Below are 57,671 nucleotides of genomic sequence, written 5' to 3'. Positions count from 1 at the left end.
CCGTCCCCGCCTCGGCCAGATCGAGATCGAGGTGGAGAGCCATCTCCGCCCCCGGGACATCCAGGCACGGATACGTGCCGGTGCGTCAGCGGAAGAGGTCGCCCAGCTCGCCGGCATCTCCGTCGATCGTGTACGCCGCTTCGAAGGCCCCGTACTGGCCGAGCGTGCCTTCATGGCTGAGCGTGCCCGCAAGACGCCGGTGCGTCGGCCCGGTGAGAACGCCGGCCCCCAGCTCGGCGAGGCCGTCCAGGAGCGCTTGCTGTTGCGCGGCGCCGAGAAGGACACCGTCCAGTGGGACTCCTGGCGCCGTGACGACGGCACCTGGGAGGTGCTGCTCGTCTACCGGGTGGCCGGTGAGCCGCACTCGGCGAGCTGGACGTACGACCCGCCTCGACGGCTCGTCCAGGCCGTCGACGACGAAGCGCGCTCACTGATCGGCGAGTCCGACGACCTCGCGGCGTCCGAGCCGAGCCACCCCTTCGTGCCGCGGATCGCGCGCCTGCCGCGCGAAGGCCGCATGGACCGCGCCCTGGAGCGCCAGATCGATCGGCCCGTCCTGCCATCGCAGTCGCCCGAGCCCGCGGAGGAGAGCACCGGCGAACGCGACTCGCTCACCAGCCTCCTGGAGGCGGTACCGAGCTTCCGCGGCGACATGGTGGTACCCGAGCGACCCGCGGAGCCGCAGGAGGAGCCCGCCCAGGAACCCGCGGCGGAGGAACCTCCCGCACCCGCGGCCTCGGCCGGTTCCGCGTACGCGGACATCCTCATGCCGCGCACGGTCGCCAGCCACCGGGACCGCCTGGTCGGCGCGACGGACCGCCAGGCCGAGGCGGACGGTGTCCGCCCGGGCCGCCGGGCTGCAGTCCCGAGCTGGGACGAGATCGTGTTCGGAACGCGCCGCAAGAAGCAGGAGTAGCGGGAGCGGCCGAGCGAGCAGCGGGAGCTGCCGCACTTACGAGGACGGGGTCCACGCCACTGTGGCGTGGACCCTGTCGCGTTCACTGGGGGTCGGGACCCACCGCGACCGGGCGGCGGGCATCCGCCGACCACTCCGACCACGACCCCACGTACAGCGCGGCCGGGATTCCCGCGATCGCGAGGGCCAGCACCTGCTGCGCGGCAGAGACACCCGACCCGCAGTACACGCCCACCTCGGTGCCCTCCGTCACGCCGAGCGCCTTGAAGCGTTCGGCGAGTTCGGTGGCGGGCAGGAAATGGCCGGATCGGGTCACGTTCTGCATCGTCGGCGCCGACACCGCCCCCGGGATGTGACCGGCCACGGGATCGATCGGCTCGACCTCGCCGCGGTAGCGCTCACCGGCCCGCGCGTCCAGGAGCAGCCCCGTGCGGGCGAGCGCCGCGGCTCCGTCGGCGTCCAGGAGCGGCAGTGCGCCCGGCATCGGCCGGAAGTCGCCGGGGGTGGGCTCCTCGATGCCGGTGGCCAGCGGCCCGTCCCAGACGGCCAAACCGCCGTCGAGCACCCTTACGTCCGGGTGACCGGTCCAGCGCAGCATCCACCACGCACGTGCCGCGGCCCAGCCCTGTCCCCCGTCGTACACGACGACCGGCCGGTCCGAGGAGACGCCCGCGGCCCGCATGGCCGCGCCGAAGCGCTCCGTGTCGGGCAGTGGATGCCGACCGGCGGAACCCGGCGGACCTGCGAGATCGCGGTCCAGGTCCACGTAAACGGCGCCCGGGATGTGCCCGTCGGCATAGACGGCCCGGCCGTCGAAGGGAGCCGCGCCGGCCGCCGTCGCGACGGTCATCTGAAAGCGGACGTCCAGGAGCGTGGGCGGCCGCGGTCCCGCCAAGTCGCTCGCGAGTTCGGATGCGGAGATGATGGCTTTCATGGCCCTCATCCTTGCGCATGGGGTGGCCGCGTAGCCCAAGTCCGGCTACTCTGCTCCGCCGGGCAGGCGGAGTCACCCGGTGTGCTGGATCGGGCACATGGTGTACAGCCGACGGGCACGACACGGCAATCGCACAGAAACGGGCAACAGCGCTTCCGGCATCTGCTGGTCGCCGCACGACGGCACAACCGGAGGTCGTGGTGCGACCTGAGTGGTGAACATCGGCGCGGAATGTGCACACGCGCGTGCGCGGCGCCCGCGCGCGCAGGCGGAGGCTGTACGGCCACCACGAGGGGCCGAGGAGAGAGTTACCAATGACCGAGGCACGGGAGCCGGCGGGCTTGAAGGGCACCAAGCACACTCGGCACGCGCCCGGCACGCCGTGCTGGGTGAGTCTGATGGTGCACGGGATGGAAGCGACCCAGGAGTTCTACGGGGCACTCTTCGGCTGGAGGTTCCGGCCGGGACCGCAACACTTCGGGCCGTATGTACGAGCCGTGTTGGACGACTACCACGTGGCGGGCATCGGGAAGCTGCCACCGGACCGCCATCTGCCGATCGCCTGGACGCCCTACATCGGCTCCGACGACGTGGACGTGACCGCCGAGGCGGTACGCAGCTGCGGCGGAACGGTGGGAGTCGGCCCGCTGGACGCGGACGACGCCGGGCGGCTGGCGATCGCCTGCGACCCGCTGGGCGCGGTGTTCGGCGTCTGGCAGGCGGCCGAACACCTCGGCACGGGTCTGACGGGCGTCCCCGGCACTCCGGCCTGGAACGAGCTCCTCACCTATGACACGGCGAGTGTCGCCAAGTTCTACCGGTCGGTCTTCGGCTATGTGGAGGAGCCGGTCGTCTCCGCGGACTTCGACTACATCACCCTGCACATCGAGGGACGCCCCGTCGCCGGCATCCATGGCGTCGGTGACCACCTGCCCCGTGACCAGGGCCCGCACTGGATGACGTACTTCCAGGTCGCGGACGTCGACGCGACGGCCGAGCGGGTCACCGAGCTGGGTGGACACGTCGTGCGTCCCGCGTGCAAAACGGCCCTGGGCCGCATGGTCACCGTGGCGGACCCGGAAAACGCGGTGTTCTCGGTGGTCAGCGGGCTCGACTGAACCCTCGCGGGGGAACCGGTGGTGCATCAGAGGGACGACACCGGCAGTACGTCCGGGGAGAGGGCCGCCACGCGCGCCGTGGCGGCCGTCATGCGACGCCGGTGGTGGCGGCGGCACAGGATGGTGCGGGCGTTGTGCGTGGCGCGGCGCCGCACCAGCACAAGGCCTCCACCTGGAGGACCTCGACCCGGTCAGTCGTGTCTGCCTGCGTCCCCAGGCTCATGCCCTTGCGGCGTCAGAGCCAGCCGCGCCGGGTCGCCTGGACGCCGAGCTGGAACCGGGTCTGGGCGCCGACGATCTCCTGGAGGCGTGCGATGCGGCGGGCCAAGGTACGTTCGCTGATGCCGAATTCACGCGCGATGGACTCGTCGGTGAGCCCCGAGCTGAGGTACATCAGCAGCCGGCGGGTCTCCTCGGGCGCGTTCGGTGACGGGGCCTCGTCCGCTCCGGCCGCGTCGTCGAGGGCGGGCAGCGGGACGGCCAGCCGCCAGTAGGACTCGAACACGCCGATGAGCGAGTCCAGCAGCCCCGAACGCCGCACGACCATCGCGTGCGCCTGGCCCGGCCGGGGCACGGGGATGTTGACGACGCAGAACTCCTCGTCGCAGATGGCCAGGCTGAGCGGCAGGTCGGGAAAGACGCGGGCCTGCTCCCCGGCCTCCGCGCAGGTCTGGACGACCTCCCGCACGTCCGGGTCGCTGAGGGCCTGCGCCCGGTACACCACCCGGTACTCGATGCCGTCGGCCATCGCCTCCAGGGCCCCGTCCAGGACCGTGACGCGTCCGGACCTGGCCACGGAGAAGCCGACGGAGAGGGCCCGGACGCTCCGCAAGGCCTCGTCGTGGACGCGGCGTCTGACCGCCTCGATCGCGGCCGCGGTGCGGACGACCTCGACGTACCCAGCACTGTCCGGATGGTGGTCGCGCCAGAAGCGGGACAGCGCCTCCGAGCTCTCCCGCAGGGCGGCAGCCTGCCGGGCGCGCTCGTCAGCGAGGTTCCCCAGCGGGTCCGCGGGCGGGCAGGCGCGCACCTTCGTCGGTGTGTCGCCGTCGCGCGGCACCGTCTCCACCAGGCCGAGGGCGCTCAGCCGCGCGACCACCTCGGTGGCCTCGCGCGACGTCGTCTCCAGGACCTCGGCGATCCCGGCGAGCGTCAGCGCGCCGCCTTCGACGAGTACGAGGTAGGCACGCTCGGCGGAGGCGGGCAGACCGATGGCTTGAAGTGGGTGCACGCCTCCTGGATAGCACGCGGTGACCTGCGGTTCCGCCCCGACCCGGCATGGAGGGAGGCGTCACGCGCGGGGGGCGCGTGGCAGCGGCCGCCCACCGTGTCAGGTTTCTGCCATGCCGAATAGCGACAGCCGAAGATCTTTCCGCTCACCGCGTCGGCCAGCACAGTGGTGCGCACACCGAACACCGGTTCTTTTCCAAGCCCCCACCCGGTGTTCACCCGCGCATCAAGGAGTTCCCATGAAGAAGCACGTCGCCTGGGCCGTCACCGTCGCGACCGTCGCCACCTGCGCGCTGGGCGCCGTCTCCCCCGCCATCGCCGCCGACGCCGACCCGGCCGCTTCCGCCGTCACGGCCACCGCCGCCGCCACGCCCGGGGGGATCGATACCTCCAAGCTCGACCCGAAGATCAAGGCCACCGTCGACGCCTTCATCGCCAAGCTGCCCGCCGGCTGGCAGGACCGCGTGCAGACCCTCTACGACAAGTCCGGCGCCGGCGACACCCTGTGGGCGGAGATCAGCCACGCCGGTATCGACCCGAACTCCTACCAGTGCCAGAGCACCCAGTTCCGGGCGGCGGTCCTCAAGCACTACGAGGGCATCAACAACGGGTTCGGCTTCGAGATCCTGCGGGCGCTCGGCCTCCTCGACCTGCCGGTCTACGAGGCCCTGCTCTTCGGCAAGGAGTCGAAGGCCAACACCTTCGGCCTGAACGGCGAGTACACCCAGAAGGTCACGTCCACGATGAAGGACCTCAAGTCCTTCTGGGACATCAACTCCGCCGACATCCAGCTCGTGCCCATGAAGAACGACATCTACCAGTCCCCCGAACGCGCGGGACGGGTGATCGCGGCGCTGTACGGCGTCTCCGAGGAAGTGGCGACCGAGTTCGCCAAGGAGCTCTACCCCGCATACTTCGAAATGGAGCCCTTCCTGAAGAACGGGATGAACCCGATCCTCACCCTCAACGCCTTCGCCTACAGCGAGGAGGGCGAGCCCAACCCGATGGGCATCTCCGACCGGATCGTCATGGGTGACGGCATCCTGGAGGTCATGAAGGAGATCGGTCTGGACGGCGTGGCCCCCAAGGCGATCATGGCCCACGAGTTCGGCCACCACGTGCAGTTCGAGGACCACCTGTTCTCCAACACCACGCTCACCGGCCCGGAGGCCACCCGCCGCACCGAGCTGATGGCCGACGCGTTCGGCACCTACTACCTCACCCACTCCCGTGGTGAGTCCCTCAACGCCAAGCGGCTGCTGGACAGCGAGAAGGGCTTCTACGAGATCGGGGACTGCTCCTTCCTCGACTCGGGTCACCACGGCACGCCGAACCAGCGCCTTGCGGCGTCCACCTGGGGTGCGAGCGTGGCCAACAACGCGGCGAACCAGGGTCACATCCTGCCGTCGCTGACGTTCGCCAACAAGTTCGACGTCAAGCTGCCGGAGCTGGTCAAGCCCGACGCCGTCTGACGGCCAGGGACCCGGGGGGCGGTGGTGCCGCAGTTGGTACCGCACCACCGCCCGGTGAACCGCCTCCCTTGGGGCAGGAGTTGGAGACGTCCCCCGGCCTTGTTCCCCGCCCGCGCGGCGCTGTGGCCTCCTACCCCGCCCCCTCAGGGCGCCGCCTCTTTTTCCGCCTCCTGCACGAGCCTGCCCGCGACGTTCCGGCGTGTGGTGCCGAGCTTGCGCAGCACATTGGCGACGTGCCGTTCGACGGTCCGCGGGGACAGGAACAGGGTGTCGGCGATCTCCTGGTTGGTAGCGGCCGTCGCCAGCAGTTCGGCGACCTGCCGCTCGCGCGGCGACAGCCGGTCACCGTAGCCGCGCCGTCCGACGGTCTTCGGGCGGGCGAGGCCGAGCCGCAGCGTCAGGTGCCGGACGCGGGCCAGGTCGGCGGTGGCGCCGAGCTCGGTGTACGTGGCGGCGGCCTGCTCCAGCGGCCCGGCGGCACCGGCCGGGTCCGTCTCGGCAAGGGCACGCGCGCGCTGCTCGGCGGCGCGGGCCGTCTCGTAGGGGCGGCCGATCTCCCGCCATGCGGCCTCGGCGCTCGCGAAGCACTCCGCCGCCCGGGCGGGCCCCGCGACCAGCAGCAACAGTCCGCGGGCCAGCGCCAGCTCGGCGACGGCAGCGGGCGCGTCCCGGCCCTCGATGCCGCGTCCGGCGTCCTCGACGATCCCCTCGGCGGCCTCGCGGTCGCCGCAGGCCAGCGCCGCCTCGACCGCGACCGGCACCAGACCGGTCGCCTTCGCCCAGACTCCGGAGCGGCGCAGCAGGGCCAGGGCCTCCCCCGCGATCGTCCAGGCCCGGCTCGCGGCGCTCTGGGAGAGGTGTATGGCGGCCAGTCCGGCCGCAGCCCGCAGGGAGATGGTAACGACATGGCGCTCCCCCTCCTCCGCCGCGGTGCCGAAGCACTCAAGAGCCCGGGCGCGCTGCCCCCGGGCGGAGAAGAGCTGTCCGAGGAAGAGCGCCTGCTCGATCCGGGGAGCGTTCATGGCAGGGTAGGCGGTCACGAGGTCCGCGAAACGCTCCTCAAGCCCGTCCCAGCGGCCCCCCAGCCCTTCCATGCGCAGGAGAGCCAGGTCGGCGTAGCACGCGGCGAGAGGGTAGTCCACCCGGCGGAGCAGGTTCCGGCCCTCCTCCAGGAGGGCGACGGCCCGCCGGTCATGTCCGGTCTCCGTGGCGCCGTCAGCGACGTTCAGCAGGGTCCGGGTGATCTGCAGCAGCACTTCGGGGTCGTCCGCGTTGCGCGGGAGCGTATCCAGCAGCGGCCAGACGGACGGGTCGCCCGAATACGCCAGCAGCGTGAGCCGGTTGGCGTAGATCATCGCTTTGACGGCTTCGTTCAGGCTGTCCTCGACCGTGAGTTCGGCCCGCTCCAGCCAGGCCCACGCCGCGTCGGGCGGCTGCCGTTCGTTGAGCGCGAGGACGGTCATCGCGCGGGCGGCCCGCTCCGGGTTCTCGCCCAGCTCCTCGACCGCCTTCTCGATCTCACCGGCCCCGGCGCCGTCGGCGAGCTCGTTGAACATGAGCAGGCCGAGCCCGAGTCGGATCTCGCCACGGACGGCCCTCGGCAGCTGCGGGTCGGCCAGGATGCGGCGCAGCTGCCTCGCGTGCGCGACGGGGTCCACGCCCCTGGCCGCGATCTGCGCCAGGGCGAGGGCCGCCCGCGAGCGCAGGGCGGCGTCCAGCTCGGGCTCGTCGAGGATCTGGTTGATGAGGGCCTCGGCGGTACCGGTGTCGCCGACCGCGACGGCCTGGTCCGCGGCCTCCTCCGCCCGGCGCAGCCACGCCCGGCGGTCGCCGAGGGCCAGCGTGTGGTGGGCGATCTGCACCAGCAGCGGCGGCGTCTGACGGGCCAGCTCCTCGATGGCGCGCTCGTGCAGCAGCGCCCGGCGGGGCCCGGGGACGTACCGGTAGGCGGCCTGCTGGGCCAGGGTGTGCCGGAAGACGTAGCGGCCGCTGTCGGCCTCGCGCAGCACCGAGGCGTCGATCGTCTCGACGAGCCCCTTCACGGCGCGCTCCCGGTCGAGCCCGGCGAGCCGCGCGAGCAACTGCTGCGGGGCCGGGACAGCCAGGACGGCCGCCGCCTCGGCGATGGCGGAACCGTCCGGCGAGAGGGCGGCCAGGCGTTCGGTCATCGCCTCGCGCAGCCCACGCGGCACGTCGGCGTCGCGCAGCGTGGCCGCGATGCCGTCGTAGCCATGCGTGCGGGAATGCTCGGCCAGCGTGAGCAGATCCTCCTCGGCCACCAGGGGCAGCCCTTCACTGCGCTCGTACAGGGCGGCGGCGAGCGCCGGGGTGGCGTGGGCGCCGAGCGAGTCGGCGGCCAGCTCCAGGACGTCGTCCTCGGTGAGCGGGGCCAGCGGGATCACCGCGCCGCCGGTGCCCGGCGGGTGGCGGTACGCGGAGCCCAGGACTGGAGTGTGGGCCGTGACCCCCTCGACCCGGTAGGTGAGGACGAGGCTCAGCCGGCCGGGCAGGTCGCGGGCGAGCAGCAACAGCAGTTCGCGGGTGGCCTCGTCGACCCAGTGCATGTCCTCGACGACCAGGACTGCCGGGCCGAGCACGCTCAGGAAGGAGCGCACGGCCTGGATCATCCGCAGACGGTCGCGCCGGGGGTCCTCGTCGGGCGGAGGCGGGGGCGGGAGCCGGTCGGCGAGATCGGGAAGGAGCGGGGCCAGGGCTCCGGCGGCGGGTGGGACACCGGTGGCGGGCAGCCACGGCCCGGCCTTGCTGAGTGCGTCCACGACCGGGCCGTACGGGTACGGTTCGCGCAGTGGGTGGCAGAAGCCGGTCAGCACCGGCCGCTTCTCCCGGCTCAGCACGGCGGTGGCCTCGGCGAGCAGCCTGGACTTGCCGATCCCGGCCTCGCCCTCGACCATCACCACGGCCGGCGGCCGCCGGACCGCGCTCAGCAGCAGGTCCAGTACACGCTCACGTCCGACGAACCGAAACGTACCCGCCGATGTCTCGGCATCACCGTCGGCCACACGCCCCACCTGATCACCTGCCTTGCCCGGACCACGCTAGTCCGGGACGGGATGCCGGGGCAAACGACGTCGGTCGGGCCGGCCGGGCAGGCGGCAGTGGGCCGGAGCTCAGGGGGACGGGGGTTCGAGCGGGGTTCGGAGGGGGGTTCGGGCGGCGTGCGGGCGGTTCCCGGTGCCTACATGTGCTCCGGCTCCGGCAGCAGGACCCGAGCCTCCCGACGCACCCCGCCGACCGGCCGGCGCGGGGCCGTCGGCGCCTCCTCGCGCCGCGCCCTGCGGACGCCGTGCGCGGAGGGGGCACGGAAGACAGGGCGAGGCCGGCCGGACTCCCTGACCTGCACGATCACGGCCGTCTCGTCGGCAGTGAGTATCAGGGACGTGTCCAGGCCGGCGCTGAACCGGGCCAGGTCGTGGACGAGTTCGGACGCCATGAGCGCCACGACGTCGCACACGGAGTCGGGCAGCCCCCACCGCCGCGCCGTGTCGTAGGCGAAGCTCCGGAAAGCGGGCGCGGCTCCGGTGACGGCGGGCATGATGAAGGCGGCCGTACGGCTCCGCCCGGGGGCGGCGTCGGCGGCGCGGTCGCCGGACGCGGAACGGTCGATGCGTTCGGCGACGATCATGGGAGGCTCCTGCGGGTGGTGCGCGGCGCCGTTGCGGCCTGATAGCACTCCACCCTCCGCGAGGGACACCCGCGGAAACCATCCGGAACGCGTATTGCGCGGGTACGCAGAAAACGACCGGGTGGATCGGCAATCGATACGTAGGGCAAGGAAACCCCTGCGCAGAGGTCGCTCTCTCCCGAAGTTTCATCCGGGAACCAGCATGTGATCCCATGAGGGACACTCGTGGAGGAGCCGGCGCCCCCCAGTTCCTCGGCGCCGGCGTAGCAGCACAAGTCAGCCGGACGTAACAGGCAGCACGTCAGGCGACAGCGCCGCCGCTCGCGCCGCCGCGCTGGTCACCCGCTTGCGATGATGGCGGCGGCACAGAACCTCGTACCCGACGATCTCCGCAGCCATGCCCACGTCCCCCACCACGACCTGCTCGCCCTCGACGACCATCTCGCCGCCCACTGTGCGCGCGTTGTGGGTGGCCCGCGCCCCGCACCAGCACATCGCCTCGACCTGGAGCGCCTCAACCCGGTCCGCCAGCTCGATGAGCCGCCGCGAGCCGGGGAACAACTTGGTCCGGAAGTCCGTGGTGATGCCGAACGCGAACACATCGAGGTTCAGATCGTCCACGATCCGGGCCAGCTGATCGATCTGCTCCGTCAGCAGGAACTGGGCTTCGTCCACGAGGACGTAGTCGACCTTGCCGCCCCGCGACATGCGCTCCACCACAAAGTGGTAGAGATCCAGCTCCGGCGCAGCCTCCACCGCCTCGGTCACCAACCCCAGGCGTGAGGACAGCTTGCCCTCCCCCGCGCGATCGTCCCGTGTGAAGATCACGCTCTGCAGACCACGAGCCGAGCGGTTGTGTGCAATTTGTAGCGCCAGAGTCGACTTCCCGCAGTCCATCGTTCCGGAGAAGAACACCAGCTCGGGCATGGGGAGTTGAGGACCTTTCGAGGGGATGGGGGAGGGCATGCGGGTCATCGGGAGCGTACCGGGCGTCGGGTGCGCCCCCGTGCTCAGGTGCGGACTTCCAGCAGGGGCACCAACTGTTCCACGGCCGTCATCGATCCGTGGTTCCCGACCATCGACGACTCCTTGGGCTCGCGCTCGGAGGCGATGATCAGCACGTCGTCGCGGGCCGCGGCGACCACATCACCGATGCGCGCGTACACCCGTTGGTCGATGTGCGGGCCGAACCAGCCCGCCGCGATCGCCTCGTCCCGGGAGGCCACCCAGAACTGCTCGCCGAGCACCTCGCGCCAGCAGGTCAGAACGTCGTTCTCGGCGCCCGGCACAGCGTAGACGTGCCGGGCACGCCCCTCGCCGCCCAGCAGGGCCACCCCGGCGCGCAGCTCCCAGTCCTCGTCGAAGTCGATGCGGTGCGCCTCGGTGAAGGGGATGTCGATCATGCCGTGGTCGGCGGTGACGTACAGGGCGGTGCGCGGCGGCAGCTGCTCCGCCAGGCGCTGGACCAGCCGGTCGACGTACATGAGCTGGCCGCGCCAGGTGTCCGAGTCGACGCCGAAGCGGTGACCGGCACCGTCGAGTTCGGCGTAGTACGTGTACACCAACGAGCGGTCACCCGCGGCCAGTTGCTCTGCCGCGAGGTCCATGCGGTCTTCGCCGGTCAGACGGCCGTGAAACGTCCCGCCGCTCAGTGCGACCTTGGTCAGCGGGGTGCTCTCGAAGGTCGGGGAGGACACCTGCGCCGTGTGGATTCCGGCCGCGTCCGCGAGCTGGAAGATCGTCGGGTACGGCTGCCAGGCGTGCGGCTCCGTCCAGGGATGCCAGCGGAGCTGGTTCATCAGCTCGCCGGTGGCGGGGTCACGCACCGTGTATCCCGGCAGGCCGTGCGCGCCGGGCGGCAGACCGGTGCCGACGGAGGCGAGCGAGGTGGCGGTGGTCGCCGGGTAGCCGGCGGTGATCGGGCGGCCCGTGCCCCCGCGGGAGGACGACAGGAGCGAGGCCAGGAAGGGCGCCTCGCCAGGGTGCGCCTTCAGCTGCTCCCAGCCGAGCCCGTCGACCAGGAAGACGCAGTTGCGGTCGGCGGCGGTCAGTTCCGGTATGGCGGCGGTCTGGCCCGGCACCTCCATGCCCGCGGCCAGCGTGGGCAGCAGATCGGCCAGCGAGCCGGTGCCGTACTCGGGAAGGGGCGCGGAGTCGACGGCGAGCGGCTCAGGGTGGTCGTCCCAGGTGGACAGCGCCATCAGCGGGTGAAGTCCGCGGTCGCCTCGGAGAGGGACTGCGCGAAGGCGAGTGCCTGGCGCACCGTCTCCGGCCCGTCCCCGGCCTCGCTGACGCGGAGGCTGAGGTCGTCCGCCGTCGCGTTGCCCGTGTAGCCGTGGTCCGCCTCACAGTTGGGGTCGCCGCAGGCGGCGGGCTCCAGGTCGATACGGGAGACGGCGCCCCAGCCGATGGTCAGGACGACCTCGCGGGGCAGCGTGCCCGGACTGTAGGACTCAGGGTTGGCGACGACGCGGCTCACGACGACCGACGAGATCCGGCCGAGCTTCACCGACTCTGTCGACGTCGTCGCGTAGGGCGTCGGGGAGGTGTCGTCCGCGGCCTGTTCGTCGGTGTGACTGACGATGAAGCGGTTGCCGGTCAGGACCAGCACGGTCACGTGTCGGCGCACCTCGTTCGCGTCGAAGGTGGTCTCCTGGTGGACCAGGTACGACCGGATGGGCTCGCCGCCCACGGCGGCTTCCACCGCCTCGGCCACGAGAGCCGGGTAGTAGCCGCTGCGCTCGATCGCCGCGCGCAGCCCCTGGGTCGTCGTACTGGTCTTGGCCATGACGTCCATCCTACGGGGACGCACTGACTGCAAGACACCGCTCATCGCCTCTCAGTACACCGGGAGCGTCCTCGGGCCGAGGTCGTCGCGGGCGGGCGGCGGCGCGAGCCGCACGGTGGCGCCGAGCACGCTCAGACCGCGCGGAGCGACGACGACGGGCTCCAGGGTGACCGCGACGACCTCCGGGTGATCGTCGACCAGCCGGGACACGCGCAGCATCAGCTCTTCCAGAGCGGCCGTGTCGACGGGGTCGGAGCCGCGCCAGCCGAACAGGAGCGGTGCCGTCCGGATCGACCGGATCAGGGAGGTGGCATCACGGTCGGTGACCGGGATCAGCCGGTGCGCCGTGTCACCGAGCAGTTGCGAGGCGGCCCCGGCGAGCCCGAACGACAGTACGGCCCCGGCCGCCGGGTCGATGACGGCGCGCACGATCGTGTCGACCCCGCGCGGTGCCATTCCCTGGACGACCGGCCGCAGCCCCTTCGGATCGCCGAACAGTTCCGTCAACTCGGTGTAGGCCCGACGCAGTTGCTCCTCGTCGGCCAGGTCCAGCCGTACGCCGCCCAGGTCGGCGCGGTGCCGCAGGTGCGGGGCGGTGGCTTTGAGGGCCACCGGGTAGCCGATCGCGCGGGCGGCCTCGACGGCGGCCTCCGGCGTGGGCGCGGGCAGCGCCCTGCGTACGCGGATGCCGTACCGCGCGAGCAGATCACAGGTCTCGTCCGTGCCGAGCGTCAGCCCCTGCCCCCGCGTGAGCAGCCCGTCGATCAGTTCGGCGGCGCCCTTTTCGTCGATGTCCTCGTACTCGGGGACCTTGCCCGGCTCGGCGGCCTCGCGCCGCCACTGCGCGTACCTGACGGCTTCGGCGAGCGCCCGGACGGCACGTTCGGCGGCGGGATAGGCGGGAATGGGACGGGCCTCGTGCGCCTGAGCGGGCTCTACCGCGGTGGCGGGTCGCTCCGCGGGGCGCTGGAGGTCGCTCCGCTGCGCCCGCGGGGACGTGCTGGCCGCCGCGGACAGCGCCTCCGCGAGCCCGCCCAGCTCCACGTGTACCACGAGCACCGGCTTGGCCGGAGCCGCAGCGGCGGCCGACCGGAGGGCCTCCGCCAGCGCCGCGTCCTGGGCCGAAGCCGCGCCGACCGCCGGTATCGCCGTCACCACGACGGCATCGCACGAGTCGTCGGCCAGCGCCGCGGACAGCGCCCGGTGGAAGTCCTCGGCCGTCGCCGCCGTCGTCAGGTCGAGCGGCGGCGACGGCCGCAGCCTCTCGGCCAGGCAGGCGTCGTAGGTCAACAGCCCCAGCGACTCGGAGTTCCCCAGGATCGCCACCCGCGGCCCGGCGGGCAGCGGCTGCCGGGCCAGCAGCAGCCCCGCGTCCACCAGTTCGGTGATGGTGTCCACGCGGAGTACTCCGGCCTGCCGCAGCAGCGCGGACACCGTGGCGTGCGGCAGCCGCGTGGCCCGTACGGCATGCCCCTGTGGAGCGCCTCCGTGCCGCGCGCCCTGAACCACGACCAGTGGCTTGGCCGCCGCCGTCCGCCGGGCGAGCCGGGTGAATTTGCGCGGGTTGCCTATGGTCTCCAGGTACATGAGGGCGACATCGGTGTCCGGGTCGTCGTACCAGTACTGCAGGACGTCGTTGCCCGACACGTCCGCCCGGTTCCCGGAGGAGACGAAGGTCGACACGCCCGTGACCCCGGTGACGCCTCCACCGCGCCGGTGCAGCCTCGACAGCAGCGCGATGCCGATGGCACCGGACTGGGCGAACAGCCCCATGCGCCCGGGGCGCGGCATCTCGGGTGCGAGGGACGCGTTGAGGCGGACCTCCGGAGAGGTGTTGATGACCCCGAAGGCGTTGGGCCCGATGAGCCGCATCCCGTACGACCGCACCTGCCGCACCAGTTCCCGCTGCCGCTCCCGGCCGTCGGGGCCACTCTCGGCGTATCCCGCGGAGACGACCACGAGCCCCTGCACGCCGTGCTCCCCGCACTCGGCGACGACCTCGGGGACGCGCTCCGCGGGGACCGCGACGACGGCGAGATCGACCGGGTCGGCGATGTCGCGGACGGAGCGGTGGGCGGGGACTCCGTCGAGTTCCTTCTGCCCCTCGGGGAACGCCCCGTTCACCGCGTACAGGCGGCCGGTGAACCCGCCCTCCCTGAGGTTGCCGAGCACACCGCGGCCCACCCCCCCGGGCGTGCGGCCCACGCCGATCACGGCAACCGAGCCGGGCGCGAGCAGCCGCTGCACGGACCGTGCCTCGGCCCGCTGCTCCCGTGCGCGCTGCACGGCCAGGGAGCGGTCGGTGGGCTCCAGGTCGAACTCCAGGTGGACGACACCGTCCTCGAAGCTGCGCTTCTGCTGGTATCCGGCGTCCGTGAACACCTTGATCATCTTGGTGTTGGCGGGCAGTACCTCGGCGGTGAACCGGCGGATGCCGCGTTCCCGGGCCACCGCGGCGATGTGTTCGAGGAGGGCGGAGGCGACGCCCCGCCCCTGGTGCGCGTCCTGCACCAGGAAGGCGACCTCAGCCGTTTCGACAGGGGCCGGCGCGGAGCGCTCTCCGGCGTGGGCGGTGCCGGGGGACGAGTGGGCTGACGCGGAGGCGGGCAGACCTTCGCCGCCGATTCGGTCATAGCGCACGGTCGCGATGAACTGGCCACCGATCGTGGCCGCGAGTCCCACCCTGTCCACGAAGTCGTGGTGGGTGAAGCGGTGGACGTCCTTGGCGGACAGCCGAGGGTACGGCGCGAAGAAGCGGTAGTACTTCGACTGGTCCGAGACCTGCTCGTAGAAGCTGACGAGCCGCTCGGCGTCGTCCACGGTGATGGGTCTGATGCGCGCGGTGCCGCCGTCACGGAGGACCACGTCGGCCTCCCAGTGGGCGGGGTACTCATGCCGGTCCGACGCGGTCTGCATGGGCCCCAGCGTAAGGCTCGCGTCCGACAGTGGCGCGAGGCAGGCTGAGGAGACCGAGCCGGGACCGTCCGGGGCCCGCCCGGATGTCCGCTCCGGGCACGCCGCACCGTATGGAAAACTGGTCTAGACAACCTTGTACATCCGAAGGGCAGCATCACATGGCTGAGCGCCGCGTCAACGTCGGCTGGGCCGAGGGCCTCCACGCCCGCCCCGCCTCCATCTTCGTCCGGGCCGCCACGGCCTCCGGCGTCCCCATGACGATCGCCAAGGCGGACGGCAACCCCGTCAACGCGGCGTCCATGCTGGCGGTTCTCGCTCTGGGCGCCCAGGGCGGCGAGGAGGTCGTCCTCGCCTCCGACGCGGAAGGCGCGGAGGCCGCGCTCGACCGTCTGGCCAAGCTGGTCGCCGAAGGTCTCGAGGAACTGCCCGAGACCGTCTGACCGCTCGGGCACAACCAGTACGCGGCCGCGTCGGCCGTTCGACGGCGGTCGCGGCCGCGACGTCTGCCGTCGTGCTCCCCGAGGGCGCCGGTCGGCGCCCCGACCGTACATCCGGGCGGTCTTGTGCGGCACGAGACAGCATGGCCCCGGCTCGGGAGCCGGGGCCATCGCGCACGTGCCTGGCGGAGGGACGGCGTCAGACGTTCACCCTGTGTGACCGGAGACAGGGGCCATCGCCCACACACACGCGCGGGGCGACGTGCTACTCGGCCGGTACGACGCTCACTTCACCGATACCGAGCGCCTTGACCGGTTCCTCGATCTGCGCGGCGTCGCCCACCAGGATGGTCACCAGACGGTCCACTGGGAAGGCGTTCACGACGGCAGCCGTGGCCTCCACCGTGCCCGTTCCCGCAAGCCGCTGATACAGCGTCGCCTGGTAGTCGTCCGGCAGGTGCTGCTCGACCTGGTCGGCGAGCGTGCTCGCGACGGCAGCCGCGGTCTCGAACTTCAGCGGCGCCACACCCACCAGGTTCTGCACGGCGACATCGCGTTCGGCGTCCGTCAGTCCCTCGGCGGCGAGGGTGCGCAGTACCTTCCACAGGTCGTCGAGCGCCGGGCCGGTGTTCGGTGTGTCGACGGAGCCGCTGATGGCGAGCATCGCGGCGCCCGATCCGTCGGGCGCGGAGCGCAGCACCTGGCCGAACGCCCGCACACCGTAGGTGTATCCCTTCTCCTCGCGCAGGACGCGGTCCAGGCGGGAGGTGAGGGTGCCGCCCAGGCAGTACGTGCCGAGCACCTGTGCGGGCCACACGCGGTCGTGACGGTCGGCGCCGACGCGGCCGATGAGCAACTGTGTCTGGACGGCGCCGGGGCGGTCCACGATGATCACGCGACCGGTGTCGTCGGCGGTCACCGCCGGCACGGGGCGCGGCTTGGCCGGCTCCCCCGACCAGGCGCCGAGCGTGTCGCCGAGGAGCGCGTCGAGGTCGGTCTTGGTGAGGTCGCCGACCACGACGACCGTGGCCGTCGCGGGGCGCACGTGCCGCTCGTAGAAGGAACGGACGGCCGCGGAGTCGATGGTCTCGACCGTCTCCTCGGTCCCCTGGCGGGGGCGCGACATGCGCGAGGACGTCGGGAACAGCTCCTTGGAGAGCTCCTTGGCGGCACGGCGGGCCGGGTTCGCGGTCTCGTGCGGGATCTCGTCGAGGCGGTTGCGCACCAGGCGCTCGACCTCGCTGTCCGCGAACGCCGGCGCCCTGAGGGCGTCGGCGAGCAGTCCGAGTGCCTTCGGCAGACGCGAGGCGGGGACCTCCAGGGAGAGGCGGACGCCGGGGTGGTCGGCGTGCGAGTCGAGGGTGGCGCCGCAGCGCTCCAGTTCGGCGGCGAACTCCTCGGCGGAGTGCCGGTCGGTGCCCTCGGAGAAGGCACGCGCCATGATGGTGGCGACGCCGTCGAGACCGGCCGGCTCGGCGTCCAGCGGCGCGTCGAGAAGCACTTCGACGGCCACGACCTGCTGTCCGGGGCGGTGGCAGCGCAGGACGGTCAGGCCGTTGTCGAGCGTGCCGCGCTCGGGGGCCGGGAAGGCCCAGGGCCTGGCCTCGCCAGGCTGGGGCTGCGGGTGGAAGTCCATGGTCGCGAGCTCGGTCACTTCGCCGACTCCTCGTCGTTGCTGGCGCCTTCGGCGGCGGTCGTTTCGGCGGCTTCCAGGGTCTCGGCCTCGGTCGGCTCGTACACGAGCACCGCGCGGTTGTCGGGGCGCAGGCGAGCCTTGGCGACCTCCTGCACCTCCTCGGCGGTGACGTCGAGTACGCGCTGCACGGCCGTCAGGGCGAGCTGCGGGTCGCCGAACAGCACGGCGTACCGGCACAGTTCGTCGGCGCGGCCCGCGACCGTGCCGAGCCGGTCCAGCCACTCGCGCTCCAACTGGGCCTGAGCACGCTCCATTTCCTCGGGCGTGGGGCCCTCTTCGGCGAACCGGGCGAGTTCCTCGTCGATGGCGGACTCGATGACGGGCACCTCGAAGTCGCCGGAGGTCTTCACGTCCAGCCAGCCCAGGGAGGGCGCTCCGGCGAGCCGCAGCAGGCCGAACCCGGCGGCGACGGCGGTGCGGTCCCGCCGTACGAGCCGGTTGTAGAAGCGGGAGGACTCGCCGCCGCCGAGGATGGTGAGCGCCAGGTCGGCCGCGTCGCACGCGCGCGTGCCGTCCTGCGGCAGCCGGTAGGCGGCCATCAGGGCACGCGCCGGCACCTCCTCCTCGACGACCTCGCGCAGCTGCTCGCCGATGACGTCGGGCAGCGAGCCGTCGCGGGGCTCGGGCTTGCCGTCGTGGGACGGGATGGACCCGAAGTACTTCTCGACCCAGGCGAGCGTCTGCTTGGGGTCGATGTCGCCCACGACGGAGAGGACCGCGTTGCCCGGCGCGTAGTACGTGCGGAAGAAGGCGCGCGCGTCCTCCAGCGTGGCGGCGTCCAGGTCCGCCATCGACCCGATCGGCGTGTGGTGGTAGGGGTGGCCCTGCGGGTAGGCGAGGGCGGTCAGCTTCTCGAAGGCGGTGCCGTACGGAACGTTGTCGTAGCGCTGGCGGCGCTCGTTCTTCACGACGTCCCGTTGGTTCTCCATGGACTCGTCGTCCAGCGCGGCGAGCAGGGAGCCCATGCGGTCGGCCTCCAGCCAGAGGGCGAGCTCAAGCTGGTGGGCGGGCATGGTCTCGAAGTAGTTCGTGCGCTCGAAGCTGGTCGTGCCGTTGAGCGAGCCGCCGGCGCCCTGCACCAGCTCGAAGTGGCCGTTTCCCTTGACCTGGGCCGAGCCCTGGAACATCAGGTGCTCGAAAAGGTGGGCGAGGCCTGTGCGCCCCTGGACCTCGTGACGCGAACCGACGTCGTACCAGAGGCACACCGCCGCGACCGGGGTCAGGTGGTCCTCGGAGAGCACCACGCGCAGGCCGTTGGCCAGGCGGTGCTCGGTCGCTGTCAGGCCGCCGGAGCCTGCCTCGGCTGTGGCCGTGTGACCCATGGGCATGTACGTCCCTTCGATCGCGGAAGCTTTCGCGGAAACCGCGGTTTCCTGCCGTTCCTGTCACTGTATGCAAGCGTGCGGACAGGTGGCGAAGTTCCCGGGCGCCGTACGCCCAGAGCGAGACCAGGATTACGGGGGGTGGGGGAAGGCAGACCGGTTGACGTGACGGTGGCGACCACGGCGTGCGGCGGTGCGCGTCCCCGGTCGGCGGGGGCCGACCTTCGTGATCGTCCCGCGGTCACGCCGGGGGCGAACGGGAGGAAGCGGGTCGTGGTCGGTGCCACCCGGCGCCCGTGACGCCTCAACCTCGGGCGCGAGTCCCCGTGCACGGACCGCGGAGGGAAGGGGCATGGTCCGCGTTGTCGGTGCGGCGGTCCACAATGGTCCGCGACAGACATCCGTTCATGCCCAGCACAGACTGTGAAGGAGCCGGCAGCGATGGCCCGCCGCAGCACGAAGACCCCGCCGCCCGACGACTCGTACGAGGAGAAGATCCTCGACATCGACGTCGTCGACGAGATGCAGGGCTCCTTCCTCGAATACGCGTACTCGGTCATCTACTCCAGAGCCCTGCCGGACGCCCGTGACGGCCTCAAGCCGGTGCACCGGCGAATCGTCTACCAGATGAACGAGATGGGCCTGAGCCCCGAGCGCGGCTACGTGAAGTGCGCCCGCGTCGTCGGCGAGGTCATGGGTAAGTTGCACCCGCATGGCGACGCGTCGATCTACGACGCCCTGGTGCGCCTGGCCCAGCCGTTCTCGATGCGTGTCCCCCTGGTCGACGGCCACGGCAACTTCGGCTCGCTGGGCAACGACGACCCGCCGGCCGCCATGCGTTACACCGAGTGCCGTATGGCCGAGGCGACGAGCCTGATGACCGAGTCGATCGACGAGGACACGGTCGACTTCGCACCCAACTACGACGGCCAGGAGCAGGAGCCCGTGGCTCTGCCCGCCGCCTTCCCGAACCTCCTGGTGAACGGCTCGTCGGGCATCGCGGTCGGCATGGCCACGAACATGCCGCCGCACAACCTGCGCGAGGTGATCGCGGCCGCGCGCCACCTGATCAGGCATCCGAACGCGGATCTGGAAGCCCTGATGAAGCACGTCCCGGGCCCCGACCTGCCCACCGGGGGCAGGATCGTCGGTCTCTCCGGGATCCGTGACGCCTATGAGAGCGGGCGCGGCACGTTCAAGATCCGGGCCACGGTGTCGGTGGAGAACGTGACAGCGCGCCGCAAGGGCATCGTCGTCACCGAGCTGCCCTTCGCGGTCGGCCCGGAGAAGGTGATCGCCAAGATCAAGGACCTGGTCGGTTCGAAGAAGCTCCAGGGCATCGCCGACGTCAAGGACCTCACCGACCGTGAGCACGGGCTGCGCCTGGTCATCGAGATCAAGAACGGCTTCGTGCCGGAGGCGGTCCTGGAACAGCTCTACAAACTGACGCCGATGGAGGAGTCCTTCGGCATCAACAACGTGGCGCTGGTCGACGGGCAGCCGCTCACGCTGGGGCTGAAGGAGCTGCTGGAGGTCTACCTCGACCACCGCTTCGACGTCGTCCGGCGGCGCTCGGAGTTCCGCCGCGGCAAGAGGCGCGACCGACTCCACCTGGTGGAGGGCCTGCTCACGGCGCTGGTGGACATCGACGAGGTCATCCGCCTGATCCGCTCCAGCGAGAACTCCGCCCAGGCGAAGCAGCGCCTGATGGAGCGCTTCTCGCTCAGCGAGATCCAGACGCAGTACATCCTCGACACCCCGCTGCGCCGCCTGACCAAGTACGACCGCATCGAGCTGGAGGCGGAGAAGGACAGGCTCAACGCGGAGATCGAGGAGCTGACCCGGATCCTGGAGTCGGACGCGGAGCTGCGCAAGCTGGTCTCGGCGGAACTGGCCACGGTGGCCAAGAAGTTCGGAACGGAGCGGCGCACGGTACTGCTGGAGTCCTCCGGCTCCCCTGCCGCGACGGTCCCGCTCCAGGTCGAGGACGCCCCGTGCCGGGTGCTGATGTCGTCGACGGGCCTGCTGGCCCGCACGGCGAACGGTGACCCGTTCGCGGAGGACACCGACGGCGGGCGCGCGAAGCACGACGTGATCGTCTCCGCCGTCCCGGCGACGGCACGCGGCGAGGTGGGAGTGGTGACGTCCGCGGGACGTCTGCTGCGGCTGAACGTGATCGACCTCCCGCAGCTACCGGAGACGGCGGCGCGACCGAACCTGTCCGGGGGCGCGCCGGTCTCGGAGTTCATCTCCCTGGAGGAGAGCGAGACGGTGGTCTGTCTGACGACGTTGGACGAGTCCTCCCCGGGCCTCGCGCTCGGTACGGAACAGGGTGTCGTCAAGCGCGTGGTGCCCGACTATCCCGCCAACAAGGAGGAGTTGGAGGTCATCACGCTGAAGGATGGTGACCGAATCGTCGGCGCGGTCGAACTGCGCACCGGCGAGGAGGACCTCGTCTTCATCACGGACGACGCGCAGCTGCTGCGCTACCAGGCGTCCCAGGTGCGTCCGCAGGGCCGCCCCGCGGGTGGCATGGCCGGTGTCAAGCTCTCGGGCGGCGCGAAGGTGATCTCCTTCACGGCGGTGGACCCGGCGGCGGACGCGGTGGTCTTCACGGTCGCCGGCTCGCGCGGCACGCTGGACGACTCGGTCCAGACGACGGCCAAGATGACGCCGTTCGACCAGTACCCGCGCAAGGGCCGCGCCACGGGTGGCGTGCGCTGCCAGCGGTTCCTGAAGGGTGAGGACTGCCTGTCGTTCGCCTGGGCGGGCGTGGCGCCGGCCAGGGCCGCACAGAAGAACGGCACACCCACCGACTTGCCGGAAATCGACCCGCGGCGCGACGGCTCGGGCCTGCCGCTGCCGAAGACGGTCGCGGCGGTGGCGGGACCGCTGTAGGTCAGCCCACGAGGCCGCCGGGGCTTCCAGGAGCCCCGGCCTCCTTGTCCTGTACATAGCGCAGGACGCCCCACATGCTGTGCTCGTCGGCATGCGGGGCGTCGTCCGGGCATGCCTCCAGCTCCATGAGCAGTGCGTCGGTGTCGACGCCGGACCCGATGAGAACGAGCTGGCTGAGCCGCTCGTCGTCGGCCTTCCACGGTTCCGGGTAGAACCGCAGGAACCGCCCCACGGCGTGCACGGCGTACCGGTTGCGCGGATCGGCCGCGCCGAAGTCGACGTAACCCTTGATCCGGTAGAGGCCTTCCGGTCTGCTGTCGAGGAAGTCCAGGAGCCGCCGGGGGTGCAGTGGCACGTCGGAACGGAAGGAGACGCTGTCGTATCCGGTGTGCAGATGGGTGTGAGCGGGGTCGTCGTGCCCCTGCTCGTGCCGGTGGAGGTCGTCGAAGGACAACTGGCCGATCCGCTCCTCGGCAGGCCGGCGGTCGAAGAGGAACTCGGGATCGATGCGCCCGTGGTCGGCCGGTACGACGGCGGCCCGGTCGGCGAGCGACTGGACGAGCCGGAGGACCCGCTCGCTGTCCTCGACCCGGTCGGTCTTGTTGACGACTACCAGGTCGGCGAGGGCGAGATGACGGTCGAGTTCGGGATGCTTGGCCCGGGTGGCGTCGAACTCGACCGCGTCGACAACCTCGACCAGTCCGCCGTAGACGACGCGTGGCTGCTCGCTGGCGAGCAGCATGCGCACGAGTTCCTGGGGTTCGGCGAGCCCACTTGCCTCGATGACGATGACATCGATGCCGGCCGCGGGCTGGGCGAGACGGTCGAGGTAGAGGTCGAGTTCACTGGCGTCGACCGCGCAGCACAGGCATCCGTTGCCGAGGGAGACCGTGGAGTCCCCGAGTGCCCCGGCGACAGCCATCGCGTCGATCTCGATGTCCCCGAAGTCATTGACGACGGCGCCGATGCGGCTGCCCCCGCTGTGGTGGAGAAGGTGGTTGAGCAGGGTGGTCTTGCCCGATCCCAGAAATCCGGCTAGTACGACGACCGGGATCTGCCGCAGTCCCGACGACTGGCTCACTGTGCGCCCCTTCTCGACTGGCACCTGCGCCGGACAGCGTACCGGCGGCGTACGAGGACGGCCGTTGGGCCGGCTCGTGCCGGGCCTGGACGGCAGCGTGCGAGGAGTGAACGATTGTCAGCGGCGCTCGCGGGGCACACGTAAGCATGGCGCCGGGGAACGCGACCCGCGCATCCCTCTGTGCGCCTCCTCTCCGCCTCCCCGCCGATCAGAGCCGCTCGGCACCCTGGGAGACGGCAAGCGCGCCGCCCATCGCTCGCCGGTGTCCACCAGTCGACCCGCATCCGACGACCGGCGGACGGTCGCCTGATTCGGGGGTTGACATGGTCACACGGAAATGTGAGGTACGGGGGTTGGGCGCCGCCACCGCGGCGGGGCTCGCGTTCGCAGCCGGAATTCTGGTTGCCGTGGCCGCCCAGCAGCGCCGGTACCGGGAACTACGTCTCCGGATCGAACATGCGGAGCGGAACGACCGCCAGGAGGCGCGGCTTGCCGAACAACAGCGCCTGCAGTCATACCTGTTGGACAAGGCACTGAGCGATCCCGACCTGGCCGCAGTCATGAGCACGATAGACGAAGTGAACCCCACGCGGCGCCGGCAGTACCTCTTCGCCAATGCGATGTACACCAACGCCCTCCTCGCCTACCGCGTCGGCGTGGTCAATCTGGAGGAACTCCACGGCCATCTTCGCGTGATCTGTCAGAACGCGGTCTTTCGCGAGTACTGGAATGCCACACGACACCACCGCGCCAGCCTCAAGGCGGAGTCGGCGGAGGCCCGGGTAGGCCAGATGGTGGACACACTCATCCGCGATCTGGAGGAGGCGGACACCGAGGAATGGTGGGTCGTGGGTGAACCTCCGGCCGAGGAAGACCGGAACTGACACCCCCAACGCGGCCCGTTGGGCGGCCAGTTGGCCTAAGGCAGAACAATTGTGCCACTTGACATTGGGCTAACCTGTCCCCGCCCTCAACACCTGACACTCACGAATCGGGGTTCCATTGAAAATCGTGCGCCGCATCGGTGCGTCCCCTCGCGAACGGGGCAGTTTGTCCGGAGAGACGTGCCCGGACATCTTCGAGCTCAGCGACGGCAACTTCGCCGTCATCGGGACCGAGGCCACGGCTTGCCTCGAGAGCAAACTTCCCGCCGACGCTGCACGCGCGGACTACGAGCGCATCGTCATCGTCAGCCGCGAGACTCTCGTCAGGGCAAAAGCAGACATTCCCGACCAGTAGCGACAGCGCGGCGTCGGCCGCCCCGCCACCTCCTCCGTCGAGGTCCGCCCTCTTGGTCACCCCTTTGAGGATCACCTCCGGACGGCGAGCCGAACCCCACCACCCCGGTCATCGCTCGCACTGTACCCACGAGGTCCGACACCAGATCGGTGCCGGGCCTCGACGCATGCCTCAGGCCACCGTCGGCACCGTCACCGGCGGCACCGGCCCCACATACCGGGCCGCCGGTCGGATGATCTTCGGGTCTTCCGCCTGCTCCAGGATGTTGGCGCTCCAGCCGACCACCCGGGCCGTCGCGAAGGTCGGGGTGAACATCTCGCGCGGCAGGCCGCAGAGTTCCATCACCACACCCGCGTAGAACTCCACGTTCGTGTGGAGTTCGCGGCCAGGCTTCAGTTCGGCCAGAATCGCCTCCACGCGATGCTCGACCTCGATCGCGAAGTCGACCAGCGGGCCGCCGAACCGCTTCGCGATACCGCGGAGCATGCGCGAACGGGGGTCCTCCGTACGGTAGACGGGGTGGCCGAAGCCCATGATGCGTTCGCCCGCCAGGACCCGCTCGCGGATCCAGGAGTCGATGCGGTCGGGCGTGCCGATCGCATCGAGGGTGTCCAGGGCACGGCTCGGCGCACCTCCGTGCAGCGGGCCGGACAGAGCGCCGACGGCACCGGCCAGAGCCGCCGCCACATCCGCCCCCGTCGACGCGATCACCCTCGCGGTGAACGTTGACGCATTGAATCCATGGTCAATGGTTGAGATCAAGTACTGCTCGACCGCCCGCGCACGCGCCGGGTCCGGTTCCGAACCCGTCAACATGTACAGGTAGTTCGCGGCGTGGGGCAGATCCTCCCGCGGCTCGACGGGATCAAGGCCTCGGCCCAGCCGGTACAGCGCGGTCAGCAAGGTGGGGACGGCCGCGGTCGCCACGACCGTGTCCGAACGGCGCCGGTCCGCGTCGATGTCGTACACCGGCCGGAATCCCTTGGCGGCACCGAGCAGGGAAAGCGTCGTACGAAGGCCCGACAGCGGGCCGGACCGGCCACTCGCAGCGGCTATCGCGGGAAGCGCGGCCCGTACGTCGTCGGGCAGGTGGCGCAGAGCCGCCGTGCGCGCGGCGAACGCGGAGCGCTGCGCCGCGTCCGGCAGTCCGCCGTGGACCATCAGATACCACACGTCCTCGAAGCCGCGAGTCTGCGCGAGTTCGACGGCCGAGTACTGACGGTAGTGGTAGAAGCCCTCCAGCCCCCTGACGTCACCCAGTGCGGTCTCGGTGACGACGACGCCCGCGAGTCCCCGCGGCACGTCGACAGAGGTGGACGCGACCCTGTTGATCTGCATGTTCCCTCCTCGAACTTGATCCGACTGTCCATGCTTGATGACTCCTCTGTCAATATTGATTGGATCAATATGTTGCCCATGGGTACGGTGTCGGCCATGAGGGATCAAGAAGCGGCTCCCGGCCACGACGAGACCCGGCTCACCACCAAGGAGGTGGCCGAACTGCTCGGCGTGAAGCCCGAGACCGTCTACGCGTACGTCAGCCGCGGCCAGCTCAGCAGCCGACGCGAGCCCGGCGGCCGTGGCAGCACCTTCGACGCCGAGGAGGTGACGGCCCTCGCCCGGCGCAACAGACGTGAGCCGAGCGGCAGTTCGCCCACCGGCGGCGAACTCTCGGTCCGTACGGGCATCACCCTGATCGACGCCGACCGGTACTACTTCCGCGGCGTCGACGCGACCGAGCTGGCCGCGCGCCACTCCTACGAGGAGATCGCCGAGTGGCTGTGGACCGGACGGTTGCGGCTCGGGATCACTTTCACCGCCCCGGACGCCTCCGTCGCCATCGCTCGTCGCGCTGTGGACGCCCTGCCCGAGCACAGCGCCCCCACCGACCGGCTGCGGGTCGCGGCGATCGCGGCGGCCACCGCGGACCCGCTCCGCTTCGATCTGTCGCCGGACGCGGTCCTCGGTACCGCCCGCACCCTCATCCCCACCCTCGTCGCCGCTCTCCCGCCGCTGCGGCACGACCACCGCGACACGGGGCCGCTGGCCCAGCGCCTGTGGGGGCGGCTGACCGGACGCAGTCCCGATGAAGCGTCACTGCACGCGCTGGACACGGCACTCGGGCTGCTCATCGATCACGATCTGGCCGCCTCGACTCTCGCGGTCCGCGTCGCCGCGTCCGCCCGCGCGCACGCGTACGCCGCGGTCTCGGCCGGACTCGGTGTACTGGAAGGCCCCCTGCACGGGGCAGCCAGCGGCCTCGCGCACCGCATGCTGCTCGACGTCCTGGACCTGGGCACCGCGGCACCCGTGGTCGCCGACGAACTACGTGCCGGGCGCCGTGTCCCCGGTCTCGGACACCGGCTGTATCCCGGCGAGGACCCGCGTGCGCGTGCCCTCTTCGCACTGCTGGAGGAAGTACCGGCCGCGGCACCGGCCCTGGCGGCCGCCCGGGACATCGTGGCCACCACGGCCCGCCACACACCGCTGCACGCCAACGTCGACCTGGCCCTCGCCGTTCTCACGGTGTCCTCCGGCATGGCCGCCACAGCGGGCGAGACCGTCTTCGCCGTCGCACGCACGGCCGGCTGGATCGCCCACACCCTGGAGGAGTACGAGGAGCGCCCGCTGCGCATGCGCCCGCGCGGGCACTACGTGGGCGCGCTCCCGCCACAGCCGCTCCCCGAGTGAGCCGGGCGTGGCCTTCCCTCAGCCGCTGGATACTCGTGCTTCACCCGCCCCTGCCGCACGCCTGCGCCCTTGACGCGCCCCGTCCGGGAACTCGAAAATCAGTCACCGACGAAGCCAGGTTAGGCTCACCTCTGTGAGTATCTGCACGACCGCATCCCGGGACCTCGACGAGCCTCTCGCGGGGACCGCGGCGACCGCGAGGACATGGCTGCTTCTGGAACAGCCCGGTCCTTGGGGCGGCAAAGCACTCACATCGAGCCACCTGGATCCGGCGCTCGGCCGCGCTCTCGAGGCGGCCACGGAGGGCACCGGTGTACGGATCGCGCTCATCCGCCGCCCCGGCCGCCACGCCGACCGCGGTACACCCGCCGTGCGACGGGTGTACGCGGCACACACCGTCCCGGGGAACGTGTGGCTGCGCACCGCCACAACGACCGATCCGGAACGGCTGCTCGACCTGGACTTCGTAACACTCGGCCAGGGCGACCCGCACAGCTTCGACTCGACTCTCCAGGGACGGCCCCACACCGGAGACCCGCTCGCACTCGTCTGCACCAACGGCAAGCGGGACCGCTGCTGCGCCCTTCTCGGCCGCCCACTCGCGGCCGAACTGTCCGCCTCAGGAGTGGACGGCGTCTGGGAGGTCACCCATCTCGGCGGCCACCGTTTCTCGCCCACACTGCTCGTCCTGCCGTTCGGATACGCCTATGGGCGGGCCCAGGCCCCGCACGTCAAGGAGGTCCTTCAGGGGGTGCGTGAGGGAAGGATCGTGGTCCAGGGATGCCGCGGCGGCTCCGCCTGGGAGCGGCCCGCACAGGCCGCCGAACTCGCGGTGCGCACTGCCGCCCGCGAATACGCCGCGAACACGCTGACCATCGTGCGCACGAACGGCACCGCACCGCGCTGGGAGGTCTTCGTCTCCCACACCGACGGCCGTCTGTGGCGCGTCATAGTGGCGCGCGGCGCCTCGCTGCCGCCGCGCCCGGAGAGTTGCGGCTCGGCACTCGGTTCGCCGGCCCGGATGGACGTGGTGGCGGTACGGGAGTTGCGCCCCGAGGACCCTGGCTGCCTCGCGCCCGGCTGAGGCGACCGCAGAGGGGCAGGAAACGGGTTCGGCCCTGGCAACGGGTGCCACAGGCACCCTTGCAAACAGATCCCCTCACTCCCCCTGCGGCAGGCCGCGCGCGCCCCCGTACCGTGCACGCATGATCCCGTCTCCCCCTGCGCGACGTCTGCGCCTCGGTCTGCCACGGCGGATGTTCTCGCAGGTTCTGCTGATGCAGGTGGCGATCGCCGCGGGCGTCGCCGTGCTCGCCACCGGCCTGTTCCTGGCGCCGCTCAGCCATCTGCTGGACGACCAGGCGATGCGCCGGGCCCTCGCCATCGCGCAGAGCACGGCGGCCCAGCCGCAGATCGCCGAGGACCTGCGGTCGACGCGGCCGACGCCGGACGGGCCCTTGCAGGCAGAGGCGGAGCGCATCCGTAAGGCCAGCGGCGCCGAGTACGTCGTGGTGATGAACATGCGGCACGTGCGCTGGTCGCACCCGGACACCACGAAGATCGGCAGTATCGTCTCGACCGACCCGAGCGAGGCCCTGGAGGGCAAGGAGGTCATGGAGATCGACAGCGGCACCCTGGGCCGCTCGGCCCGGGGCAAGGTGCCGCTGCGGGACGAGCACGGCAGGATCATCGGCGCGGTCTCCGTGGGCATCAAGTACAACACCGTACGGACCCGGCTGATCCACGCGATCCCGGAGCTGTTCGCCTATGCGGGCGCGGCCCTGGCCATCGGCGCCCTGGCCGCGTATCTGATCTCCCGCCGGGTCCAGCGGCAGACCCGCGACCTCGCCTTCTCCGACATCGCGGCGCTGCTCGCCGAACGCGAGGCGATGCTGCACGGCATCAGGGAGGGGGTCGTCGCCCTGGATCGCGCGGGCCGGGTACGCCTCCTCAACGACGAGGCACAGCGCCTGCTGGGCATCGGGGACGAGGCCGTCGGCCGATCCCTCGACGAGGCGCTGGGCGCGGGCCGTACGACCGATGTGCTCGCCGGACGCGTCACGGGCACTGATCTGCTCACCGTGCGCGGTCAACGCGTCCTTGTCGCCAACCGCATGCCCACCGACGACGGAGGCGCCGTCGCCACCTTGCGTGACCGCACCGAACTGGAGCAGTTGGGCCGGGAACTGGACTCCACACGCGGCCTGATCGACGCGCTGCGCGCGCAGGACCACGAGCACGCCAACCGGATGCACACCCTCCTGGGGCTGCTCGAACTGGAGATGTTCGACGACGCCGTGGAGTTCATCGGCGAGGTGGTGGGCGACCACCGGACCACCGCGGAACACGTCACGGAGAAGATCCACGACCCGCTCCTCGCGGCCCTGTTGGTGGGCAAGGCCACGGTGGCCGCCGAGCGCGGGGTGGCCCTGTGGATCGTGGATCGCACGCTGTTGCCGGACCGGTTGATCGACCCCAGGGGCCTGGTCACGATCGTCGGGAACCTGGTCGACAACGCACTCGACGCCGTCGCGGGCACGCCGCACGCGCGCGTGGAGATCGAACTGCGCGTCGAGGGACGTGCGGCGGTCCTCAGGGTGCGCGACACAGGGCCCGGAATCCCCGCCGAGCGGCGTGAGTTGATCTTCACGGACGGCTGGTCGACCAAACGGCCTCCGGCCCACGGCAAGCGAGGAATCGGCCTCTCCCTGGTGCGCCGCCTCGCCGAACGCCATGGGGGCACCGCCCACGTGAGCGAGGCGCACGGCGGTGGCGCCGAGTTCGTCGTCGTACTGCCGGAGGCACTTGAGGAGCCCGGCACGGCTCGGCCGGTTCCGGCAGCCGGTCAGAACCTCGTTCCGGCCCCGGCCACACCGGCGCGCGAGGTGCGGGCCGCGGAAGAACCCCGTCTCGAGTAAGGCAGCAGCCGGGGGCCTGGCGAAGCCCAGGGAACGCCTCGTTGGCCGGCACGAGGGCAGGGCCGTCCGCAGGGATGGAGGGGGCGCAGCGGGCGGCGCGGGCCGCCCCGCGCATCGCTGCGTCCGGGCGGCCCGCGCCTGAGGGCAGGGCGGGTGGGCTCAGCCCTCGGCCTTCTTCACGAACTCCGTCGTGTAGGTCTTGTCGAGGTCGATGGCAGTGTCCTTGATGTTGGGGTTGAACGCCTTGAGTACCTTCTGGACCGTCTCGGGACCACCCTCCGGCATCACGCCGTCCTTGGTGAACATGGGCAGCGTGCTCTTGATGGCGTTCGCGTAGAGCGTCTTGTCGCCCTGGGAGTAGTCGGCCGGCATCTTGGCGGCGATCTCGTCCGCGGAGTGCGTGGACATCCACTTCAGGGTCTTCACGAACGCGTTGGCCAGCTTCTGGACCGTGTCCTTGTGGCTGTTGACCCAGTCCGTCTGCATGTACAGGCTCGACGACGGGTACGGGCCGCCGAACGCCTCCTGCGATCCCTCCGGCGTCCGCATGTCTACGAGCACCTTGCCGAGGTTCTTCTGGAGGATCGTGGCGACGGTCGGGTCAGTGGTCATCCCGGCGTCGATGGAGCCCTTCTGCAGGGCGGCGATGAAGGTGGAACCGGCGCCGACGGCGACCGGGCTGAACTCGCTGACGCTCACACCGTTCTGCACCGCGAGGTACTTGGTGAGGAAGTCGGTCGAGGAGCCGAGGCCGGTGATGCCGAGCTTCCTGCCCTTGAAGTCCTTGGGCGAGGTGATGTCCTTCGCGTGCTTGGCGGAGACGATCTCGACCTCACCGGGCGCGTGCGAGAACTGCACCACGGACTCGACGTGCTTGCCCTTGGTCTGCAGGTCGAGGGTGTGGTCGTAGAAGCCGACCGCCCCCTGGACCTGACCCGAGACGAGCGCGGTCTCGGCCTGCACGCCGGCCGGCTCGCTCAGCAGCTCCACGTCGAGGCCCTCGGCGTCGAAGTAGCCGAGCCGCTGGGTGAGCATGGCGGGCAGATAGATGACCTTGTCCAGGCCACCCACCATGATCTTGACCTTCTCGCCCTTGCCGTTGCCCTTGCTGCCGGAGCCGGAGGAGGCGGCGTCGTTGGCGCAGGCGGTGAGCGAGGTGACGGCGAGCAGGCCGGCCGCGGCGAGGGCGGCGAATCTGGCGGTCTTGCGCATGGCAGTTCACGTCCTTGTGAGGGGGCGGTGCGGAAAGAAGTACGGATGCCTCAAGGGGCGTTGGGCGGGGGCTTTCGAAACGGGCGGCTAGGCGGCGGCACGAGGCGCCCCGACAAGTCGCATGGGCCCGCGGGAAAAGGAGCGGTCAGGACCTGGAGTCCGACGGCTTCCAGCGGAAGATGCGGCGTTCGGCGAAGGTGAGCAGGCCCTCGGCCGCCAGCGCGACGACCGCGAGGATGACCATCGCGGCGTACACACCGGCCGCGTTGAAAGTGCCCTGGGACTGGGCGACGAGCAGGCCGATGCCCTGGGTGGCGCCGATGTACTCGCCGACGATGGCGCCGATGAGGGCGAAGCCGAAGCTGACGTGGAGGCTGGTGAAGATCCACGAGGTGGCCGACGGGATGACGACCTGAAGCGTCACGCGGCGATCGCTGGCGCCCAAAATGCGGGCGTTGGCGACGAGATTGCGGTCCACCTCACGGGCGCCCTGGAAGGCGTTGAAGAAGACGGGGAAGAAGACCAGGACGACGGCCGAGGCGATCTTGGATGCCGACCCGAGCCCGAACCAGATCACGAAGATCGGGGCGAGGACGATCCTGGGGATGGAGTTGAGCACCTTGATGTACGGGCCGAGAACGTCGGCGAGCAAGGCGATACGTCCCAGCGCGATACCGAAGACCACACCGGCCACGACCCCGAGGATCCAGCCGAACAGCGCCTCCTGGAGCGTGACCCAGATCTGCGCGCCGAGCGATCCCAGCGCGGTGCCGTGTGTGACCCAGGTGTAGATCTGGTCCCAGATCTTCGACGGCATCGAGAAGTTGAACGGGTCGATGGCATTGGTCCGCGACAGCGCCTCCCACAGTCCGAGCACACCGACCAGCAACAGGACGCGGGCGAGGGCGATCACGGCCTTGCGTCTGCGGGCGGCACGCGCGCGTGAGTGGGCGCGGTCGGGCTTGAGGAGGTCGGCGGGAGCCGGAGCGGAGACGGTCTCAGGCGACATTGGCGGCACCCCTCTCACGCGTGATGCGGACCTCTTCGCCCAGGGACTCCCAGATCTCCCGGTAGATCTCGATGAACCGCGGCTCCAGGCGCACCGACTCGACCTTGCGCGGGCGCGGCAGGTCGATGTCGAAGACCTGCTTCACGGTCGCGGGCCCGGCGGTCATCACAACCACCTTGTCGGCCAGCGCGATGGACTCCTCCAGGTCGTGGGTGACGAAGACGACCGAGGCGCCCGTGCCCGCCCACAGCTCCAGCAACTCGTCCGACATCAGGGCTCTGGTCTGTACGTCGAGTGCCGAGAACGGCTCGTCCATGAGCAGGATCTCGGGGTCGTTGACGAAGGTGGCGGCGAGGGCGACGCGCTTGCGCTGACCACCGGAGAGCTGGTGGGGGTAGCGGTCCTCGAAGGCCGCGAGCCCGACCCGGGCGAGCCACTCTCGTGCCTTCTGCTTGGCCTCCGCCTTCGGCACGCCACGGAAGCGCGGGCCTGCCATGACGTTGGACAGAACCGTACGCCAGGGGAACGTGGCGTCCTGCTGGAAGACGAAACCGACCTTGTCCCCGACTCCGTCAACGGGTTCACCGGCCACCAGGACCTCGCCCTCGGTGGGCTCCTCCAGACCACTGACCAGGGTCAGGGTCGTCGACTTGCCGCACCCGGTGGGTCCGACGACGGCGACGAACTCACCCCGCCCGACGGTCAGGTCCAGATCCCTGACAGCCGTGTGCAAACCGCCTGACGGGGTCCTGAAGATCTTGCTCGCGCCCCGCAACTCGATCGCGGGGCTGGTGTCTGTGCTCATGGCCCGGGACGGTAGATGTGGTGCGGTGCGCAGCAGCAGTCTTCTGGGCACAACCCCGACTTCTGCTCGCAGGAGTCTGTTGTGCTCTTTTTGCTCGCGCTACAACAACGAAGCCGAAACACGGGCTTAACGCTCGCTTGGCCTTGAGGGAGAGAGGCCCGATGATTGACGTCCTGATCGTGGACGACGACTTCCGTGTCGCCGAGATCAACGCCAAGTACGTGGAAAAGGTTCCGGGCTTCCGGGTCGCCGCCCGCGCGCACAACGCCGCCCAGGCGCTCGCCACGGTGGCGCGCACCCGGATCGACCTGGTCCTGCTCGACCACTACCTGCCTGACCAGACAGGTCTCGAGCTGGTCCACCGCATGCGTGAGCACGGTCATGGCACCGATGTCATCATGATCACAGCGGCGGGAGACGTGGCGACCGTGCAGGGCGCGATGCGCCTGGGCGCCCTGCACTACCTGGTCAAACCGTTCACGTTCACGGCTTTGCGCACGCGCCTCGACTCGTACGCCGCCCTGCGGCGCACCGTCGACCGCGTCGGCGGGCGCGGTGTGGCGGGCCAGGAACAGGTCGACCGGATCTTCGGCGCGCTGCGTACCGCGCCCGCCCACTCGTCGCCCAGGCTGCCCAGCGGCCACTCGGAGCCGACGACGGACCTCATCTGCGAGGTGCTGCACCGGGCCGACCACCCGCTGTCCGCGCACGAGGTGGCCGCCAGGACAGGCCTCAGTCGCTCCACCGCCCAGCGCTATCTGCGCCACCTGGAACAGGCGGGCCGGCTGCATCTCTCCCTGAAGTACGGCGACACAGGGCGACCCGAACACCGGTACGCGTGGGTGGCACCGTAGAGGGCCTGAGACGCCCCTGGGGCCTCGCACGGGCCATGGGCCGGTACGGCTGTGACGTACCGGCCCCTCCGGCTGCCCAGGGCGATGGTGTACGACGCCGGGGCCCCGGTGTCAGACCGCCCCGGCACCCGTCAGCGACCGCACTTCGGTCTCCGCGTGCTTGGCCTCGTCCGGCGGCTCCGCCGAGGTGACCGTGCCGAGCCAGCCCGCGAGGAAGCCCGACGGGACAGAGACAATGCCCGGGTTCTGCAGCGGGAAGTACTGGAAGTCGACTCCCGGGAACAGCGAATCGGGGCTCCCCGAGACCACCGGGGACAGCAGCACGAGCACGAGCGCGGGCACGAGGCCGCCGTAAACCGCCCACACGGCACCGCGGGTGGTGAAGCCGCGCCAGAAGAGCGAGTACATCAGCACGGGGAGGTTCGCGGACGCGGACACCGCGAAGGCGAGCCCCACCAGGAAGGCCGCGTTGAGGTCGCGGGCGAGCAGTCCGAGCGTCATCGCGACCACGCCGATACCTACGGCGGCGACCCGCGCCACGGCCACCTCGCTGCGCGGCTCGGCACGACGGCGCCGCAGTGACGGGTACAGATCGTGGGCCACCGCGGCCGAGGAGGCGAGGGTGATCCCGGCGACGACCGCGAGGATCGTGGCGAAGGCGACCGCGGCAACCATCGCGAACAGGACCGTCCCCCCGGTGGACTCCGCGCCGCCGCCCAGGTTCAGTGCGAGCAGCGGCACCGCCGTGTTCCCCGCAGTGTTCGACTCCCGTACGGCGTCCGGTCCGACGACGGCGGCCGCACCGAACCCCAGCACGATCGTCATCAGGTAGAAGCCTCCGATGACCGAGGATCCCGGAGCGGACCAGCAGGGTGACAGCGAGGCCGAGCAACAGGGCGGAGCTGTCCTGGTGCACGCCCAGCAACACTCCGACCGCGAAGAGGCCACCGCGCAGGGCGATACCGACGGTCCAGACGGCCACGCTGGCCTTGCTGCTCTTGCTCCACACGGCACCGTCCGCCTCGGCCCATATGTGGGTGGTCCAGGCCCAGCCGGCTCCGATGGCCAGGCCGATGAGCAGTTCGGCCCCTAGCAGCTGGGCGGACTCCGTGCGGTGGCGGTCGTCGAGGATGCCGGGCTCGCGCACCGCCAGGGCGGTCAGGATCACGGGCGCGAGCCACCAGCGCCGGTCGGCAGCGACCCTGTGTGCGCCGAGCTGCCGCACGATCACCAGCGCAGCCACGACTGTGATCACCAACGCGTCGGCGAGCCCAGACATCACAACCTCCGTCAGCTGAAAGGAGCGGTCGGCTGCGAGCGCTGCCGACACCTTCGACGCTACGGAAATCCGCAGGTCAGCGGATCGGAGCAGAGGTGGATCGCGGGTGGATCCCAGTAGCCGTCTCTCTACCCACGGGTGGAGAGACGGTTCGAAAGGCACGTGCGCACTCCGACGAAGAACCACTGAGCCAGGCGGTCCCTGGCCGGCACCGAGGTCCCGGCAACACATGCGGACGAACGCAGCTGACGCGATCCGGGCCCACCGGTGACACGTACGGCGGACACCAGTCGCGCGCCCACAGACGGACGCCGGTGCAGGCGTGCGTCCAGGGGCCCGGACAGGGCCCGCGGCCACAATCACGTCAGACGCCTCGGCCCCGTCCCTCACCCGGCGACAAGCGGGCAGGAATGACGGGGCCGAGGCCGAGTACAGCGGCTACGCGTCGATGCGCGACCGGTCCAACGTCGCCGCCGAACTGGAGATGAACTCCTTGCGCGGCGCCACATCGGTACCCATCAGCAAGTCGAATACCTGTTCGGCGGCTTCCAGGTCGGAGAGGTTGATCCGGCGCAGGGTGCGGTGGCGGGGATCCATCGTCGTCTCGGCCAGCTGATCGGCGTCCATCTCACCGAGGCCCTTGTACCGCTGGATGGAGTCCTTGTAGCGGACGCCCTTGCTCTGGAACTCCAAGAGCTTGTCGCGCAGCTCACGGTCCGAGTAGGTGTAGACGTACTTGTCCTGGCCCTTCTTCGGCTGGACGATCTCGATGCGATGCAGCGGCGGCACCGCGGCGAACACCCGGCCCGACTCCACCATGGGCCGCATGTAGCGGTGGAAGAGCGTCAGGAGCAGGGTACGGATGTGGGAGCCATCCACATCGGCGTCGGTCATCATGATGATCTTGCCGTAGCGGGCCGCGTCGATGTCGAAGGTCCGGCCGGATCCGGCCCCTATGACCTGGATGATCGCACCGCACTCGGCGTTCTTGAGCATGTCCGTGACGGACGACTTCTGGACGTTGAGGATCTTGCCGCGGATCGGCAGCAGCGCCTGGAACTCGGAGTTCCGGGCGAGCTTCGCCGTACCGAGCGCGGAGTCACCCTCGACGATGAACAGCTCGCTGCGCTCGACGTCGTCGCTGCGGCAGTCGGCGAGCTTGGCCGGCAGCGACGAGGACTCCAGAGCCGTCTTACGGCGCTGCGCGTCCTTGTGCTGACGCGCGGCGATGCGCGTGCGGGCGGCGGCTACGGCCTTCTCGAGGACGACACGGGCCTGCTGGGCGGCGTCCCGCTTGGTGGAGGTGAGGAACGCCTTGAGTTCCTTGGAGACCACGTTCGCGACGATACGACGAGCCGCGGAGGTGCCGAGGACCTCCTTGGTCTGGCCCTCGAACTGCGGCTCGGCCAGGCGCACCGTGACGACCACGGTGAGCCCCTCCATGGCGTCGTCCTTGACGATGTCGTCCTCGGCGACGCGCAGCAGCTTCTTGGTGCGCAGCACCTCGTTCATGGTCTTGGTGACCGCCTGCTCGAAGCCGGCGACGTGGGTACCGCCCTTGGGGGTGGCGATGATGTTGACGAAGGACCTGAGCGTCGTCTCGTAACCGGTCCCCCAGCGCAGCGCGACGTCGACGCCCAGCTCCCGGGTGACCTCGGTGGGCATCATCTGGCCGTGGTCGTCCAGGACGGGGACCGTCTCCTTGAACATGCCCTGCCCGGAGAAGCGCAGGACGTCGCACACCGGCTTGTCGCTCGCCAGGTACTCGCAGAACTCGCTGATGCCGCCGTCGAAGCGGAAGGACTCCTCGCCCTTGCTGCCGCCCTCGCCGAGCCCGTACTCGTCGCGGACGACGATGGTGAGGCCGGGCACCAGGAACGCGGTCTGGCGGGCGCGCTGGTGCAGCGTCTCCAGGGAGAGCTTGGCGTCCTTGAGGAAGATCTGACGGTCGGCCCAGTAACGCACGCGCGTGCCGGTGCGGGCCTTGGGGATCTTCTTGCCCTTGCGCAGGCCGCCCCTGGCCTCGAACTTGGCGTCCGGACCGTCACCGGAGAAGACACCGGGCACGCCACGCCGGAAGCTGATCGCGTGGGTGTGACCGTCACGGTCGACCTCGACGTCCAGGCGTGCCGAGAGGGCGTTCACCACGGACGCGCCGACGCCGTGCAGACCACCGGAGGCCGCGTAGGAGCCGCCACCGAACTTGCCGCCCGCGTGCAGCTTGGTCATCACGACCTCGACGCCGGAAAGACGGGTCTTGGGCTCCACGTCGACCGGGATGCCACGGCCGTTGTCCCGCACCTCCACCGACGCGTCGTCGTGCAGGACCACCTCGATGTGGTCGCAGTAGCCACCCAGGGCCTCGTCCACGGAGTTGTCGATGATCTCCCAGAGGCAGTGCATCAGACCACGGCTGTCCGTGGAGCCGATGTACATACCGGGGCGCTTGCGCACGGCCTCGAGGCCCTCGAGGACGAGCAGGTGCCGCGCGGTGTAGTTGGAACCGTCCCGGTCTGCTCCGGTCAGCAGCGCTGTGGACGGCACGGACGTCTCGGCGGTCACGCGGTTCGCTCCTCGCTGAATTTCTGATGGGGCCCTTTGGGGTAAGGGGGCGACTTCGGTCGCCGGTCCGAGGGTACCGAGGCCTGATAGAGCCGTTGTCACGCCACCCTCGTCTGAACTCAGACTAGTCCAGAGTCGTACGAGCGTTCGATCCTAGGCCTGAGTGAAACGCACATCACGTTCCCTTCGAGGCATGAACCATTTAGGCTCCGGGCACGTCCTCATGAACACCGGCAACCCGCCGGGAGGACCGGACAACCGACAGCGAGCGCGAATCCGTACAACGCAAGACACGCAATACGGCTCATTCGCCGCCAACCGGCAACAGACAGCCGGCCCGGAGAGAGATTTTCGAGGAAAAGCCGCGAGCGGGAACGTTTTCGGCCTGGTTGGATGTTGACCCTGGTACGACAGCTCGTCGAGCTAGAGAAGAGGCGACGTGACTACTGTTCTGACCCCCGCGAGCCCGCTGACGGCCGCTGACCGCTGCGACCGTTGCGGCGCCCAGGCGTACCTGCGCGTCGTCCTCCTGAGCGGCGGAGAACTGCTCTTCTGCGCCCACCACGGTCGCAAGTTCGAGCCGGAACTCAAGAAGATCGCGGCTGAGATACAGGACGAGACGCAGCGGCTCACCTCCGTGCCGGCAAACGCGTCCGACGAGGAGCGGTGACACTTCGCACCCCCAACGAGCCTGCACCGGCACCGAAGCCGGTGGGCGGGCGGCCACTCTGATCACACAGAGTGGCCGCCCGCACTCGTACGGCGTGCCCGTCGGCGCTCTGGCGATGCACGCGTGCCCAGGCGCCCAGCGCCCCCGTCGGCCCGCGAGAAGGCGCCCTCGGCACTGTCACGTAAGGGGTTCCCGCCCGACCCTCGCCCTCAGGGGGCGCTGTTCAGCGTTTTGACGACCTCCGAGACTCGGGTGTAGACCCCCGGGTTTCCGGCATCTCCACAGCCGCTTCCCCAGGACACCAGGCCGATCAGCCGCCCCTTGGCGACCAGCGGTCCCCCACTGTCCCCCTGGCAGGCGTCGTGGCCTCCCTTGGGGTCTCCTGCGCACACCATGGAGGCGGGCCGGTACTTCTCCTGCGTATTGCCGGGATACGCCTGCGCACAAGCCGATTCCCGAAGGACCCGGACATGTGCCGCGCGCAGACTGTGCACGTAGTCGCCGCCCCCCGTGGTATCACCCCAGCCGTACACCGTCGCGGCCGTACCCGGCTTGTACGCCGGATCGCCGACCGCAGCCATGCTGATGACCGAGCGGGCGGGCAGCGGAGAGGCGAGGGTGAGCAGGGCGAAGTCCCCGACGTTCGTGGAACTGTTGTACCGGGGATTGACCCAGGTGGTGGACACCGGGATCTCCTTGCCCTGGTGAGACAGCAGATCCGTACGGTCCGCGATGACCTTCAGATCCCGCACCGCCCCCGGCGGCGCCCCCAGGACGGCCGTGCTCAAACAGTGGGCCGCGGTCAGGACCGTCGAACGGTTCACCACCGCTCCCCCACAGAACTGCCCCGCCCGCGTACCTCCGAACCGGTCACGGCTGGCGAGGGCAACCGTCCAAGGGCTCTGCGAGATATCGACCGGAAGGCCACCGACGACGATGCTGTCTGCCGTCGCGGAGGCAGGGGACGAAAGCGGTACCAGGGCCGCCGCAGCTGCGAGGGCCAGCGCTCGGGCGAAGGGACGACGCATACCTGCTCCTCACTGTGAGGTGGTTACGGAACACCCACAGTGATCCAGTTCGTCGTTTCGCGCACACGCGGAAGGCCCGGCTTCCCTTACAGGAAGCCGGGCCCTTGGCTACGCGCGGAGGCTTAGTCGAGGTAGTCGCGCAGCACCTGCGAGCGCGACGGGTGACGCAGCTTCGACATCGTCTTGGACTCGATCTGACGGATGCGCTCACGGGTGACCCCGTACACCTTGCCGATCTCATCGAGGGTCTTCGGCTGGCCGTCGGTGAGACCGAAGCGCATGGAGACGACGCCCGCCTCACGCTCGGACAGGGTGTCGAGGACGGAGTGCAGCTGCTCCTGGAGGAGCGTGAAGCTGACCGCGTCGGCCGGGACGACCGCCTCGGAGTCCTCGATGAGGTCGCCGAACTCGCTGTCGCCGTCCTCGCCCAGCGGGGTGTGCAGCGAGATCGGCTCGCGGCCGTACTTCTGGACCTCGATGACCTTCTCCGGGGTCATGTCGAGTTCCTTGGCCAGCTCCTCCGGGGTGGGCTCACGGCCCAGGTCCTGGAGCATCTGGCGCTGCACACGCGCGAGCTTGTTGATGACCTCGACCATGTGCACCGGGATACGGATGGTGCGGGCCTGGTCGGCCATGGCGCGGGTGATCGCCTGACGGATCCACCAGGTGGCGTACGTGGAGAACTTGTAGCCCTTGGTGTAGTCGAACTTCTCGACCGCACGGATCAGACCGAGGTTGCCCTCCTGGATGAGGTCCAGGAAGAGCATGCCGCGGCCGGTATAGCGCTTGGCCAGGGAGACCACCAGACGGAGGTTCGCCTCCAGGAGGTGGTTCTTGGCGCGGCGCCCGTCCTCGGCGATGATCTCCAGCTCGCGCTTGAGCTTGGGGGCGAGCTTGTCGGAGTTGGCCAGCTTGTCCTCGGCGAAGAGGCCCGCCTCGATGCGCTTGGCGAGCTCGACCTCCTGCTCGGCGTTGAGCAGGGGGACCTTGCCGATCTGCTTGAGGTAGTCCTTGACGGGGTCGGCGGTGGCACCCGCCGCAGCGACCTGCTGCGCGGGCGCGTCGTCCTCGTCCTCGTCGGAGAGCACGAAGCCTGCGTTCTCGGCGCCCTCGGGCTCCTCGCCGCCCTTGACGGGGGTCTCCTCGAGCGCGTCCTCTTCGAGCAGCTCGACGTCGTCCTTCTTGGCGGCCGACTTCTTGGCGGTCGTCTTCTTGGCAACAGCCTTCTTCGCGACCGTCTTCTTGGCGGTCGCCTTCTTGGCAGCGGCCTTCTTCGCGGGCGCGTCCTCAGCCGGGTCGTCGGCGACCGGCGCGGCCGCGGCGGCCGTGGCCTTCTTGGTGGTCACCGGCTTCGCCGCGACAGTCCTGGTGGCCGTGCGCTTGGCCGGACTCTTCGCTGCGACGCTCTTTCGGGTGCGCTTGGGCTCTGCGGCACTGACCATCAGCGTCACACCCTCTTCCTCGAGGATCTGGTTGAGGCTGCGCAGTACGTTCTTCCACTGAGTGGCCGGAATCTGGTCAGCTTCGAAGGCCCGACGCACATCGTCGCCGGCGATCTGCCCATCAGCCTTTCCCCGCTCAATGAGGGCCATGACAGAGACGGACTCGGCGATCTCCGGCGGGAGCGTACGGGATGTGCTGGCCGACACGAACAACCTCTCGGAACGTTGGAAAGCGGCTTCCGGCTCCGTCCACAACGGACAGGGGCCGACCGCCGGCTTGGGGATGGGCCGACGGCGCGGGAGCGGGCCGGGAAGATACACAGCGCCGTGAACGGCGTCCGTATTCCCTCCTCGGCTGTCACCTCTTAGGTCATCGCGCAGCTTCAAAGAGCGTTACGCCGAATCTGCGTGGCCCGAGTCACATCCCGTAAGCCCTCAAAAATGTTCATCTACGGACATATCTACTCACTCGGCGCCATGAGCGGCTGCTGACCACCGGAAGCTCCACCGCCGTCCCGCCGTGGAGGTGGAATCCGAGACCGGGCACAAACATCACCGGTGACGCGACACCCTGGTCCGGCACCGGACAGCCATTGCCGGCGCAGCCCTCGGACCGACGGCCACACCGGTCTCCGTCGGACGCCGCCAGGCCCTGGGAAGGATCCGACGGAGCCCGACGGCGGGCGCCCAGCGGCCGCACAGACCGGCTGCTGTCGCACGAGGACGCCCACTGCCGGTCACATCGCCCGCCGTGTGCGGTCAGTGTTCGCGCGGCGCGGGGACCACGCGCTCCACCTCGGGATGGACGGCGAGCAGTTGCCGCATGGCTCCCTCGGCGGCCGCGCCGTCACCCGAGGCGAGCGCGTCGACGATGCGGGCATGCTGGGCCAGGGCGGTGTCGTTCGGACGCTCACAGCCGGTGACCGGACCACCGGAGACCTGGAGGGCGGCCGAAACGATGCCGGAGAGGTGCTCCAGCATCCGGTTCCCCGCGACCTGGATGAGCAGCGAGTGGAACTCCGCGTCGGCGCGCGAGAAGGTCAGGGAGTCGCCCTGGCCCATGGCGTGTCCCATGATCTCGACCATGTCGCCGAGCCGCTGCTGCACCTCCTCACGCCCGTGTCCGGCTGCCAGGCGGGCGGCGAGCGGCTCGATGGTCCAGCGCAGTTCGCTGAGCTCACGGCGCTGGTCGTCGCGCTGCGGCCCGAAGGCCCGCCACTCGATGATGTCCGGATCGAGGAGGTTCCAGTCGCTCACGGGTCGCACGCGCGTGCCGACGTTCGGGCGGGCGCTGACCAGGCCCTTGGCCTCCAGGACGCGCAATGACTCACGGACGACGGTGCGGGACACCTCGAAGCGCTGACCGATCTCCTCGGGCACCAGCGGGCGGTCCGCGCCCAGGTCCCCGGAGACGATCATCTGGCCCAGCTGCTGGACGAGTTGGCCGTGCAGTCCGCGTCCACGGCTTCCCGCGGCGCGCCGGCCGACGCGGCCCAGTTCCGGCTCCGCGCCCTCCCAGGCAGGTGTACCGACGCGGTCGGCGGGAGATGCCTCGGCGTAGGGGTATCGGTCGAGTTCGCCCGGTCCGGCCAGGCCGGAGTCTGCGGAGCGGGCGGCGGTCATCATGGTGTGCGCAAGGGTACTCACGGATCCTTTGTCGGCGTCGCCTCCAACTCCCTTGAGGTCTTTGGTGAAAAGCACACGAAAGGGTGATCGCTCACTGCGTCGCAATTGACGCCTTATCGGAAAGAAGTGGGCGTGATTCGAGGAAGTTGTGCCCACAGGGGGACCCGATAGGCGCGGACATTCATCATCGGGCTCTGCCACGCAGGGTCGTGAGCAGGTACGCGCACAGCAGCACGGCCACGGACAACGTCAGTGCGCTGCCCACAGGTTGGCTGATCAAGCGCGCCACGGCGGCCAGGTAGCGCTCCCCTCCGAAGGGCCATCGCGGCAGCGCCGACTCACGCATCCGCGCACTGAAGTCCGCCGCGGTTTGCAGGGACAGTCCTCCCAGGGCCTGCCGCACGAGGGGTACGACCAGGACGGGCACCGCGAGCACCGCGGCGAGCCCGGCTGACGTGGACCGGAAGATACCGGCGGCCAGTACGCCGGCCCAGGCGCATCCCACGACCAACCCGATCCAACTCACGGTCAGGGACGGCCAGTCGACAGGAGCCTCGGCGAGTTCACGCCCGTGGAAGAGGTAGAGCACCCCGAGGTGACAGCAGACGGCGAGCAGCGCCAGCGTCAGCGCTGCGACCCCGGCGACGAGAAGTTTCGCGGCGAGCAGCCCCAGGCGGCGAGGAACACCGTCCGGGGATCCCGCCAGGACGGGGTGACGGTATTCGTCACCGAAGGTGTAGGCGCCGAGCAGCCCCGCACCGAGCGCCACGGGCGGCAGCGGGAGCTCGCGCGGCCAGGCCGCCAGCAGACGGTTCTGCGGTGTGTGCCCGATGCGGGCGAGAAGCAGGCAGACGAGAGCGGAGATGACGAGTACGGCGGCCGCGGTGCGGTGTCCCGTTCCGGTTCCGGTGGCGCGGCGCACCTCGTAGCGCAGCGGGCGCAGCGGGCCGTGGGCGGGCCGGACGCTGATGGGTGGCGGCAGCGGCGACGGGCCGTTGGACTCCAAGGCCTCGCCCGGCGCCGACGAGGCGACCGCCCGTGGTCCCATGTCGCCTACTTCGTCCGCGAGTTGATGTACGAGGATGCCGTTCCGGAACGCGGTCTCACCGATGTCGGCACACGTACTGCCGTACACCGACAGCCGATTGCCGTCCTCGTGGACGACCTCCATGGGACGCCGCGCCGCCGTGGCCTCGTTGGCGAGCAGGATGCCGAGGCGGGCGGCGTGTGGGCTGCGCACGCTGACGCGGGGTCGGAGCCGGGTGCGAGCGAAGTCGGCGGCCTCCTGGTCGGCGACGAGCCGGCCGTTGTCGAGCGTGAGGACATGATCGGCGGTTTGCGCGGCCTCCTTGGGGTCGCCCGTGGCGAACAGTACGGTGCCGCCCTTCGCGGCGTGCGCACGCAGCATGCTGTGCAGCGAGTGACCCTCACGGGAAGAGAGACCGGTGGCCGGCTCGTCCAGGACCAGCGTGTGCGGCTCGGCGAGCAGGGCGCAGGCAAGGCCGAGACGGCGGTGCATGCCGCGCGAGAGAGTGCCCAGTCGCTCGTCGCCGAGACTGCCGAGCCCGACCGCTTCGAGGGCTTCGTCGGCCCGGTGGACGGACACACCCGTGGCGGCGGCCATCATCCGCAGCTGCCCACGGACCGTGCGTGCGGGATGACCCGGGACATCACCGAGGAGGACGCCTACTTCCCGTGAGGGGCGGGCGATGCGGTGCAGCGGACGACCGCGGAAGTAGGTGACGCCGTGGCCCGGCTGGAGTTCGAGCATGAGCCTGAGGGTCGTCGTCTTGCCCGCGCCGGAGGCCCCGAGGAGCGCGGTGACATGGCCTGCGTGCGCCTCGAAGGACACGTCGTCGACGGCAGGCGGTAGGCCCTTGCGGGGGCTGCTGGTCAGTCCGATCGCGTGGATCACTCAAAGCAAGATAGCGTGATATATCCATCTTTTCGGTCACCCTGAGAGGGGTCGACGCCAATATGCTCCCCGTTCGGACGTCTGTCCGGGGTCGGCCGCTCAACCCGACCCGCGTCTGTTCCGCGGTCAGACTTCGGGGCGCAACATCGGCGGGTTGAGGAGTGTGGCACCGCCCGCGCGGAAGAGCTGTGCCGGACGGCCACCCTGTCGTGTCGTCGTACCTCCCGCGGGGACAAGGAAGCCGGGGGTACCGGTCACCTTGCGGTGGAAGTTGCGCGGGTCGAGCGCGACGCCCCAAACGGCCTCGTAGACGCGCCGGAGCTCGCCGACGGTGAACTCGGGCGGGCAGAACGCGGTGGCCAGCGACGAGTACTCGATCTTGGAGCGGGCGCGCTCGACGCCGTCCGCCAGGATCTGCGCGTGATCGAACGCGAGTGGCGCCGCCTGTTCCCCGTCCCTGCCGCTGCCCCCCTGCTGGAGCAGCTCCTCCACGGGTGCCCAGCGCGCGCTGTCGGCATCACTGCCGGGCCGGGGCGCGGGCAGATCGGGGGCGAGCGCCAGATGGGCGACGCTGACCACTCTCATCCGAGGGTCACGCTTCGGATCTCCGTAGGTGGCCAGCTGCTCCAGATGAGCGCCGTTGTCCTGCGCCGGTGTGGACGGGTCGTGGGCCCGTAGCCCCGTCTCCTCGGCCAGCTCGCGCGCCGCGGCCTGTGCCAGGTCTTCGTCGGCTCGCACAAAGCCGCCCGGAAGCGCCCACCGCCCCTGGAAGGGCGGCTCGCCCCTTCGCACCGCCAGCGCGCACAGGGCATGGCGGCGCACGGTCAGCACGACCAGGTCCACGGTGACAGCGAAGGGCGGAAAGGCTGACGGGTCGTAGGGCATGCCGCGATCATAGTCGTCTGCCTGACGATAAACACTCTGTTCAGCGACTGCTGCGAAGGCTGATCCGCTTCCGTCCGATACGGGTCCCGTCACCGGCTGACGTCCACGGTCCTCCACCACAGCACCCGAGGCCACGCTCCCGGCACCCGTGCGTCCCGGCGGGAGGTGTACGCCCGCGTTCCGCCGGGGACCCGGGATCATGCCCGATTCGAGTCGCGGCCCGCCGAGTTGGGCACGGGCCCGGACGCGCGGCGCGCCGGCGGCAAGCCGGGTGCCGAGCGGCAGCGTCCGCCGGGCCGCCGCCATGGTCTCGGCGGGCACCGGCCGGATCACAGCTCAACAGTGCCCGTCGGCGGTACGTCGGAAAGCGGGTCACGCTCATGTGCCGCCCGGCCCCGCATCCCGACCGGGATCGCGGCGGGTGCCGGGCCGGCCGTCCGGCGTCCGCCGCGCCGCCTGACCGGTGGCCGGGGCGTCGGAGGGACACCGGTGGCGGGCGTCGGCCCTTCGGGGGGAACGACGACTGGGCCGGCTGCCGCCGACTGACAAACGCGCCTTGCGGTGCCGTCGGGGAGGGACAACGGCGCGCGACGACCGCACCGCGCCGGCCCGCCCCTGGCTGGGGGGTGTGGCCACGGCGGGGTCGTCATCGGACATCGGCCCAGCACTCTCGACGACTTCCGTGCGGTCGTCCGGCATGGGCGCGTCATCGGGAAGGACCGCCGGCCGACCGTCGGCCAGGGCGTCGGCAGCCTCGGCCGACGGGCCACGTCCATCCTCTTCGAGGCGCTCCTGGCCGATGCCCCGTGCCGAGCCATGTGCCCGCGCTGCGGTGTCTCCTGACACGGCGGCGGCCGTCGCCTGCTCGCTCGCGCGATCCGCCCTCTCCGCCCGCAGGCACCGGCGGACGGACTCCGGGTCCAGGCCCTCGTTGCAGGCCTGGTGCAGGAGGCGGGCGAAGAGGTAGCCGGGATCCGCTCCCAGGGCCATGGCGAGGGCTTCGCGGGCCTCGAGTTCGTCACCGGTCGACCAGGCGACCCAGCCGGCGAGCGTCAGAGGAGCGGCGGCATGCTCTCCGTACGACCCCACGCAGCGGCGGGCCAGGGCACGCCACAGCCGCAGTGCCACCGGAGCCTCCGCGCCCTCCATCCATGCCGCCGCACGGTCACGTGTCGTGCGGTCCTGCAGCCCGAGGATCAGGGTCGCGGCCTCGTCGTGACCGAGCAGTTCGTCGTCACGGAGGTCCCCCGGCAGCGTGCCGGACACAGGTGGCGCCGCGGCGAGGCGCGCCATGACCCGCTCGGCCAGCCCGAGTGTTTCCACGGCGACGTCCTCCCGTGTGCGGTCGTCCAGAATCCTCGGTACGAGTGCCAGGCTCGCGGCGTCCAGCGCCACCTCCTGGTCGAGCGCGACCGATGTCTCCCAGGGACTGAGTCTCGCCCTGAACTCCTTGAGACTGCCGCGTACTTGAAGGCCGGCGTAGGTCGCGGCGGCGGCCAGGACGGAGGTGCCGGGCAGGCCCATCGGATGTCCGTCCGCCGGGCAGCAGCCGGTGCTCGGGCAGCAGTACGACCAGTAGCGGCCGTCGGAGATGCACAGTGCCTCCACGACGGGGATGTCGAGGCTGCCGCAGGTCGTACGCAGCGCCTGGGCGAGCGGCCTGAGACGTTCCATGACGTCACGGCCCGTCTCCCCGCGCGCGGGTTCCTGGACGAGGTAGGCGACCATGCTCTGTGGGTGGGCGCCTCTGCGCTCGCTGCCAGTCACCAGTCCGTGCACCAGCTGCCGCGCCGCGGACGACCAGTCGTCGGGGTGGGCCGGAATACCGAGCCGCGCTCGTCCGCCGAACCTCCCTCGTTTCCCCCGGTCGTGCAGCGCAACCAGCACAACGCTGTCCTCGGGGCGGTACCCGAGCAGGTACGGCAGGGCGTCGGCCAGCTCGGCCGGGGTGCGCAGCGTGACCTGGGGCTCGCCGTCGGCACCCGCCGAGGCGCCGTGTCCCGTGTACGCGGTGGGCTCGCCGCCGTGCTGCGCCGATCCGCCCATGTCGCCGATACCGAAGGAGCCGGCCGTTTCGTCGTGGTTCGTCATGCTGCGACCATCTCGCGGATCTCGAAATTCCGCTTGCACCTGTGGATAACAACGGTCATGAGCGCGCCACGAGTTGTCCACAGGCGGCCGGGCCGGTTCGCATGATGTCCGGCCGCTGGGGTTACATGGACAAGCTCAGCCTGCCGCGGCGAGTACCAACGGCAGGACCTTTTCGCCACCTGCCTGACGGAGCAGGCGGGCGGCGACAGCGAGGGTCCAGCCGGAGTCGGTGTAATCGTCCACGAGCAGCACGGGGCCTGGAGACCGTTTCAGGGCATCGGCCAGTTCCTCGGAAACAGCGAAGGTGCCGGACAGCGCCCTGAGACGTTGGGCGGAGTTGCTGCGGCGTGCCGCGTGGCCGCCGCTCGGCCCGGTGTGCGTCAGTGCGCCCAGGTAGGGGAGGCGGCCGATGGTCGCGATTCCCTGGGCGAGGGAACCGACCAGTCGCGGGCGGGTCAGGGACGGCACCGAAACAACTCCTACCGGCCGGGCAGAAGCGTCCGCGGCATTCGGCGCCCAACCTCCGGGAGAGCGCGCCCAGTCAGCGAGGACGGCCACCGCGGCCCGCAGGACATCGTCGGAGACCGGCCCATCGGGCGCGTTCTCCGCCAGCAGCGGGCGCAGTCGATTGCCCCAGCCGATGTCCGAGAGCCGGCCCAGGGCGCGCCCGGTGGAGCACTGCTCGCCGGCCGGGATACGGCCCTTGAGGTCGATACCCAGGGCAGGCATCCCCGTCGGCCACATCCGGCGCGGCTCGACTTCCACCCCAGGGCGGTCCAGTTCCTTGGCCGCCCCCGTCAACGTCTCCGCCGAGACGGATGAGTCGACCCATGCCCCCGCACAGTTGTCGCAACGGCCGCACGGGGCAGCGCCCTCGTCGTCCAGCTGCCGACGCAGGAACTCCATCCGGCACTGGGACGTGCTGACATAGTCACGCATGGCCTGCTGCTCGGCCGCCCGCTGCCGCGCCACCCACGCGTACCGCTCGGAGTCGTAGACCCACTGTTCGCCGGTGGAGGTCCAGCCGCCCTTCACGCGTCTGACCGCCCCGTCCACGTCGAGCACCTTGAGCATGGTTTCCAGACGGGTGCGTCGCAGGTCGACCAGGGCCTCCAGCGCCGGCACGGAGAGCGGCCGTCCCGCGGTGGCGAGGGCCGAGAGGGTCTGGCGAACCTGCGCCTCGGGCGGGAAGGCGGTGTCGGCGAAGTAGCGCCAGATCGCCTCGTCCTCCTTGCCCGGCAGCATCAGCACATCGGCGCTCTCCACACCGCGGCCGGCGCGGCCGACCTGCTGGTAGTAGGCGATCGGCGAGGACGGCGAACCGAGGTGCACCACGAAGCCGAGGTCAGGCTTGTCGAAGCCCATACCGAGCGCGGAGGTCGCCACAAGCGCCTTGACCCGGTTCTCCTGGAGGTCCACCTCGGCCTGCAGCCGGTCGGCGTTCTCCGTGCGCCCCGTGTAGGAGGCCACCTTGAAGCCACGCTGTCGCAGGAAGGCGGTGGCCTCCTCGGCCGCGGCGACAGTGAGGGCGTAGACGATCCCGGAGCCGGGCAGCTCATCCAGGTGTTCGGCGAGCCAGGCCAGGCGGTGCGCGGCGTCCGGCAGCCGGACAACTCCGAGCCGCAGGCTCTCCCTCTCCAGCGAGCCGCGCAGCACCAGTGCCTCTCCGGCACCGGTACCCAGCTGCTCGGCCACGTCCGCGGTGACCCGCGCGTTGGCGGTCGCGGTGGTTGCCAGCACCGGCACACCGGGGGCCAGGTCGCCGAGCATCGCCCGCAGCCGGCGGTAGTCGGGCCGGAAGTCGTGGCCCCAGTCGGAGATGCAGTGCGCCTCGTCGACCACCAGCAGACCGGTCGTGGCCGCGAGCTCGGGAAGCACCTGCTCGCGGAAGTCCACGGAATTGAGGCGTTCCGGACTCACGAGGAGGACGTCGGTCTCGCCGCGCTCGACCTCCTCGTAGATGGTGTCCCACTCCTCCGGATTGGCCGAGTTGATCGTGCGGGCGCGGATACCGGCCCGCTGCGCCGCCTCGACCTGGTTGCGCATCAGGGCCAGCAGCGGCGAGACGATCACCGTGGGACCGGAGCCGCGCCGGCGCAGCAGAGCGGTGGCGACGAAGTACACCGCCGACTTCCCCCAGCCGGTGCGCTGCACCACCAGAGCACGCCGACGCTCCTCCACCAGAGCCGCCACCGCCTGCCACTGGTCCTCCCGCAGCCGCGCCGAACCCCCCGGGGCGCCGACGAGCTCAGCGAGGATGGCATCGGCTTCGGCGCGGAGCTCCAGGTTGTCCATGCCCCCCATGCAACCCGATACCGAGGACCGTCGGCCAATTCACTCGGCGTGACAGTCGTCTCGCATTGGATGCGCTTCCGGAAGGCCCGAGGCGGCACGGGTGTCACATGACGCTGAGAGCGGGCTCGAGGTCGGGCTCGCCCGTGGGCGGCTGGGGGTCGTCGTGACGCCTGAACAGCCTGCTGGGCCACCACATCCATCGCCCCACGTCCAGCGTCAGCGCGGTGACCAGCACAGAGCGAACGATCAGGGTGTCCAGCAGCACGCCGAACGCCACGGTGAACCCGATTTCGGCCGCGAACACCAGCGTCAGCGAGCCCATTGCCGCGAAGGTACCGGCCAGCACCAGACCCGCCGAGGTGATCACACCACCGGTGGTGGACAGACCGATCAGCGCACCGCGCCGGGTGCCGTGCAGCAGTGTCTCTTCGCGTACCCGGGTGATCAGGAAGATGTTGTAGTCGATACCCAGGGCGACCAGGAACACGAACGTCAGGAGCGGGAAGGAGGCGTCCGCCCCGGCGAAATGGAAGACATGGTTGAACATCAGGCTGCTCACGCCAAGGGCGGCTCCGAACGACAGCACCACCGTCGCCATGAGCAGCAACGGGGCGACGACCGCCCGTAGCAGCAGCCCGAGGATGACGAACACGACCGCCAGCACGATGGGGATGATCACCTTGGAGTCGCGCCTGGCTGCGTCCTGTGTGTCGACACTGACGGCCGTGTTGCCGCCGACCTGGGCGTCCGCGCCCTCGATCTGGTGGACCGCGGTTCGGGCGCGCTTGGCGGTGTCCATCGCGGCTGTGCCGCTGGGGTCGTCCTCGAGCGTCCCGAACATGATGGCCTCACCGCTCTTGACCATCGGCGCCGAAACGGCAGCGACTCCGGGGACGCCGGACAGTGCGGTCTTCACCTGTTCAGCCGAGGCGGCCTTGGCCACGACGTAGAGGGGGTCGCCCGACCCGGCCGGGAAGTGCTTGGCCTGGATCTCCGCGCCGATGGCCATCTGCGGCTTCTTGGTGAAGCCGTCCGCGCTGGAGACACCGTGAGCCTTGAGCCCGAACACGCCGATCGCCATGGCGCCGAGGGCGAGCGCGGTGCCGATCCACACGATCCGCGGCCGACCGGAGACGGCGGCGCCGACCCGGGTCCAGATGCCTTCCCTGGTCGACTCGGCCGATCCGTACGACGGCTTCGACGGCCAGAAGATCCAGCGGCCGCAGATCACCAGCAGCGCCGGCATCAGGGTGGTCATGGCGAGCAGCCCGATGAGGACACCGATGGCACAGGCCGGCCCGAGCCCCTTGGTGGAGTTGAGAGTGGCCAGCGACAGCAGCGTCAGGCTGATCGCGACGGTCGCTGCGCTGGCGATGATCGCGGGACCGGAACGGTGCAGGGCCTCCGCCATCGCCTCATGTCGGTCCTCGTGTCGACGCAGTTCCTCTCTGTACCGCGAGACGAGTAGGAGCGCGTAGTCGGTGGCGGCGCCGAACACCAGCACGGTCAGGATGAAACTGGTCTGCGCGTTGACGACGAGTCCGGAGTGCTTCGCCAGCAGATAGATCACTGATTCCGACATGACCAGGGCGACGCCCGCGGTCATCAGTGGCAGCAGCGGCAGTATCGGGCTGCGGTAGGTGAACAGCAGGATCGCGATCACCACCACGGCGGTGATCGTCGTCAGGCTGCCTCCACTGCTGAAGGCCTTGGTCGAGTCGGCCGCATAACCGCCCATGCCGGTCACGTGGAACCCGAGGCCGTCGGCGTTCTTCTTGCCGACGTCTTTCATGTCGTCGACGGCCTTTCCGACCGCGTTCCAGCCCGTCTTGTCGGGTTTGACCTGGACCACGGTCTGGATGGCCTTGCCGTCCTGCGACTTCACCGGGCCCTGCGGCCGGCCCACGACGAACTTGATGTCCTTGAAGGCTGCGACGTCGGCCCGGGCCTTGGCCATGTCGGCAGGGGTGACGCCGTCGGGCCGGTCGTAGATCACGATCGCGGGCAGCAGATTGCCTGGCTGGAACTTCTCGGCTCGGTGGACGACCTTGGCCGACTCCGACTTGCCGGGCAACCAGGCCGAGTTTTCGTTCTTCTGAACGTCGCCGAGCTTGCCGGACAGCATGAGGCCCGGGATCAGCAGGACCACCCAGAGGGCGAGGGTGACCCACTTCGCCACCCTGCCACTGGGCAAGGACGCTATTTTTCGCAGCATGTCGGTTCCTGTGTGTTCAGTCGCCGTGAGACGTGAGAGAGCTTGTCGGGATTGGAGATGGCGTAGATCCCGCACACCTGGTCGCCGTCCGGAGTGAGGTCGAGGACGATGACGGCGTAGGGGGTGTCGCCGGCGAGCAGCAGCGCCGACGGGTCGCCGTTGACACTGCGGTAGACGATGTCGAGGCCCTTGCCGGAGCGGGGGCCGAGAACCGCGAGCAACTGGGCGACCTCGTCCCGGCCGTGGAGCGGCCGCAGGCCCCCCGCAGGCCGGCCCCCCGCTCCCCGGGCCTTGCCTCCGCCGTCACCCCACAGGGTCACCTCCGGCGCCAGGATCTCCATGAGGGCGTCCAGGTCACCGCCGAGCGCGGCGGCCATGAACCGTTCGGTCACCTGCTGCCGGACGTGCGGGGCGGGCTCGTAGCGGGGGCGTCGGGCCTGGACGTGCTCGCGGGCACGATGGGCGAGTTGGCGAATCGCCGAGGGACTGCGGCCGAGGATTTGCGCGATCTCGGTGTGGGCGTAGCCGAACACCTCGTGCAGGACGAACACCCCGCGTTCCAAAGGGGTGAGGGTTTCCATGACCACCAGCAGTGCCATCGACACCGACTCGACGCGCATCGCGGTATCAGCGGCATCGTCGGGAACGGGAGTGTCGGCGAGGTTGCTGACGAGCGGTTCCGGCAGCCATGGTCCGATGTACGTTTCACGGCGGCGGCTGATGGTGGCTTGGTGGGCGAGCGCACCGTTCACCGCGATCCGCACCAGGTAGGCGCGCGGGTTGTCGATCCGCTCACCACTGGCCGCCCGGCTTCTGGTCGTCCATGACAGCCATGTCTCCTGCAACACGTCCTCGGTGTCGGCGACACTGCCGAGCATGTTGTAGACGACGGAGAACAGCAGCTCACGGTGGCCGTTGAACACCTGCGTCGCGGTATCCGCCACCGGAACCGACGCCGTCTCCCGCGGCCCGTCTTCGGACAAGGCCGCCTGTGAGTCCGGCGGTGGGTAGTACATAGGGCCTCCCGTCGCGGATGCTTTCCGAACTGAGAGGAAACCGGGCGGCAGGAGTGTGACATCCACCCCGCGAATGTGGTCCACGTCTCACCAGTGGGCAGTGGTGGTCGCAGTGCAACGGCGGTGCTACGTATGAGGCCTGACGGCCCGACGCCCAGAGGGCGTTACAGGGGATATACGTCACATGTCACCAGAAGCTGGTCAGTGGCCCGTCTTGCTCGTTGCCGCTTTCCAGTTCGACGGGAAGAATTGAAGCCCGCTCCCCGCACGGCTCGTCCGTGATCCGGTAGGGCTTCGCTGCGGTGCGCGCTCCCCCAAGTCCGATCCCGCCCGCTGTGTGGGCGCGTAGCCGAAGGGAGGATCGTGACCTTCGGATTCGCTCGGTCCTCGGCGGCATCCCTGTCGGCCTCCGCCGAACCATCCGCCGCTACCGCTCCCCTGGCCCGGATGCTCGAGCCCGCGGAGTGGGCAGCCGCCGGAATTCCACTGCTACGTAATCCCCGGGAAGTCGTCACAGGACTGCACGCCCGGCATCGGCCACGGCTCTCCACAGCCGTCGTGGCCGTCCTGGATCCGGACGAACGGCTGCGTGCGAGCGCGTCGTTCACCTGGCGTCCCGCCCCGGCCGACGGCTGGGTGTTGCGCAACGCGCTGCTCGCCCAGTTGCGTCGGGTCATCCCGCACGACCTGCGGCGGCGGACTCCCGTGCGGACCGCCGTACTGCTCTACTGCCGTGAGGGGGATCCGCGTTGGACGGAGGAGGACGGGGCGTGGATGTGGGGCCTGCGGGATGCGTGCACCCTGCACGGACTGCGGTGCGGTGCGTACATCACGCTGACGCGTGACGGCTGGCAGGTCCTCGGCGAGGTCCGGGGGGGACGCCGCCCCAACACGGAGTCGTCGCCGCAAGCGTTCGGCCTGATGGGTGCGCCGCCGCTGCCGCGTACCGGGGGCGCCGCCTCGGAGGTCCTCCGCCGGGCCGCCGCCCGCTGAACGCGGCGACCTCGCAGGGACTGTCCCTGGCTCCGCGAAGCCCGACCGCCGAACGGGCCGCGCGTCAGAGTGCGGCACCGAGGCGCCTGAGGAGACGCCACGCGGGCACACCAAGGGGCATCCGCGAGCGCGGCGCGCCACGCACATGGTCCGTGGCCTGGCAGTCGCGGAACTCCGTCGTCCGTACGTGCACACCCGGCCGGGGCCGGCAGAGACGCAGATCGAAAACGACCGCCGTACAGGTGCCGTCGACGCGACACCCTCACCGCACCCGGGCCGAGAACCGGCCCCGCCGACCGGAGTTCAGCTCTCCGGCGCGGGGACGGAACGCGGGCGGTACGGGCGGGGGCCCCTCAGACGCCCGCGCCCAGCACCGAGTTGATCTGCTTCGGGTCGCCGCAGACGATCAGCAGGGCGTCGGCCCGGCCGAGCGCCAGCGGAAGCGAGGAGGCGACGGTGGCGTCGTCGCCTCCGTTGACGGCGACCACGACCACCGGGCGACGGGCGGCACGGGAGGTGACGGAGGCGTCCGCGTAGAAGACGTCGTCACCGGCATCGTGCTGAGCCCAGTAGGCAGCCTCACCGAAGGACAGTTCGTGCGCGGCCCACGGGTGCGGCTCACCGGTGGTGACCACCAGCACGTCGCCGGGGGCGCGGCCGGAATCCAGCAGCAGGTCGACGGCTTCCTCGGCGGCAGCCAGCGCGCCCTCGGCCGAGGCCGGGATCAGCTGGATCTGCGGAGTGGCGGTGGGAGCGGACGGCCCTGGCCTCGCCGACTCGCGCGAGCCGCGCTGAGCCGGCATCGGCCGGACGGGCCCCGGACGCCCGGGACGCGCAGGGGCCGCGGGGCGGGGGCCGGGTACAGGACGAGGGGTCGGCGCGGTACGGCCGCTGGCCGGAGTGACGCGGGGACCCTGGGCGCTCTCGTGAATCTGAGACTCCTCGGGAATGAGAGGCATGAGCTGATTTTTATCAAACGCCGACGCGAGACGCTTCGGCGGGTTGCACATGAGTGCGATCGGAACCCGTCAGAAGTCGAAGCCGAGCTGGCCCTCGATTTCCGGCACGTTCCCGTTCGCCCAGCTGCGGACCTTCTTGAGGTGCCGCCACTGGGGCAGCGCATCAAGATACGCCCATGACAAGCGGTGGTACGGGGTGGGGCCCCGCTCCTCCAACGCGGCCTTGTGCACGGGTGACGGATACCCGGCGTTGGCCGCAAAGCCGAAGTCTGCATGGTCGGTGCCCAGTTCGGCCATCATTTTGTCGCGGTGCACCTTGGCGATCACCGACGCCGCGGCGACCACCACACACGAACGGTCACCCTTGATCACTGTACGCACCCTCCAGGGTGCGCCCAGATAGTCGTGCTTCCCATCGAGGATGACCGCGTCGGGGCGGATGGGCAGCGCCTCCAAGGCACGCACCGCCGCGAGCCGGAGCGCGGCCGTCATCCCGAGATCATCGATCTCCTCGGGGGAGGCGTGACCGAGGGCGTAGGCCGTCACCCACTTCTCCAGTTGCCCGGCGAGCTCGGTGCGTCGCTTGACGGTGAGCAGCTTGGAGTCGGTGAGGCCCTCGGGTGGTCGGCGCAGGCCCGTGACCGCCGCGCAGACGGTGACCGGGCCGGCCCACGCTCCGCGCCCCACCTCGTCGACACCGGCGATGATCTTCGCTCCGGTCGTGGCGCGGAGGGAGCGCTCGACGGTGTGAGTAGGGGGTTCGTACGGCATGGCGCCCTTAGCGTACGCCGCCGGGATCCCCGGGCGACACCCCGGTTTCCCCTGACGGCCGGGCACCCCTCGGCGACCCGTCCGCGAACACGGCCACACTGCCACCACCGCCGGGTCCGCACGACCTCGAAGGCGCGGATCAGCCGCGCTCCGGCCGTAGCAGCGGAACCATCAGTTGATCGATCATCCCCTCGAGATCCTGCTCACCCCATTCGCAGTCGTTCATCTTTGCGCGATACATCATCATCGCCGGGATGGCGTCGAAGACATACCCGTTCGCGGCGTCGCTCCGCACCTCACCCCGCTCGATCCCACGGACGACGACCTCGCACAGCAGCTTTGTGATCGGCCCGATGAGGCCCTCGTAGATCACGGTATGAAAGCGTTCGGCCTGCATGGTGTCGCATTCGTGAATCACTGAGCGAAACGCGAGACCAGGACCCGAGTACATCGCGTCACGCGCCTGCCGACACAGCGCCAGCAGATCCTCGCGCACACTCCCGAAGTCGGGCACCTGATCGAAGCGCGGCAGCCCGGCCTGGAGCGCGTCCGCGACCAGGTCCTCCTTGGACGACCAGCGGCGGTACACCGCAGCCTTGCCAGTCTGGGCGCTCGCCGCGACGCCCTCCATGGTGAGTCCGTTCCAGCCGATCGTGCTGAGTTGCTCCAGCGTGGCATCGAGGATCGCACGTTCAAGCACAGCACCACGTCGGCGTGGCGAGACCGGCTGCGCGGAGTCGGCCGTCCAGGGCGAAGTAGCCATCTGTATAACTCCCGTTGAGCATGGGGAAGCGGGTATTCCGGGAAAGGGGCGAGCGGTTGGTCGACGTCACACGGCAACAAGTTCAGTGAACGCTTGCGTTCACTGACGGGGACTCATTACCGTGAGGCGTGACAGTGAACGCTGCCGTTCACTAATGCACTTGTGGGGGAACCATAGGGACAACCTCTCCGTTACTCCAAGATCAGAAGCCGGCAGTCGCACGCCGGGAAGGGCACCCGGGCATCGCACTCGCCGTCATCGTGGCCTGCCAACTCATGGTGGTACTCGACGGGACTGCATGATCAGCGATATCGCTCTCCTTGAGAAGGAGGCGGGGGTCGATCTCGCCTGTGACCAGCAGGTCTGGCAGAACTCGGGAGGGCGGCGGCGGCAACTCCACGCTCTCCACTCCGTCCAAGAGGTCCATGATCTGTGCCCAGACGCCCTCAGCGACCCACGTGTTGAACCGCGGGCTCAGAGACTTCCCTGATCGCCCCATGGACTCGGTGGCCCGCTCCCATGTCGCGTGATTCCGCGCCTTCCACAGCATCGCCTCCAGCGCCTGCCGCGGGTCGTACGCGGTCTTCTTTCCGTGCCCCCGTCCGGTCTTCACGATGAGCGGGCGAATCTTCTCCCACGCTTCGTCGGGCTTCCACAGGTACTCGCCGGCCCGTCTCGGAAAACCACGCCCGCACCGGGCACGGGTTCCCGTGCTTCAGCGTCGGCACAGCGCTGCGAATCTCGACCTTGATACGCAGCAGCGCGAGGACTTCCAACTGATCCTCGATATCCATTGTGGGCATCGAGGACCGCGCCATCACGGCCAGGCGCGACAGGTCCTTGCTGCGCTGAACCGCTGCCTGGCTTTCTTCCATCCAGTCCTTGGCTTCGGTCAGGAGCCCGCGCAGGTGCTTGATTTCCTTGAGGATCGGGGCGGTGGCCTCCGCCACGTGCTTTTGAGACTCGCCGGGCTCCATACCCAATGCTTCGGCCTCAACTGCGGCCGACGCGCGCACAGTGTTGAGGGCGGAGGACTGGACCCCGATCTTTCGTTCAAGTTCCGCGATCCGGTCTTCATGCGCTTCCTGCGTGCTGCCCGCAAACCCGAGCAGGTCTTCGGCGACGCGTTCCAGTTTTTCCGGTTCGCTCAGAAGGTGGGTGACTTGCCCCCAGGTGTACTGCTCGATGAGGTCGGCGTTGATCTCCGAGCATCGTTAGTCTTCACACACCGATGATCAGCGGTGGCCGCGCGCATGGGTGCCAGCGGGATGGAAGACCCGTCGTGGAGGGAGATGTGGTGCTGGGATTGCTGGGTTTCTACGACGAACTCGACAACCGTCCCGGCCAGCCGAACGGATCCCTACGCGATGCCGTCCAGCCCGTCGGAGAGCCGGATGAGGCGGACCTGGTGGCCTACCTGGATGCCGGCCACATCCTCATCGACGTCATGGAAGGGGGCCGTGACGTCATCACCGGGAGCGCGCACCGCCACTCCGCGGGCTGCTCATCGCTGGTCACCGACGGCACCTGGCTCTGGCGCCAAGACTTCCCACACTACGTGGAAACGCACCACGTCCTGCTCCCCAAGGCGTTCATCGAGCACGCGCGCGACCTGAATTACCAGATGCCAGCCCTCATCACCACGCAGTTCGCCCCCCACTACAACGAGACCATGCCCCTCGTCGGCTGGGCCTCGGCCGTCCCGTGGCGATCAACTGCAGCCGTTCTCGAACCCGAACCACGAACGGTCACCACCAAGGTCGAGTTCGACGCCGCAATGCTGGCCCGGGAACGAAACCGACCACACGGCAACTGGGCCAAGCCGCGCAAGCCCCGGAGAACATGAGCCAACTCCAGCCAGTCACGATCTAGGGCTGGAGTACTAGCTGTTCTGCCCCGGGAGGTTGTGGACGGTGACAGGGCTCACCACTGATCGATCTTGAAATAGGTGAGGGCCTTCTGGCCTGGTGTGGATTGCGACA

At 70.1% G+C, this 57,671-nt stretch carries 43 protein-coding genes and 4 pseudogenes (1 of these 47 running past the window's edge); 15 read left to right on the top strand and 32 right to left on the bottom strand.

The window, feature by feature from the left end; translation table 11 throughout:
* Positions 1–916 carry the 3' portion of a septation protein SepH gene (gene sepH, locus ACWDEX_RS28990; protein ID WP_450467227.1) on the top strand. The gene continues 122 nt to the left of window position 1, outside the view, so the window shows 916 of its 1,038 coding nt (coding positions 123–1,038); the start codon falls outside the window, past its left edge; the stop codon is at positions 914–916.
* Positions 917–998: 82 nt separating this feature from the next.
* On the opposite strand, the gene ACWDEX_RS28985 is transcribed toward sepH, so the two are convergent.
* Positions 999–1,850 carry a sulfurtransferase gene (locus ACWDEX_RS28985; protein WP_450467226.1) on the bottom strand — a complete coding sequence of 284 codons (852 nt, stop codon included), beginning with the start codon at positions 1,848–1,850 and terminating at the stop codon, positions 999–1,001.
* 314 nt (positions 1,851–2,164) lie between these two features.
* Here ACWDEX_RS28985 and ACWDEX_RS28980 point away from each other — a divergent pair, with 314 nt between their 5' ends.
* Complete coding sequence (locus ACWDEX_RS28980; protein ID WP_450467225.1) at positions 2,165–2,968, top strand: VOC family protein; 804 nt, start codon at positions 2,165–2,167, stop codon at positions 2,966–2,968.
* A 26-nt stretch (positions 2,969–2,994) separates the two neighbouring features.
* Here ACWDEX_RS28980 and ACWDEX_RS28975 read toward each other — a convergent pair.
* Both ACWDEX_RS28975 and ACWDEX_RS28970 read right to left on the bottom strand, forming a co-directional pair.
* Positions 2,995–3,170: pseudogene (locus ACWDEX_RS28975) on the bottom strand (thymidine kinase); the annotation flags it as partial.
* A 33-nt stretch (positions 3,171–3,203) separates the two neighbouring features.
* Positions 3,204–4,199 (bottom strand): helix-turn-helix domain-containing protein, encoded by a 996-nt coding sequence (locus ACWDEX_RS28970; protein ID WP_450467224.1) that lies wholly within the window; start codon positions 4,197–4,199, stop codon positions 3,204–3,206.
* Positions 4,200–4,437: 238 nt separating this feature from the next.
* On the opposite strand from ACWDEX_RS28970, the gene ACWDEX_RS28965 reads away from it, so the two are divergent.
* The gene (locus tag ACWDEX_RS28965; protein WP_450467222.1) at positions 4,438–5,670 is read left to right on the top strand and encodes a hypothetical protein; all 1,233 of its coding nucleotides are present in this window, start codon (positions 4,438–4,440) and stop codon (positions 5,668–5,670) included.
* A 143-nt stretch (positions 5,671–5,813) separates the two neighbouring features.
* Here the strand turns inward: ACWDEX_RS28965 and ACWDEX_RS28960 are convergent, their stop codons facing one another.
* From ACWDEX_RS28960 to ACWDEX_RS28935, 6 genes are all read right to left on the bottom strand, one after another.
* Entirely contained in the window at positions 5,814–8,690 is a 2,877-nt protein-coding gene (locus tag ACWDEX_RS28960) for an ATP-binding protein (protein ID WP_450467220.1), read from the bottom strand.
* Positions 8,691–8,866: 176 nt separating this feature from the next.
* Complete coding sequence (locus ACWDEX_RS28955; RefSeq protein WP_450467218.1) at positions 8,867–9,313, bottom strand: hypothetical protein; 447 nt, start codon at positions 9,311–9,313, stop codon at positions 8,867–8,869.
* A gap of 276 nt (positions 9,314–9,589) precedes the next feature.
* Positions 9,590–10,240, bottom strand: a complete 651-nt coding sequence (locus ACWDEX_RS28950; RefSeq protein ID WP_450467216.1) for a thymidine kinase — start codon at positions 10,238–10,240, stop codon at positions 9,590–9,592.
* A gap of 83 nt (positions 10,241–10,323) precedes the next feature.
* Positions 10,324–11,514 (bottom strand): alkaline phosphatase family protein, encoded by a 1,191-nt coding sequence (locus ACWDEX_RS28945; protein ID WP_450467214.1) that lies wholly within the window; start codon positions 11,512–11,514, stop codon positions 10,324–10,326.
* Positions 11,514–12,110 (bottom strand): DUF5998 family protein, encoded by a 597-nt coding sequence (locus ACWDEX_RS28940; RefSeq protein WP_450467259.1) that lies wholly within the window; start codon positions 12,108–12,110, stop codon positions 11,514–11,516. The genes ACWDEX_RS28945 and ACWDEX_RS28940 overlap by 1 nt, the downstream gene beginning before the upstream one ends.
* 42 nt (positions 12,111–12,152) lie before the next feature.
* Positions 12,153–15,017, bottom strand: a complete 2,865-nt coding sequence (locus tag ACWDEX_RS28935) for a bifunctional acetate--CoA ligase family protein/GNAT family N-acetyltransferase (RefSeq protein ID WP_450467212.1) — start codon at positions 15,015–15,017, stop codon at positions 12,153–12,155.
* Positions 15,018–15,175: 158 nt separating this feature from the next.
* Between ACWDEX_RS28935 and ACWDEX_RS28930 the strand changes: the two genes are divergently transcribed.
* Entirely contained in the window at positions 15,176–15,457 is a 282-nt protein-coding gene (locus tag ACWDEX_RS28930; RefSeq protein WP_450467210.1) for an HPr family phosphocarrier protein, read from the top strand.
* Positions 15,458–15,719: 262 nt separating this feature from the next.
* Here the strand turns inward: ACWDEX_RS28930 and ACWDEX_RS28925 are convergent, their stop codons facing one another.
* Positions 15,720–17,108, bottom strand: a complete 1,389-nt coding sequence (locus ACWDEX_RS28925; protein WP_450467209.1) for a M16 family metallopeptidase — start codon at positions 17,106–17,108, stop codon at positions 15,720–15,722.
* Complete coding sequence (locus ACWDEX_RS28920) at positions 17,105–18,478, bottom strand: M16 family metallopeptidase (protein WP_450467208.1); 1,374 nt, start codon at positions 18,476–18,478, stop codon at positions 17,105–17,107. Before ACWDEX_RS28920 ends, ACWDEX_RS28925 begins: the two co-directional genes overlap by 4 nt.
* 435 nt (positions 18,479–18,913) lie before the next feature.
* On the opposite strand from ACWDEX_RS28920, the gene ACWDEX_RS28915 reads away from it, so the two are divergent.
* Positions 18,914–21,370 carry a DNA gyrase/topoisomerase IV subunit A gene (locus ACWDEX_RS28915; protein WP_450467206.1) on the top strand — a complete coding sequence of 819 codons (2,457 nt, stop codon included), beginning with the start codon at positions 18,914–18,916 and terminating at the stop codon, positions 21,368–21,370.
* Position 21,371: 1 nt separating this feature from the next.
* Here the strand turns inward: ACWDEX_RS28915 and ACWDEX_RS28910 are convergent, their stop codons facing one another.
* Positions 21,372–22,451, bottom strand: a complete 1,080-nt coding sequence (locus tag ACWDEX_RS28910) for a CobW family GTP-binding protein (protein ID WP_450467204.1) — start codon at positions 22,449–22,451, stop codon at positions 21,372–21,374.
* A 353-nt stretch (positions 22,452–22,804) separates the two neighbouring features.
* Here ACWDEX_RS28910 and ACWDEX_RS28905 point away from each other — a divergent pair, with 353 nt between their 5' ends.
* Complete coding sequence (locus ACWDEX_RS28905; RefSeq protein ID WP_450467203.1) at positions 22,805–23,335, top strand: DUF6082 family protein; 531 nt, start codon at positions 22,805–22,807, stop codon at positions 23,333–23,335.
* 118 nt (positions 23,336–23,453) lie between these two features.
* Entirely contained in the window at positions 23,454–23,690 is a 237-nt protein-coding gene (locus ACWDEX_RS28900) for a hypothetical protein (protein ID WP_450467201.1), read from the top strand.
* Between the two features lie 171 nt (positions 23,691–23,861).
* Here ACWDEX_RS28900 and ACWDEX_RS28895 read toward each other — a convergent pair whose 3' ends face one another.
* Positions 23,862–25,028 carry a citrate synthase gene (locus ACWDEX_RS28895; protein ID WP_450467200.1) on the bottom strand — a complete coding sequence of 389 codons (1,167 nt, stop codon included), beginning with the start codon at positions 25,026–25,028 and terminating at the stop codon, positions 23,862–23,864.
* Between the two features lie 96 nt (positions 25,029–25,124).
* Between ACWDEX_RS28895 and ACWDEX_RS28890 the strand changes: the two genes are divergently transcribed.
* The 3 genes from ACWDEX_RS28890 (at position 25,125) to ACWDEX_RS28880 (ending at position 29,299) form a co-directional block, all read left to right on the top strand.
* On the top strand, positions 25,125–26,381 hold the full coding sequence (locus ACWDEX_RS28890) for a citrate synthase (protein WP_450467199.1): 1,257 nt from the start codon (positions 25,125–25,127) through the stop codon (positions 26,379–26,381).
* Positions 26,382–26,514: 133 nt separating this feature from the next.
* A complete protein-coding gene (locus ACWDEX_RS28885; protein WP_450467198.1) occupies positions 26,515–27,465 on the top strand; it encodes a sucrase ferredoxin in 951 nt (316 codons plus the stop codon).
* A 121-nt stretch (positions 27,466–27,586) separates the two neighbouring features.
* Entirely contained in the window at positions 27,587–29,299 is a 1,713-nt protein-coding gene (locus ACWDEX_RS28880; protein WP_450467197.1) for an ATP-binding protein, read from the top strand.
* 159 nt (positions 29,300–29,458) lie between these two features.
* Here ACWDEX_RS28880 and ACWDEX_RS28875 read toward each other — a convergent pair whose 3' ends face one another.
* From ACWDEX_RS28875 to ACWDEX_RS28865, 3 genes are all read right to left on the bottom strand, one after another.
* Positions 29,459–30,511, bottom strand: coding sequence for an ABC transporter substrate-binding protein (locus tag ACWDEX_RS28875; protein WP_450467196.1), 1,053 nt, complete (start codon positions 30,509–30,511; stop codon positions 29,459–29,461).
* 145 nt (positions 30,512–30,656) lie between these two features.
* Positions 30,657–31,520, bottom strand: coding sequence for an ABC transporter permease (locus ACWDEX_RS28870; protein WP_450467195.1), 864 nt, complete (start codon positions 31,518–31,520; stop codon positions 30,657–30,659).
* Positions 31,510–32,325, bottom strand: coding sequence for an ABC transporter ATP-binding protein (locus ACWDEX_RS28865; RefSeq protein WP_450467194.1), 816 nt, complete (start codon positions 32,323–32,325; stop codon positions 31,510–31,512). Before ACWDEX_RS28865 ends, ACWDEX_RS28870 begins: the two co-directional genes overlap by 11 nt.
* A gap of 161 nt (positions 32,326–32,486) precedes the next feature.
* On the opposite strand from ACWDEX_RS28865, the gene ACWDEX_RS28860 reads away from it, so the two are divergent.
* On the top strand, positions 32,487–33,179 hold the full coding sequence (locus ACWDEX_RS28860) for a response regulator (protein WP_450467193.1): 693 nt from the start codon (positions 32,487–32,489) through the stop codon (positions 33,177–33,179).
* Between the two features lie 111 nt (positions 33,180–33,290).
* Here ACWDEX_RS28860 and ACWDEX_RS28855 read toward each other — a convergent pair.
* The 3 genes and pseudogenes from ACWDEX_RS28855 to ACWDEX_RS28845 all read right to left on the bottom strand — a co-directional run.
* Positions 33,291–34,025: pseudogene (locus ACWDEX_RS28855) on the bottom strand (solute symporter family protein); the annotation flags it as partial.
* Positions 34,018–34,458, bottom strand: a pseudogene (locus ACWDEX_RS28850) (DUF1453 domain-containing protein); the annotation flags it as partial. The pseudogenes ACWDEX_RS28855 and ACWDEX_RS28850, both read right to left, overlap by 8 nt.
* A 438-nt stretch (positions 34,459–34,896) precedes the next feature.
* Positions 34,897–37,020 (bottom strand): DNA gyrase/topoisomerase IV subunit B, encoded by a 2,124-nt coding sequence (locus tag ACWDEX_RS28845; RefSeq protein ID WP_450467192.1) that lies wholly within the window; start codon positions 37,018–37,020, stop codon positions 34,897–34,899.
* Between the two features lie 439 nt (positions 37,021–37,459).
* On the opposite strand from ACWDEX_RS28845, the gene ACWDEX_RS28840 reads away from it, so the two are divergent.
* Entirely contained in the window at positions 37,460–37,690 is a 231-nt protein-coding gene (locus ACWDEX_RS28840) for a DUF7455 domain-containing protein (RefSeq protein WP_450467191.1), read from the top strand.
* A 209-nt stretch (positions 37,691–37,899) separates the two neighbouring features.
* Here the strand turns inward: ACWDEX_RS28840 and ACWDEX_RS28835 are convergent, their stop codons facing one another.
* The 9 genes from ACWDEX_RS28835 to sigJ all read right to left on the bottom strand — a co-directional run bounded on the left by ACWDEX_RS28835 (position 37,900) and on the right by sigJ (position 52,203).
* On the bottom strand, positions 37,900–38,718 hold the full coding sequence (locus ACWDEX_RS28835; protein ID WP_450467190.1) for a S1 family peptidase: 819 nt from the start codon (positions 38,716–38,718) through the stop codon (positions 37,900–37,902).
* Positions 38,719–38,840: 122 nt separating this feature from the next.
* Complete coding sequence (locus ACWDEX_RS28830) at positions 38,841–40,367, bottom strand: RNA polymerase sigma factor (RefSeq protein WP_450467189.1); 1,527 nt, start codon at positions 40,365–40,367, stop codon at positions 38,841–38,843.
* A 552-nt stretch (positions 40,368–40,919) separates the two neighbouring features.
* Positions 40,920–41,807 carry a FadR/GntR family transcriptional regulator gene (locus ACWDEX_RS28825; protein ID WP_450467188.1) on the bottom strand — a complete coding sequence of 296 codons (888 nt, stop codon included), beginning with the start codon at positions 41,805–41,807 and terminating at the stop codon, positions 40,920–40,922.
* 163 nt (positions 41,808–41,970) lie between these two features.
* Positions 41,971–43,701, bottom strand: a complete 1,731-nt coding sequence (locus ACWDEX_RS28820) for an ABC transporter ATP-binding protein (RefSeq protein ID WP_450467187.1) — start codon at positions 43,699–43,701, stop codon at positions 41,971–41,973.
* A gap of 126 nt (positions 43,702–43,827) precedes the next feature.
* Positions 43,828–44,586 (bottom strand): NUDIX hydrolase, encoded by a 759-nt coding sequence (locus ACWDEX_RS28815; protein WP_450467186.1) that lies wholly within the window; start codon positions 44,584–44,586, stop codon positions 43,828–43,830.
* 378 nt (positions 44,587–44,964) lie between these two features.
* Positions 44,965–46,677: a DUF4192 domain-containing protein gene (locus tag ACWDEX_RS28810; RefSeq protein ID WP_450467185.1), complete on the bottom strand. Its 1,713-nt coding sequence runs from the start codon at positions 46,675–46,677 to the stop codon at positions 44,965–44,967.
* Positions 46,678–46,812: 135 nt separating this feature from the next.
* Positions 46,813–48,972 carry a RecQ family ATP-dependent DNA helicase gene (locus ACWDEX_RS28805; protein WP_450467183.1) on the bottom strand — a complete coding sequence of 720 codons (2,160 nt, stop codon included), beginning with the start codon at positions 48,970–48,972 and terminating at the stop codon, positions 46,813–46,815.
* Between the two features lie 103 nt (positions 48,973–49,075).
* Positions 49,076–51,187 carry an MMPL family transporter gene (locus ACWDEX_RS28800; protein ID WP_450467181.1) on the bottom strand — a complete coding sequence of 704 codons (2,112 nt, stop codon included), beginning with the start codon at positions 51,185–51,187 and terminating at the stop codon, positions 49,076–49,078.
* Positions 51,172–52,203: an RNA polymerase sigma factor SigJ gene (sigJ, locus tag ACWDEX_RS28795; RefSeq protein ID WP_450467179.1), complete on the bottom strand. Its 1,032-nt coding sequence runs from the start codon at positions 52,201–52,203 to the stop codon at positions 51,172–51,174. The genes ACWDEX_RS28800 and sigJ overlap by 16 nt, the downstream gene beginning before the upstream one ends.
* A gap of 363 nt (positions 52,204–52,566) precedes the next feature.
* On the opposite strand from sigJ, the gene ACWDEX_RS28790 reads away from it, so the two are divergent.
* Positions 52,567–53,196, top strand: a complete 630-nt coding sequence (locus tag ACWDEX_RS28790) for a hypothetical protein (protein ID WP_450467177.1) — start codon at positions 52,567–52,569, stop codon at positions 53,194–53,196.
* Positions 53,197–53,549: 353 nt separating this feature from the next.
* Here the strand turns inward: ACWDEX_RS28790 and ACWDEX_RS28785 are convergent, their stop codons facing one another.
* The 4 genes and pseudogenes from ACWDEX_RS28785 to ACWDEX_RS28770 form a co-directional block, all read right to left on the bottom strand.
* The gene (locus tag ACWDEX_RS28785) at positions 53,550–54,155 is read right to left on the bottom strand and encodes a hypothetical protein (protein WP_450467176.1); all 606 of its coding nucleotides are present in this window, start codon (positions 54,153–54,155) and stop codon (positions 53,550–53,552) included.
* A 69-nt stretch (positions 54,156–54,224) separates the two neighbouring features.
* Positions 54,225–54,926, bottom strand: coding sequence for a ribonuclease HII (locus tag ACWDEX_RS28780; RefSeq protein ID WP_450467174.1), 702 nt, complete (start codon positions 54,924–54,926; stop codon positions 54,225–54,227).
* Positions 54,927–55,065: 139 nt separating this feature from the next.
* The gene (locus tag ACWDEX_RS28775) at positions 55,066–55,689 is read right to left on the bottom strand and encodes a TetR/AcrR family transcriptional regulator (RefSeq protein ID WP_450467173.1); all 624 of its coding nucleotides are present in this window, start codon (positions 55,687–55,689) and stop codon (positions 55,066–55,068) included.
* A gap of 484 nt (positions 55,690–56,173) precedes the next feature.
* Positions 56,174–56,302, bottom strand: a pseudogene (locus ACWDEX_RS28770) (hypothetical protein); the annotation flags it as partial.
* A 1-nt stretch (position 56,303) separates the two neighbouring features.
* On the opposite strand from ACWDEX_RS28770, the gene ACWDEX_RS28765 reads away from it, so the two are divergent.
* Both ACWDEX_RS28765 and ACWDEX_RS28760 read left to right on the top strand, forming a co-directional pair.
* Positions 56,304–56,924, top strand: a complete 621-nt coding sequence (locus ACWDEX_RS28765; RefSeq protein ID WP_450467172.1) for a hypothetical protein — start codon at positions 56,304–56,306, stop codon at positions 56,922–56,924.
* A gap of 62 nt (positions 56,925–56,986) precedes the next feature.
* Positions 56,987–57,535, top strand: coding sequence for a hypothetical protein (locus ACWDEX_RS28760; protein ID WP_450467171.1), 549 nt, complete (start codon positions 56,987–56,989; stop codon positions 57,533–57,535).
* Positions 57,536–57,671 lie beyond the last annotated feature (136 nt).

It is taken from the genome of Streptomyces sp. NPDC001020 (assembly GCF_053599115.1).
The sequence above is the reverse complement of the archived record's forward strand: the minus strand, read 5'-3'. Positions and strand labels throughout refer to the sequence as shown.

Coding starts and splice junctions, on each gene's coding strand:
- ACWDEX_RS28985 (WP_450467226.1), bottom strand. CDS start 1,850: ATGAAAGCCATCATCTCCGCATCCGAACTCGCGAGCGACTTGGCGGGA.
- ACWDEX_RS28980 (WP_450467225.1), top strand. CDS start 2,165: ATGACCGAGGCACGGGAGCCGGCGGGCTTGAAGGGCACCAAGCACACT.
- ACWDEX_RS28965 (WP_450467222.1), top strand. CDS start 4,438: ATGAAGAAGCACGTCGCCTGGGCCGTCACCGTCGCGACCGTCGCCACC.
- ACWDEX_RS28955 (WP_450467218.1), bottom strand. CDS start 9,313: ATGATCGTCGCCGAACGCATCGACCGTTCCGCGTCCGGCGACCGCGCC.
- ACWDEX_RS28950 (WP_450467216.1), bottom strand. CDS start 10,240: ATGCCCGAGCTGGTGTTCTTCTCCGGAACGATGGACTGCGGGAAGTCG.
- ACWDEX_RS28945 (WP_450467214.1), bottom strand. CDS start 11,514: ATGGCGCTGTCCACCTGGGACGACCACCCTGAGCCGCTCGCCGTCGAC.
- ACWDEX_RS28940 (WP_450467259.1), bottom strand. CDS start 12,110: ATGGACGTCATGGCCAAGACCAGTACGACGACCCAGGGGCTGCGCGCG.
- ACWDEX_RS28935 (WP_450467212.1), bottom strand. CDS start 15,017: ATGCAGACCGCGTCGGACCGGCATGAGTACCCCGCCCACTGGGAGGCC.
- ACWDEX_RS28930 (WP_450467210.1), top strand. CDS start 15,176: ATGGCTGAGCGCCGCGTCAACGTCGGCTGGGCCGAGGGCCTCCACGCC.
- ACWDEX_RS28920 (WP_450467208.1), bottom strand. CDS start 18,478: ATGCCCATGGGTCACACGGCCACAGCCGAGGCAGGCTCCGGCGGCCTG.
- ACWDEX_RS28915 (WP_450467206.1), top strand. CDS start 18,914: ATGGCCCGCCGCAGCACGAAGACCCCGCCGCCCGACGACTCGTACGAG.
- ACWDEX_RS28895 (WP_450467200.1), bottom strand. CDS start 25,028: ATGCAGATCAACAGGGTCGCGTCCACCTCTGTCGACGTGCCGCGGGGA.
- ACWDEX_RS28890 (WP_450467199.1), top strand. CDS start 25,125: ATGAGGGATCAAGAAGCGGCTCCCGGCCACGACGAGACCCGGCTCACC.
- ACWDEX_RS28880 (WP_450467197.1), top strand. CDS start 27,587: ATGATCCCGTCTCCCCCTGCGCGACGTCTGCGCCTCGGTCTGCCACGG.
- ACWDEX_RS28875 (WP_450467196.1), bottom strand. CDS start 30,511: ATGCGCAAGACCGCCAGATTCGCCGCCCTCGCCGCGGCCGGCCTGCTC.
- ACWDEX_RS28870 (WP_450467195.1), bottom strand. CDS start 31,520: ATGTCGCCTGAGACCGTCTCCGCTCCGGCTCCCGCCGACCTCCTCAAG.
- ACWDEX_RS28865 (WP_450467194.1), bottom strand. CDS start 32,325: ATGAGCACAGACACCAGCCCCGCGATCGAGTTGCGGGGCGCGAGCAAG.
- ACWDEX_RS28860 (WP_450467193.1), top strand. CDS start 32,487: ATGATTGACGTCCTGATCGTGGACGACGACTTCCGTGTCGCCGAGATC.
- ACWDEX_RS28835 (WP_450467190.1), bottom strand. CDS start 38,718: ATGCGTCGTCCCTTCGCCCGAGCGCTGGCCCTCGCAGCTGCGGCGGCC.
- ACWDEX_RS28815 (WP_450467186.1), bottom strand. CDS start 44,586: ATGCCCTACGACCCGTCAGCCTTTCCGCCCTTCGCTGTCACCGTGGAC.
- ACWDEX_RS28810 (WP_450467185.1), bottom strand. CDS start 46,677: ATGACGAACCACGACGAAACGGCCGGCTCCTTCGGTATCGGCGACATG.
- ACWDEX_RS28805 (WP_450467183.1), bottom strand. CDS start 48,972: ATGGACAACCTGGAGCTCCGCGCCGAAGCCGATGCCATCCTCGCTGAG.
- ACWDEX_RS28800 (WP_450467181.1), bottom strand. CDS start 51,187: ATGCTGCGAAAAATAGCGTCCTTGCCCAGTGGCAGGGTGGCGAAGTGG.
- sigJ (WP_450467179.1), bottom strand. CDS start 52,203: ATGTACTACCCACCGCCGGACTCACAGGCGGCCTTGTCCGAAGACGGG.
- ACWDEX_RS28785 (WP_450467176.1), bottom strand. CDS start 54,155: ATGCCTCTCATTCCCGAGGAGTCTCAGATTCACGAGAGCGCCCAGGGT.
- ACWDEX_RS28780 (WP_450467174.1), bottom strand. CDS start 54,926: ATGCCGTACGAACCCCCTACTCACACCGTCGAGCGCTCCCTCCGCGCC.
- ACWDEX_RS28775 (WP_450467173.1), bottom strand. CDS start 55,689: ATGGCTACTTCGCCCTGGACGGCCGACTCCGCGCAGCCGGTCTCGCCA.
- ACWDEX_RS28765 (WP_450467172.1), top strand. CDS start 56,304: ATGAGCGGGCGAATCTTCTCCCACGCTTCGTCGGGCTTCCACAGGTAC.